Here is a 57,671-nt window from a genome sequence, read left to right as displayed (position 1 = left end):
AATAATAGGGAGAGCATCTTGAAGGATTTTACTACCGTTATTAATGTAAGAAATGTCTTTAGGAAGAGTGGCTGAATCAAAAAGAGTAAATTCAAATTGAAGCTCGCCTAACTTGAAAATCCTAAGACGAAAGATACGTGCTAACCATTCAAAATCATCTGTTGATAAACCGACAGACTGGGATAAGTTAATACGTAAAAAAAGGTCGGATAGTGTATTTTGTAATATATTAAGAGGGAGATCGTACTTTTTATACAGCTCTATTAAAGCTTGAATACATACAATCATAATGACCAATTGTTGCCAATCATTTAGTTGAATATTAGTTAGCAGAAAGTCTTGCTTAATAATTTGCTGTAAAACTGCCAAGTAAACTGTTTGATTATCTTTAAAGTCTTTTAACGCTCTTTGAATGGTTGTTAATTCAATCTGGCGAGACTTAATGGTTTGAGACTGATTGTATTTTTGACAAAAGGTTTGGATTTGTTGGCTATCAATCGAAAAGTTTTTAAACCCGTTTTGGTAGAAATACGAGTATGATAAGTAGGTCATGGTTGCTCCTCCTTGAAGATTTAAAATAAGTATAGCACGGGATTCTACTAAGCACACAAATTTGTTAAAGGAATGATTAAATGTCTAACGGGTTAACCATATATTTTGTCCGTCATGGTGAAACGTTTTTTAATAAGAATGGGCGTACCCAAGGGTGGTGTGATCCTTTATTGACAGCAGAAGGGATTCAAGCAGTTAAAGATTTAGGCGAAAAATTAAGTAAGGTTAAATTTGATGCGGCGATTGTAAGTGATTTAAAGAGAACACGTACCACAGCCGAAATTCTCATTGAACAAAGTATCTATCCGAATTGGATGATTCCCATTATAGAAATGGCAGATTTTCGAGAAATTAGCTTTGGTTCCTTTGAAGGTATGGAAAGCTATCAAACTTGGGATATCATAAGGAGATATTTGGGTTTTGATTCTGTAGAGAGTATGTTGAGAAATACAACAGAAAAACAAAGGCTGACAGCATTACAACCTGCTGACCCTCTAGGTCAAGGAGAAGACTATGCTGTTTATTGTAAGCGTCTTAAAGAAGGAATGGATAAATTGTTTAATGAATTAATTGAGACGGAGGCTTGTATCTTATTTGTTGGACACAGTATCAATATTCGCCATATACTTCAAATTCTATTACCAAAAACAGAACATATTGATGAGTTTTATGATATGCGGTCTATGAATAATGGGGGCGTGGTAATTATTCAAAAAGTAAGAGAGGGCTTTAAACTCAAACAGTTTATAGACAAAAAGTTCGTTTAACTAACAGAGGGTTGTTTTTGTTCACTTTAGACAAAACACATTGTAAAGTTGAGCAAATATAACAATGAGAAATGAAACCGTTTTACACTATAATGTATGCAAGATACAAATGGGCAAAATTTGGAAAGGGTGCGAACTATGATAAAAATTTCACCAGCAGAAATCGATCGCCAAATGGATTGGATTTCGAGTATTTCTGATAAAGAAGGAAAAGGTACTACAAGACTTTTATATAGCAAATCATGGATTGAAGCTCAGAATGCCTTGAAAGAACTTTTTGAAAAAGAGGGGATGAAGGTAGAGTTCGACGAAGTAGGGAATATGTTTGCAACAGTTGAAGGTAGTGAAGAGCCAGAATCAATCATCGCCTCAGGATCGCATATTGATACAGTTGTTGATGGTGGTCGTCTAGATGGCCAATTGGGTATTATGTCTGCCTACTTAGCGATTAAGGGGTTGGTTGAAGAATACGGCCAACCAAAGAAATCTTTGCGAATTGTTTCGATGGCAGAAGAGGAAGGCTCTCGTTTTCCATATGCCTTTTGGGGATCTAAAAATATTTTTGGTTTAGCGAAAAAAGAAGATGTTGAAACCATTAAGGACAATGACGGTGTTCCTTTTGAGACAGCTATGAAGGAAGCAGGCTTTAATTACCTTGTAGATTCTCCACGCTTTAATCACTTTGATGCTTTTGTAGAATTACATATTGAACAAGGAAACTTCTTGGAAAATGCAGGCAAAAAAGTTGGGGTTGTTAATGCCATAGTGGGGCAAAAACGCTACACCATTAAATTAAAGGGTGAAGCTAATCATGCCGGAACGACCTTAATGAGATATCGTAAAGATGTCATCGACTGTTACGCTAGAATTGTTTCTGAAGTCATTGATAAAGCAAATGAAATTGGCGATCCTTTAGTCGTAACCTTTGGCCACGTAGAAGTAAAGCCTAATGTGGTGAATGTTGTTCCTGGAGAAATGGAATTTTCAATTGATACTAGACACACTAACCAGGAAGCTCTCGATGAGTTTGCTGTATTTATTGAAACAACTATTGAGAAACATTGTCATGAAAAAGCGATTGAAGTAGAAATGAATTTATGGATGAATGAGCCACCAGTGCCAATGGATCCTGAGATTGTTAAAGTTTTAGAAAAAGTTTGTCAGGATAACCAATTAAATTATCAAATCATGCATTCAGGAGCGGGGCATGATTCACAGATATTTGCTCCACAAGTTCCAACAGCTATGATCTTCGTTCCTTCCATCAAAGGAATTAGTCATAATCCGGAAGAACATACCGAGGCGGTGGATATTGTTGAAGGGATACAAGCTTTAGCAGAGGCCTTAAAAGAATTGGCCTATTAAAATAATTTGGAGGACTTTTAATAATGGAACATAATGATGTCTTAGTAAGACAAGAACAAATTGATTTGTTTAAATCAAGGGGATATACCAATGATGACATATTGCCTAATAAGCCAGAACAACGTAGTATGTCAACACTTAACTTCTTTACTCTGTGGATGGGATCGGTCCATAATATTCCTAATTATCTAACTGTTGGTGGCTTTCTAGCTTTAGGGGTGGCACCTATTCACGTGTTCTTAGCTATCATTTTGGCGGGACTAGCAGTAGCGGGACTAATGACAGTTAACGGTAAAGCAGGGTCTATGTATGGCATTCCATTTGCCATTCATTTACGTTCTGTTTATGGTAGTGCAGGATCTAAATTGCCTGGCTTTCTAAGGGGAGTTGTGGCAGCTATTGCTTGGTTTGGGGTCCAAAACTATGCAGGTTCGAAAGCTTTGTTGATCTTAGTAAGTAGAATTTGGCCAGCTTTCTTGAATGTTGGTGAAGGCATTAATATTTTAGGCCTTTCTGTACCAGCCTTTTTATCATTTGTAGTCTTCTTCTTGATCAATGTAATGATTGGCTTAGGGGGAGGCCGCGTATTAAACAAATTTACAGCTATACTAAATCCACTTATTTATGTTGTGTTCGGAGGAATGGTTGTTTGGGGATTGAGTGTAGCGGGCGGGTTTGGACCAATTTTCGACCATGTAACAGCTGTTAATCAATCGGTTGCAACCCCTCTAGCCTATTTGATTATTATTGCATCTACCTTATCTGTTTGGGCAGCTCCAGGAGTAAGTGTTTCTGACTTTACTCAAAACGCAACTTCCACCAAGTCTCAAACAATAGGACAAATCTTATCGTTGTTAGTTGGGTATGTCATTTTTGCTTTTGCAAGTATCACTGTTTTAAATGGTGCGGCCATTACTGGTGTTTCACATCAAGGAGATGTCTTACAAATTATTAATCAATGGGACTCTATGCCGGCTATTTTCTTGGCTTCTTTTGTCTTATTGATGACAACCGTTTCAACTAATGCGACTGGTAATATTATTCCAGCAGCCTTCCAGTTAACAGCTCTTTTTCCACAAAAAATTAATTATCGTAAAGGTGTTATCATCGCAAGTATTATCAGTTTTATCATAATGCCTTGGAAATTCATGGAGTCAGGGAGTGTAATTCTAGTTTTCCTTAACTATATTGGAAGCTTGTTAGGCCCTGTAGCCGGTGTTATGATTGCTCACTTCTACTTTGTGGACAAACAAAAGATCGACTTGGATTTACTATACTATTCACCAGAGCAAGCAGCGGATAACCCTTATTCTGGTGTCAATAAGAAAGCTTATATCGCAACCATTTGTGGGTTTGTTGTTTCAATTGTCGGACAATTTATCCCAGCCCTAGAGTTTCTGTCCCAAATCTCTTGGATTGATGGTTTTGTAGTGGGATTACTTGTTTACTTTGTATTAAATCGTGCAGAATAATTAAATTTAATTATTTTGGACGCTTAATAAAAATTTATTAGGAGGTTATTTTATGTCATATGATTTAGTCATCAAGAATGGTCAAGTCATTTTAGAAAGCGGCGCAGTTGTGACCGATTTGGCAGTCAAAGACGGAAAGATTGCTGCAATTGGTGAAAATTTATCGGCTGAGCAAGAGGTTAACGCTAAAGGATTAATTGTTAGTCCGGGAATGTTTGATTGTCACGTTCATATTACTGAAAATGGTGGAGGGTATCGTGATGAGTGGGAAGGTTATGTTACAGGAACTTCTGCTTGTGCTAAGGGAGGAGTAACTTCTTTCTTAGAAATGCCATTGAACCAAGTACCAGCAACAACTGATGAAGCGAGTATTAAGGACAAATACCAATCTGGTCAAGGTAAATTAAAAGTGGATGTTTTCTCATTTGGAGGACTCGTTCCTTATAATGTTGAAACAGGTGGTATTCAAGAATTAAATGAGAACGGTGTAACGGCCTATAAATGTTTTATGGCAACTTGTGGCGACCGTTCAATTGATGGAGACTTCCAAAATGTGGATGACTATTCACTCTACGAAGGGATGAAACAAATTGCTAAGACAGGAAAAGTTCTAGCTATCCATGCTGAAAATGCAGCGATTACTGATCGCCTAGGTGAAAAAGCAAAAGCGGAAGGCAAATCAAAATTGTCAGAGTATGTGGCGACTCGTCCAGTCTTTACAGAGGTGGAACCTATTCAACGAGCAATTCTTTTTGCTAAAGAAACAGGCTGTCGTATTCATATCTGTCACGTGGCTTGCCCAGAAGGTGTGGAAGCAGTTATTAAAGGGCAACAAGAAGGTGTCGATGTCACTTGTGAGACTTGTTTACATTATTTATACTTTACAACAGACCAATTAGATGCTATTGGAAATGTGGCTAAATGTTCACCACCAATCCGTGATAAAGAAGCTCAAGATGGTTTATGGGATTATGTCTTTTCAGGGGATATTATTTCATCAATCTCTGATCATTCTCCATGTACCCCAGACTTGAAAGATAAAGAAAATGCATTTGATGCTTGGGGCGGTATCTCAGGCGTACAAAATGATGTCGATGTGTTCTTTGATGAAGCAGTTAATAAGCGTGGTATGTCTCTTGAGCAATTTGCACAAGTGATTGCGACACAACCAGCCCGTCGTTTTGGTATTGATGATACAAAAGGAAGCTTATCAGTAGGCAAAGATGCAGATATCGTTTTAATTGATCCTAATAAATCTTACGTCTTAACTGCTGAAGATTTAGAATATCGCAATAAGATCAGTCCTTATATTGGTAGCGAAATTGGTGCAACTGTTATGGCTACTTATGTAAGAGGACATGAGGTTTATAGCATAGATAAGGGAGTAACAGAGGAGTTTGTTGGAGAATTTAAATAATTAAATATAGACTAATTTGTTTTCAGAAGAAGCAAATAGTCCCTAAGAATAGATTGGATCTAATTCTTAGGGGTTTTTTAATACCAACAGAAGACTTTTTAATTAGAAGAGCAAAGTGATGATTGGTATGGTAACGACTGAGAGCAGAGAAGTCATAAAGACCATCTGACTAGCAAACTCAGGATGATTGTCGTAATTTTGAGCAAACATAGCTACATAAGATGCTGTCGGCATAGCTAACATGATAGTCGGAATAATTAACTCATAGTTTGAGAAATTAAAAGCTTTTAAAGTAAAGAGAATTATTAGAGGTATAAAAACGAGTTTGAGTAAAGCTTGAATATATAAGAATTTATTAGCGAATATCTTAGAAATATCACTGCGCGATAGAATTAAACCAACAACAATCATGGCTAGCGGTGAAGTTGCCGGGCTTAAAATATTCAAAACTTTATCCAAGGGTTGAGGAACTCGCCAACTAAAAAGAAAGAAGATTAAACCAACGACTATCGATAAGATGCCGGGACTTAGAACAATTTTTTTCCAATTAAATTCTACCTTACCTGAACCGTTTCTTCCCATTAAATAAATACCAATTGACCATGAGACAGTTTCAAATAAAAACCCGGCGCCGATAACAGCATAGAATAGAGCTTCTTCTCCTAAGAGATTACTAACAATAGGGTAACCCATAAAAGAGGTATTAGATAAAAGAAGGGCCACTCTAAAAACATCCTGCTCGGAAATACTTAACTTAGTTTGTTTAGCAACTAACCATCCTAATAACAACATACCAGCATAACAAACGGCTACAATTATTAGAATTGTAAAAGCTCTTTGCACACGTTCAATATTAAAATCTAATTGCATGGCATTAAAGATGGTTGCCGGCATGGTGATATACAAAACAAGGTTGGTAATATCTTTTTGACCTTGAGCACTGATTACTTTCCACCTACCAGCAAAAAAGCCAATAATAATAAGAATGAATAAGACGAGCACACTTTGAAGCGTGGACATAAAATCTAACTGCATAAAAACATCCTTTCAATTTTTATTTAATTTGATAACGAATCAAGCCACTCTATGACTTGCAGATAAACCTCTCTCCCTTTTGTTAAATTTGTTCGATCGAAATCATGATCTGCAGAAGCAACCTCAATCAAATGACTTTGATTAGCGAATTTGTTTAGTTGTTTTGATTGTTGAATGGGAACATCAGGGTCTTTATCAGCATGGACAAGAAGTAAAGGAGGTAGTAGGTTAATTTGCTCTTTAGTGAGTGAAAAACTGTTTGGATCATCCGTTAGAAATTCAATCCAATTTCCAACTTGTCTACAATAGAGGTAGATTAAATAACGCTCATTTTCGTTTCCCTGACTGATAGGTTTGTTTTGAATGAAAGTCTCGATTAATTCTTTGGACACTTTCGCAAATTTATTATGGTAAGGATTAGGATAGATAAAGTTTGCATCATTTAACTTGTAATAGCCATAAAAGCTGATGATAGTTTTCAACCATTTAGAAGGCCTTCTTGTAGCTAGTTGTAGGGCAAGATAAGCTCCGGCTGACCGGCCAAATAGATTGTATGAAGGATCTATTTGGCCTGCTAATTGATAACCTGCATTTTGATACCATTCAAGAGTTTTGCTTAAAAGATTAATGATTTGCTCTAAATTACTTTCAGGAGCTAATAAGTAGTCAAGAGCTAGTATCGAATATCCTTTACTGTTAAGTAATTCGATATATTCGCCCGGCAAGTCTTCGCGTTGACCAAAAATCAGTCCACCACCGTGAAGATAAATCAACATCTGGCTTTGTGGCAGTGAAGATCTATATAGTGTAGCTGAAATTTTATAGTGAGGAGTTTGAAAAACATCAATTATTTGTCGAATTTAAATCACCTTCTTCTAAATAGGGAGATGGAGCCCATTCTTGTAAGGTTATTTTAACATTCTTTTTAACGCATCCACTACAAATTTAAAATGAAAGAAACCTTATTTTTGTTCGAAATGAACAAAAGAAGGCGTTTTATTTGTAAACTGAGCAATCGAATTATATGAAGGAAAACGATATAATAGTAGACAAAGGGAGGGGTTTTCTTGTTATTCACAAAAATTCAAAAAGGTAATTATCAAGACTCTATTAACTTGATGCTTTTATCAGCAGAAATTAATAAAGTTGATGGTGTTACTCAAGCACAGGTTATGATGGCGACGGATGCAAATAAGGATATCTTTAAAGGGGCCGGTTTATCTACTCCTGAATTAGAATCTGCTGGTGCTAATGATTTGGCAATTGTAGTTGAAACAGAAGATCAAGCAGTTTTTGACAAAGTTTTAGAAGAAATCGATCATTTTCTGGCAGACCTAACGGTTAAGAAAGAATCTGATAATAAGGTAGATGTTGATAACTGGGAGGAAGCAATGGAAGCTTTACCAGATGCTAATTTAGCCTTAGTATCTATTCCAGGAGAGTATGCAGCCTATGAGATAGAAAAGGCGCTTGATAATAATTTACATGTTTTCTCATTCTCAGATAACGTTTCAATGGAAGATGAAGTGAGACTAAAAGAGAAGGCGCATGAAAAAGGACTCTTATTCATGGGGCCTGATTGTGGGACAGGAATCATTTCGAGTATTCCAATGGCCTTTACCAATGTTGTGAAACCAGGAAATATTGGTGTGGTTGGAGCTTCAGGGACAGGCATTCAAGAAGTCACAACCATTATTGATCGTTTAGGTGGCGGAGTAGTTCACGCTATTGGCACTGGTGGTAGAGACTTGAAGGAAGCAGTTGGCGCACGTACCATGATTGACGCCATTATCGCTTTAGAAAAGCACCCATTGACAGATGTCATCTGTGTTATTTCTAAACCACCTGCAAAAGAAGTAAGGGATCAAGTTGTTAAAGTATTACAATCCCTATCCAAGCCTGTAGTAGCCATTTTCTTAGGTGAAAAACCAACCGAACATATTGGTAATGTAGCTTTAGCTTATACATTAGAAGAAGCAGCTAGAATAGCAATAGACTTAGCTAATGGTGAAGAAGTCAAAGCTAAATATGTGGACGGGTTAGATAACCAAATCCAATCTCAATTAAAAGACAAAACAGTAAAAGGTCTTTACTCAGGTGGAACATTAGCAAATGAAGCAGCTATGCTAATTGCAGATGCTTTAGAACTAGGAGATATTCAAAACGAAGAAGGTTACATCTTAAATACGCACGGTTTCCAAGTGATGGACTTAGGAGACGATGTTTATACACAAGGTAAACCACATCCAATGATTGACCCAAGTATTCGAATTGAAAAGTTAGAAGAAGCTTTTGCAGATGAAAAGACAGGTGTTATTTTATTAGATGTTGTCTTAGGATATGGTTCACACCCAGATATGGCTAATGCTCTGATTCCTACTATTCAAGAAAATCTCTCAAAATTGGCTGATAGTGAACGTGAAGTTTATGTTGTTGCGACTGTAACGGGAACACCAAATGATCCTCAAGATTACGATAAGGCTGTAGCCAACTTAAAAGAAGCGGGCGTTTATGTTGAAACAACTAACGCAAAAGCGATTCGTTTAGCTTTAGAATTGATGGGCGTTCACTATCAATTTGCTGCTAAAGAACATGTGGCTTATACAGGCGAAAAGATCGAATTACCTAGTCCAAGTGAACACGTTCAAGAATTAGTGATGACTTCTCCACGTGTTATAAATATTGGTATCGAAAGTTTTGTGGATCCAATTATTAAGTTTGGAGGCAAAGCTATTCAATACAACTGGCGACCAAAAGCAGGTGGCAATAAGAAATTAATCAAGATCTTAAATGAACTAGAAAAACATGCAGAGGCTATTGATGAAGCCAACCAGAAAGTAATTGGTCGTATGCGAGATTCGCAACCTTACTTAATCGATGTGAAATATGCTAAAGAGGTTATCCCAGAATTAAATACGGATAAAAAAGTTGTTTTACATGCTGGACCACCAGTGAAATTTGAAAACATGACGGGTCCAATGCAAGGTTCAGTTATTGGAGCGATGCTATTTGAAGGCTGGGCTTCCAATCATGAAGAAGCACAACAACAAATTGATGCTGGAGAAATCACCTTCATGCCTTGTCACCATGTGGGCGCAGTAGGCCCTATGGGCGGAATTACTACTGCTAATTTCCCTGTCTTTATCGTTGAAAATAAAGCAGACGGTACCACTGGTTACTGTATTATGAACGAAGGGATCGGAACGGTATTACGTTTCGGAGCCAACAATGAGGAAGTTATTACTCGTCTTGAATGGATGCATGATGTATTAGGGCCTGTATTAGGACAAGCGTTACGTCAAATTGAAGGTGGTATTAATGTCAATGTTATGATTGCTAAAGCCATTACCATGGGTGATGAATTCCACCAAAGAAATATTGCGGCTTCCCTCGTATTCTTAAAAGAAATTGCTCCAATCATTACATCCTTAGATATTGATGCTAAACAAAAGCAGGAAGTGATTCAATTCTTAGCGGATACCGACCAGTTCTTCCTCAATATTGCGATGGCTACTGGCAAAGCGATTGTTGACTACGCACGTAAGATTCAAGAAGGCTGTATTGTTACCACTATGGCACGTAATGGTGAAAACTTTGGTGTTCGTATTGCAGCCATGGGTGACCAATGGTTTACTGCACCTGTTAATACGCCGAAGGGTCTATATTTCACTGGTTATAGTGAAGAAGACGGTAGTAAGGATATCGGAGACTCTGCAATTACAGAGACTATCGGTTTAGGTGGTTCAGCCATTGTAGCGGCCCCTGGAGTGACACGCTTTATCGGTGCAGGTGGTTTTGAAGACGCAGTTCGCATTTCCAATGAACAAGCAAAAATAGTCAGCGCACAAAACCCTAACTGGTCTATTCCAACTTGGGATTTCCGTGGAGCTAACTTAGGAATCGATATTCGTAAAGTTGTTGAAACAGGAATTGAACCAATTATTAATACTGGTATTGCACATAAGAAAGCAGGTGTCGGTCAAGTAGGTGCTGGAACGGTTACTGCTCCGATTGCTTGCTTTGAAAAAGCTTTAGTAGCTTTTGCGGAATCATTAGGAATTAAGGTGGATGAATAAGCTAGTAGCGGATAAAACAGCCCTATTGATCTCGACTTATCTTTTCCCCTTAGAAGATCAAATATATTGGGTCGACTCTGTCTTTGAACATGGGATTAATTTAGTCACAAGAAAGACAGAGGGTTCACAACAACTGATTTATCTTTCAGCAGTTAATCAAGAAAAGGCTTCTGTAATAGGTGTTCAGTTAGAAAACAAGCAAGTGTTTAATCAGTTGATGCGCTGTCTGAAGCCGGGTGAACAAATTCGACAGCGTAACCATTCATGGATTGTCTATACGCGCCCTTTACCCCTAAAAATTGATCTAGTCGACTATCAAAGATATTCTTGTTGTTTACCCGCTTATTCTTTAAAGCTAACCGTTAAAGATTTAAAACAGCTTATTGATAGCCTGAGAAAAGCCAAAGTTTATCAGCAATCGGCTTTTAATAAGTTAGCTACACTGCAAAATTACTATCAAAACAAATTGCTTGGCGATCTACAAAATGATTTATTGACTGATCCAGCTAAAATGTCAGATTTAGTCCAATTTCTTTTTGGTAAAGGGCTTGGACTAACTCCTTCGGGAGATGACTTTTTACAAGGAATGCTAGTTATGGAACAGAGTCTCTTAAGTCGCCGAGGTCCAATTGCTTCGTTTGAACAAACCTGTGTAATATTATCTAATCTCATCCAGCAAGCGCTGAAAGTAAAAGCAACAACTAAAGTTAGTCAAGCCTATTATCATGCTGCTTTAGCAAGACAAGTCAATCCGATATGGCTGAAATTGATTGAGGCGATAGAGAATCAAGCAACTGATCAGTTAAGTCAATCAATTCGTGCAATCCAATCGTATGGGCACACTTCAGGTAATGATATGCTCTTGGGAGCACAATTTTACTTACAACTAATACTAAAAAACAAACTTTTAAAAGGAGAGGTTTAAATGGGATATAAAAACAATAAAACAGGTTATAGAGATGGTTTATTAGAAAGTCGTGCTGTGGTTGAGAAAGACTTATATGCAATTTTACCGCATGATGGTTTAGTGAATAATCAGATTCCAGGATTTGAAAATGTTTTGATTTCAATTTTAGGCTCACCTGCTCTTGGCGCTAGCTTTAATGATTATATTGCAGAGTTCCAAGAAGGCGGTAAGAACGAACGTGGTTTTGGTGGAGAAGGGCTTGAAACATTTGCTTATGTTATCTCAGGTAAATTAAAAGTAAGTGATGGTAAAGAAGAACACCTATTAACAGATGGTGGCTACGCTTTCTTCCCAGTAGATCAATTAATGTATCTAGAAAATGCTCAAAAAGAGATAACAGAAGTTTTCTTGTACCAACGACGTTATGATGCTATTGAAGGTCATGAAGCGCATAAAGTGGTGGGTAATAAAGCTGATTTACAACCAATTGAGTATGAAGGTATGAAAGACGTCCTCTTATGGAACTTCTTGCCAACAGATGATTTTGGCTTTGATATGAATATTCATATTCTTGAATTCCAACCAGGAGCTAGTCATGGATATATCGAAACCCACTATCAAGAACATGGTGCTTATCTACTTTCTGGTCAAGGAATGTATAACCTTGATAATAAGTGGTTCCCGGTCGAAAAAGGTGACTACATCTTTATGGGAAGATATTCTTTACAATGCGCTTATGCTGTTGGACGTGACGAACCTTTATCTTATGTTTATTCTAAAGATGCTAACCGCAACCCTAAACTATAGGAGGATAAAATGACAGATAAAAATGAAACAGTAAAAATTCAAGCCAGTCGTCTACAAGACTTAATAAAAAAGAAGTTAATGGCAGCAGGACTACCAGAAGATTCGGCTTTAGAAACGGCTAAACACTTAACTTATGCTGATTTATCTGATATTCATTCTCACGGAGCTGTTCGTGTTGCATATTATGCTGAACGCATTGCCAAGGGGGGCGTGACCAAAGAACCAAAGATTACTTATACAAAAACAGGTCCTGCGACAGCTACTTTTGATGGTGACAATGGTCAAGGACATTATATTGCTAATCTTGCTTTAGAAAAAGTCATCGAATTAGTAAAAGAAAATGGAATTGCCATGGTAGGAGTCACCCATGTTAGTCATACAGGTATGTTAGCTTACTATGTTGAGAAGTTGGCAGAAGCTGGTTATGTTAGCCTGTCGATGACACAATCTGATCCTATGGTAGTGCCTTTTGGAGGGTCTGAAAATTATTTTGGAACCAATCCGATTGCTTTTGGTGCACCTCGCAAGGAGGGTCGTCCAATCTTCTTTGATATGGCAACCACTGTTCAAGCTTGGGGCAAAGTCTTGGATGCGCGTTCAAAGGGCGAGTCAATTCCGGATACCTGGGCAGTTGATGCTGAAGGTAATTCGACCACCGATCCACATAAAGTAGCAGGTCTTTTACCAATTGCGGGTCCCAAGGGATATGGTTTAATGATGATTGTTGATATTCTTTCGGGTATGCTCTTTGGCTTACCTTTTGGTAAGAGTGTCTCTTCAATGTATAATGATTTAGACAAGGGCAGAGACTTAGGACACGTTTATATCGCGGTCGACCCAGCACGCTTTACTAGCTTGGATCAATTTACTTCCAATATTGAACAAATGGTAGAGGAGTTGCATGCTATCAAACCAGCTGATGGCTTCGATCAGGTCTACTATCCTGGAGAATTAGCGGTTTTAAGCACAGAACGTAATCTTGAAAAAGGGATTGATATTCCAAAACATATTATCGATTACCTTGAGTCAGATACTGTTCATTTTAATCAGTATGGTAATAAAGGCGCTTTTGCTGAATAAACCACATAAGCTTAGAAAAAACAAGATAATTAATAAATTTAAAAATAGTCTAACAATCTATCAATTGCTAGACTATTTTTTATATTGAAGAAAGTGATAAGCGTCAAGTCTTTTAAAAAAGGAAGATGAAAATCAGTTATAAAATTGCTCAAGCAAGAAATTGTTATTTTGGTTAGTCTCAGTCTAAGTTGTTTTATATCCTATAAAAGATGGCTTGTAAAAGTAGGAAGGAATTAAATCTCTTGGTATAATGAGTTTACTAAGGAGATGGTTTGTGTGGTATCCGTAGAAAAATTATTAACAATCGACTACCTCTCGGAGATTAAATTATTAACAGATAGAAAAACAATTGAACACCAAGAAGTTAGTAACGTCGAAATAACTGAAACACCCGATGTTGAGTTTTATATCAGTCCGGAGACGTTAATTCTTACAACCGGAATGATTTTTAAAGATGATCAGTTGCAGATGATTCCCTTTATCGATTCATTAATTCGTGCTAAAGGAGTAGGTTTAGCCATTAAATCAGGACGTTTTCTTAATGGAGAACTCCATCCCAAAGTGATTGATTATGCCAATCAGCGCAACTTTCCTATTATTAATATACCTGATAAATATCCACTCGGACGCTTACTCCATCAAATTTCAAATTATATCTGGAATCAACGAAAAGAAGAAATTGAGTTTGCGCTAAGTATTCAAAAGCAATTCTCAGACCTTTTACTTAACAATACTTCCATTGATAAAGTAATCAATGAATTCAGTAAAATCATTAAATGTCCGATTATTCTCTTGAGCCCAATAAAAAAAGTGGTGAGTTATTCGCATCATTTCACTAAAAAACCACTTCTTATTCAATCGTTGCAGGAGCAGTTTCAAAAGCGATTTAAACAAAAACAAGTCCCTAATGATTATTTTAAAATGAAAGATGAAAATGACCAGACACTTCTAATCTCTGCCAGCAGTGTCTTTGTATTTAAATACTTTCCCCATTACTTGCTCATATTAAACCCAGAGAATATGACCTACCCCATATCTGCCTTTACGATTGATCAAGCCAAATTAGTTCTTTCCTATATTCTTTATAAAACGGAAAAAGTTTTTTCCAGCTATTTACACACTTCCTCTAGTTTTATGTTAGAGACTATGGGAGGAGATACCTTAAATAAAGGGATTCTTTATAAAACGATTGAAGAAATTAAATATGTTGACTCCAACTATTACTTGGCTGTTGAAGTAAATGTTTCAAGTGCACTGGAACCTAAATTAAAAACAGTTAAACTCTATGAAAAATATGCGTTAATTTTAGATTTTCTAAAAATTTATGGTCAAGAATATTTTAAGGATATGTTTTTATTTCAAACAGACGCTAATGCCCATCTCTATCTAATCTTACAAAATCATGTCGGTAATCTGGATGAGAAATTAATGCAGTGTCATGATGATTTGTTAAAACTGGTTAATATTGACATGATTTTTAGCGTCGGCGAATCAGTCAGTTCAATTGATCAAGTATCCAGGTCGATTGACCAAGCATCCTTAGCATTTAAAGCTCGATTGACAGATTATAATAAAGAGACTATTAGCTATTATAACAATTCGGGAGTTCAACATCTTTTTCACGATATCGACAGTAAAGATATTAATTATTTTTGCGAATCAGTACTAAAAGAGTTAGCGTATCCTCAAACAAATAATTTAAAAGAATTACGTGAAACCCTTAAGGTATACTTAGATAATCAGTGTGAGACAACGTTAACTGCCAATATACTATTTGTTCATCGAAATACCGTCAAATATCGTATTGAGAAATGTCAAGAATTATTAGGAGTTGATGTTACCGACCCAAGAGCGTCCTTAAACATTAGAATAGCCTTAATGCTTAGCGTCTAGCTTATCAGTCATATGCAGATCAGTTTGAGCAAACTCTTATGGCTCATCGCTGGAGTTAAGAGAGTTTGCTATTTTATTGCAAAGGACTTTAATAAAGATAAAAAATGCTAAAAGTTAAAACCTCTTGAAAAAAAACGAACATACGTTCTATAATGTTGAAGAGGTGATTCGATGTTGAAGGAAGAACAAGCGCTGGAAATTAATTTTTTTGATTTGGCCTATCGACAATTAGAAGAAGATTATATGAGATATTCAGCTGTAGGTTTGCCTCTTTATTGTGTAATCGACAGCATTATTAAGATGATGCAAAGAGATGAGATAACATTTTTTATCTTACCTCGAGCAAAAAGTTTAGACGGCAAAAATCATTGTTTTTATTTTCGTGTAGTTGATAAGTTCTATGAATATCGTGGCTGTGATTTGTTTTAAAATTTATTTAATGGACAAACATGCAGAATATATTATTAATAAGTAAAGATGTTATAATCAAAATGGAAACGTTTTTTTGAATTGAGTTGAGGGGTACCTAAAGGTCGTTAGTTTAAAATGTAAAAAGGAATGATAAATATGTTAGAACAAACAAAGAGTCAAGCTGTTAATAGAACAGATTTTTGGATAATAGCTGATTTCATCTCTTTTTTTCTTACCATATTTGTCAATTATTTGGGGGGATCAGGTTTAATTAATGATATGAGCCAGCAAGAAGTATCTGCTAAATATACAACACTGATTACTCCCGCTGGTTTTGCTTTTAGTATATGGGGTGTGATTTACACCTTAGTGTTAATCACGCTGACTTATTTAGCCTTTAAGCGTGATGATAAAAAAATTATGCATACTATTTCACTGATTTCTCCTTTATTTATCGTTTCCTGTCTTTTTAATATGGGTTGGATCTTTAGTTTTTCATACGAATTGATAGGTCTTTCTGTTGTGATGATTTTTATATTACTCTTAGCATTAATGAAACTGATTGAAAAAATTAATTATAACAGTAAAAATATTTCTTATAATTTACCAGCTTACGCTTTTACACTCTATGCTGCTTGGGTTTTAATCGCAACTTTTTTAAACATCTCTATTTTCTTAGTCAAAATAGGCTGGGATGGCTTTGGTATCTCAGATTCAGTGTGGTCATTGGTGGTTATTATTATTGCCATTGTTTTCGTTGTAGGCTATGTCTTTATGTATAAGAATGCTTTCTTTCCTATCTCAATAGCTTGGGCTTTCTATGGCATTTATAGTAATTATGAAGAAGGTGTACATAGTCCGGAATTAGTAACAAGTATTAAAGCTGTCTTATTAGCTGGTTTAGCTATCTTAGTAGTATCGGCTATCTATCGGTTTGTTAGGAATAAAAATAGCATCTTCCCAAAGGATCTAAACAGCCAAAATCAATGAGTAGAAAGGGAACAAATATGGTGGGTCAAAATTTCAAAAAAAGAAAGTCAATCTCTTTGGAGAAGAAATAAGTATTTAGTTCTTTCTAAATTTCAAAATATTTACTTAGAGATTAAAGAGCACCTTAAAAATGATCATGTTGACCTCGAATATGTTCGTGGAAAAAAGATATTGCCGAAAAATGCCAGAAAACCAAAAGCAAAGCGTAAATGCCTTGCTTCATGGATGGGCTTATTTTAAAAAACAAGCCAATCAGCAGGAAAAAGATGATTTTTAAGCAGCTTAGAGGTCTATCCACAAGGAAAAATCGAACCAAAAGATGTCATTAAATATATCAACCATTTACTTGAGCGATACACCAATTCTTATTTACAGGCATCGACTTTACTAAAATAAAAGCGAATTTAAATAAATTTCCAATTAGAGTCTTCTACTCATTTAATTTAAGTTTTTAACTAGGATTGAATGGTGAAAGGCTCTTTTTATTAGAAAAAACCTTCCAAAAGGAAGGTCAAAATTAATTAGAGTTAATTTGAAGGTTGATATCTACCAAATGCGATAAGCTATAGCAAAATCCATTTGGCCAATAGCTTTATCCCAACGACAAGTCATAAAGGCAGCCATGTCATCGCCATTTCCGTAATAGGCAAGGAAGGGAATTGAATCTTCATTATAGAAATAGTTATATTGGAAGTCAGTTTGAATGGGAATGATTGCTGTGATTTCATAGCCTTTGGATATTCCGTCCTTATCTGTAACAATAAATTCATTACCCGGTTCAAAATAATTGTTGCTAGCAAAGGGAGCAAAAGCTCCTGTATTAATATGGTCATAATAATGGCCAAAAAAGGTACGGATACCATTCATTCCAACTTGAGGAACACCATCTATCCCTAATACATCATTCACTTGGTCAAAGTCATCTTTACTGCCTGTATTATCTTCTAAAGGAATATATTCGACGACGATCCCATTTGATTCGATGGTATTGGGTTTTTTTCCTAAAACTTTTCCCTCGGTATGCATAACGTCTAAATAGTTTTTTGGAATGATGGCTTCTTGATTTTGATAGTCTTTGTTCTTCTTATCATACTTTGTGACTTTTGAATTGCCATCCTTGATTAATTGTTCGGTCATCGCCCCTGCTTTAGCAGTTTCTTTTTTTTCTAGTTTCAAACTGGATTGAATTTTTGCAGGAATTCTCTCTTTTTCTTTATTTTCAGCACTGGCCTCAAGGGTTACTGTCATAATTCCTAATGTTAAACAGAGGACTTTAATAAAAAATTTATTCTTCATAGTGACCACCTCTCAAATGATTTGTTATTTATAATATGCTATACAAGTTATCAAATTGCAACAACTTTCACTTTAATGTAATATAGAAGAAAGACTGATATATAAATCTATAACATTAAATCAGATTATTCAGCTTAAAATTATCAAGCAATAAATTTAATTCTTAGCTAAAAAGGGTGTGTAAGATGAATATTCATTATCAAAGTAAACAAAATCTATCTAATAACGACATACAAGCAGCAAAAGATCTTTTAACACACAAACATCAAGTGGATCGAACCTTTTCTGATCCGTATCTATTTAATCGATACAATTTTGATCGATCAATGCCTAGTTTTTTTACGGCCTATAAAGATCGGAAAATGATAGGTTTATTAGCAGTTTATGCCGATGATGCTGAAGCGGAACTTTCAATAATTGTCGATCCAAACTATCGACGCAAGGGCATAGCATCTAAACTTTACGAAAACTTTCAATCAGAAACTGCTTCTTATGGAATTAAATCTCTTACTTTTAAAACGGAACGCATATTTATAGATGAAAATCCAAAATTTTTAGTCTCTTTAAACTTATTGTTAACAGATGAGGAAGTATTAATGGCTTATGGGACAAGTCCTTACTCAGTTGAAGAACGTTTTGATATTAAAGTTCTGATTGCTTCTGAGGAACATGTAGAGGAAATTGCTCGCTTTCAATCCGAAAGCTTTGAGGATAATTATGAGCTGAGCCTACGATATGCTAGAGAAACAGTAGCAAACCAAGAAAGCCCCATCTATGTAGCCCTATGCCAAGGGAATGTAGTTGCATCCATTTCTGCTGACCAAAGCTCAGATGTCAATTATTTATTTGGTGTTGCAGTGGACCCAAATTTTCAAGGGCAGGGAATTGCCACTTACCTAATGAAGCAAACAATTAATGATTTGATTCAATCAAATCATAAGCCTTTCCACTTAACAGTTGAAGCAGATAACCAAACTGCATTTAATCTTTATAAAAAGTTAGGGTTTAAGGAAATCACTCGTATTGTCCACTTAGAACTTAAAAAATAGAACATTTAGTACAGCCACTTGACTTTCTAGCTCTTAATTTATGAAAGCATCATTTACTTTCAAATAAAGTTTGACAGATCAATAATTTTGGACTATACTAGGTAAGTAGTAAAGAAATAAGTTAATTAAGTCATTTCCATTCAACAAATGTAAATCTTCTTTTTAATTATTTAGTTATTGCAATACAAAGTGCTTAAGACGCACACAGGAGGATTTATATATGAATACAGGTACAGTAAAATGGTTTAATGCCGATAAAGGTTTTGGTTTCATCGAAGGACAAGATGGGAAAGATGTTTTTGCACATTTCTCAGCTATTTCTGGAGACGGCTTCAAAACATTAGATGAAGGCCAAGCAGTGTCTTACGATATTGTTTCAGGCGATCGTGGCGACCAAGCCGCAAACATCGTAAAACTTTAATATAATTTAAACCCACCAGCTTTGCTGGTGGTTTTTTTGTGTTTTTTTATAAAAGGATTGACAAGTGTTATATACTGTTATACACTGTTTATGAAAGGGGCAAAATGCATGCAAATAATTATCGATAATACAAGTATGACTCCTCTTTATGAACAAATTGTAGACCAGATAACTGCAATGATTCTAGCAGGAGAAATACCGACTGCAAGTGCGCTTCCTTCCGTGAGATCCCTTTCTAAGGAATTGAAGATCAGTGCGCTAACGGTCAAAAAAGCTTATGACCAATTGGAGAGAGAAGGGTTTATTGAGACAATTCATGGTAAAGGCTCCTATGTTTTAGAAGCCAATCAAGAACTTTTACGTAATGAACAGTTGATGCAAGTGGAAGCTATAATGGCTCAAGCAATTGAGAAAGCACAACTTTTTCACTTAAGTAAAGATGAAATGCAGTCCATATTTGATTTATTAATGGGGGATTGGGATGTTAAAAGTTAATCATTTAAAGAAAAATTACGGTTCTTTTCAGCTCGATTGCAGTTTGCAAGTTAAAGAAGGAATGGTAACTGGCTTTTTGGGTAGGAACGGATCTGGCAAGACAACGACGATTAAGGCGATTCTTGGTTTGATCTTTCCTGATCAAGGGGAAGTTGAACTTTTTGGGCGTCCGGTTAATCAGTTATCTGGTCATGACAAGGAGAAGTTGGGGGTCGTTTTGTCGGATTCCAATTTTAGTCGAGTGATGAATTGTAAAGATGTTTTAGCTATCTTAAAGCGTAGCTATCGAAACTTTGATGAGGCCATGTTTAGACATTTTGTAGACCAGCAAGGCTTAACGTGGGATAAAAAGTTTGAAAAATTTTCGACAGGTATGCAGGCAAAAATGAAAGTAATTACGGCCATTTCGCATAAAGCTCAATTTTTAATAATGGATGAGCCGACCTCAGGGTTGGATGTAGTGGCGCGTGAAGAAATATTAGATATTTTGCGTGAATACTTAGACGAGTCTCCGCAAACGAGCATTTTAATTTCTTCCCATATTGCCACAGATTTGGAAGGGATTTGCGATGATTTCTACCTTATCGATCAAGGTAAAATAGTTATGTACGAGGAAATGGATCAACTTTTATCTAGCTATGGTATTTTAAAGCTTCGTCAAGAAGAACTGGATCAGATCGATCAATCGCATATCATTAAGATTGATCAGACAAATTATGGTTATTGCTGCTTAACCAATCAAAGACAGTTTTATTTGGAAAATTATCCACAAGTAATTATCGAAAAAGCTTCGGTGGATGATTTAATTAAATTAATGGTAGGTGGTCGCAAATGAAAGGATTGCTTTATAAAGATTGGCTACTAATTCGTAAGATGGGTCTGCAATTTCTGATACCAGTAGTGGTAGGAATCATTGTGCTTTATAGTGGGGACGATAAATTATTTTTTATGACTTACACCTCGATGGTAGGTCTATTCTCCATTATTTCGACTATTTCTTACGATGAGTATGATAATGGCATGCCCATGCTTTTATCGCTACCGTATACACGGCAAGACTATGTGCGTTCAAAATATTTGTTTGCAGTTATAACCATCGTTACTTTATTGATTTTTGAAGTGGGCTTAATCACCAGTATGGCTACCTTCAAAAATATTGAAGAATTTTCTTTTACTGACAACTTTCTTGAAATATTGAGTACTTTAGTGGTATCTTCTGCTATGTGTTGGATTTTGCTTCCCATTTATTTAAAATATGGTGTTAAAAAAGCAATGATTGCCATGATGGTAGTAGGTGGCTTATTATTTGGAGGAATAATGGGAGTTCTTTATCTTATTAAGGAGTTTAAGTTAATTTCATTGGATCAAATACAGTTCTTGCAAAATTTCTTAGCAAATGATTGGAATGTTTTCTTTTTATTCATACTAGTGATAGCAGGAATGATGGGCATATCCTATTATATAAGTAGCAGAATTATGCAAAAGCGGGAGTATTAAATTGTGAAGGCAAATATAGAAATGTCATTGATCAAGATTAAACGTTCACTTAAGTCATTCATATTAAAATTCAGCTTAGAAAATCAATGCCCCTTTTTGATGTTCTCCACGAATAATTAATCAGTGTAAAGCGATGTAAAATTAATAAAAGGAGGTGGTGGCTTATGAAAGGTTTGCTATATAAAGATTGGCTATTAATTCGCAAGACCAAGTTACATATTTTTTTACCAATAATAATGATTTTCATTATCTTGTATATTAAATCTGGTGACCTGGCTTTGATAAGTGTTATTTCAGTTTCAATCTTATCTTTGATACTGTCACCCACGACTTATGATGAGAGGGAAAATGGGATGCCAATGCTTTTGACCCTACCATATACCCGCCAAGATTACGTATATTCAAAATACTTTTCCTTAATCATAGGGTTAATAGGTTTATTAGTTTTTGAAGTTTATTTGACTTCACTCGTCGCTTATTTTCAAAGTCCACAAACTTTCAATTTTATAGACAATCTTTTGACGATACTAATGATTTTGGCTGTTAGCTCAATCCTGGTTTTGATACTGTTACCTATTCAATTAAAATTTGGCTCAGAAGGGACACTATTAATAATCTTTAGCTTTTTAGTCCTTTGTATTGTTGGAGTGGTCCTCTTTTTATTCAGTGAAAAGATAATTTCAACAGATTTATACAGGATTTTGAAAAACTTCTTTTCAAATAAATGGAGCCAACTCTTTACTTCCATACTAGTCATGAGTTTTACTTATTTTGCTTCCTTAATTATAAGTATGAAGATTATGAGAAGACGTGACTATTAAATGAACAAGGGAGTAAAATTCGACAATCATTTAAGTGTTTTCAGCTGAAACATTTCATCGAGTAATAATATATAGGATGTTAAAGCAGCTATTTAATAATTCGTATCATTTCAATTGGCTTACAGCCGCTTGACTTCCCAGCTAATTATATATGAAAGCATCATTTACGTTTAACAAAAGCATCATTTACTTTCAAATAAAATTTGACAGATCACTATTTATGAACTATACTAGGTGAGTAATAAAGAAATAAGTTAATTAAGTCATTTCCATTCAACAAATGTAAATCTTCTTTTTAATTATTTAGTTATTGCAATACAAAGTGCTTAAGACGCACACAGGAGGATTTATATATGAATACAGGTACAGTAAAATGGTTTAATGCCGATAAAGGTTTTGGTTTCATCGAAGGACAAGATGGGAAAGATGTTTTTGCACATTTCTCAGCTATTTCTGGAGACGGCTTCAAAACATTAGATGAAGGCCAAGCAGTGTCTTACGATATTGTTTCAGGCGATCGTGGCGACCAAGCTGCAAATATTGTAAAACTATAATATAATTTAGACCCACCAGCTTTGTTGGTGGGCTTTTTTTGTTTGTGCTTTAAGAGTTTAATAAATTTTAAAAATCTCCGTACTGATTTCTAACATTTGAAGCGCGCATTGTCTGAGATTTCCCAATGTTTCATAAGCATAATCTTCGCCGAGAATAGCTCGTGTAGAATCACTCGGTAACAATTCTCTTTTTTCCATTTCAAGATGTTCATACCATTCTTGACTACCATAATAGTCAATGAGCTTTGCTATTTTTTCGATTTGGCCTTGGAACGCATCGAGTTGATCCATTAATTGATTAACAGATTGGTCAACGGCTAAATAGTTTGTTTCCATTTCGATAAAATGATCAATCTTATCCATTTTATATCCCCCTAAACGAATTATTATTATTATTTTATCATCAATTTATTAACCTTGCGCTAAAAAGAGTGAAACAGAAGTGGCAGGGACAGTTTATTTAGGTAATAATAGAAAGAGAACACTAAAAGGAGGCAGGGTTATGAAGATTATTGAAGGAAAGATGCCTTTCAAAGGGCATGAAACCTATTACCGCGTTGTAAATCAAGCAGGCAGCAAACCACCTCTACTCTTACTCCATGGAGGGCCGGGATCTACTCACAATTATTTGGAAGTTTTAGACCCACTTGCTGAATTAGATGATCGTCCATTGGTTATGTATGATCAAATTGGTTGTGGTTTATCGATGGTTGAAGGGCATCCTGAATTATTTACCGCACAGGTGTGGAAAGAAGAACTAATTGCTCTAAGAGATTATTTAAAATTAGACCAAGTTCATATTTTAGGACAATCTTGGGGTGGGATGCTGCAACAAATTTATCAGATTGAAGAACAACCCGAGGGGATAAAATCTTATATCTTTTCATCAACGCTTTCATCCGCCAAGCTTTGGCGCCAAGAAGGGATGCGCCGAGTGAATCTAATGCCAGAAGTCTATCGTCAAGCGATATTAATGGCTGAAGAAAGCGGCAATTACCAATCACCGGAATACCTTGAAGCACTTAATGTCTTTATGGAAAGATATTGTTGTGGTCCAGTCACTGAAGATTCACCTGCTTGCCTAAAAAGAGAAAAGGCAGCTGGTTCAGAAGCTTATCTAGTGGGTTGGGGGCCTAATGAATTTACGCCGACTGGGACTTTGTCTGGCTTTGAATATACGGAGCACTTAAGGGAAATCGTACAACCATCCTTAGTGATCAGTGGGGCTATGGATCTTTCTTCTCCATACATTGCTAAAACTTTGTATGATAATCTACCCAATGCTGAATGGGAGTTGTTCCAGTATAGTCGACATATGTGTTACATTGATGAAACGGAAAAATACATTAATGTCTTAATGAATTGGTTAAATCGAAAGGATTAATGAAATCTGAGGAGGTTCTATTTAATTAGACATTCAATGCGAGACCTTACTGTTAAAAACGGATAAGTGCCTTTAACGGTTGAAGAAAAAATTGATTGAGGAGTTGGCAATTTTTTGAAGATAAAGAAATCAGTGCTATTTATGCGAGTCCATATCTTCATGTCAAACAAACCATTGAACCTACAGCTGAACGATTAAATTTAAAATTTATTTAGCAGAAAGATTTACGAGAGCGTAGGATTGGGGAAGGGGGAAGAGTTTTCTACAATTGCGCAAAACCAATGGGATAATTTTAATTATAAGTTGTCGAATAGTGAGTCATTACATGAAGTATCTCATCGAGTCGTATCTTGTTTTAAGGAAATAACAGAGCAATCACAAGCTAGTATCATTGTTGTTAGTCATGGCACAGCTTTGTCCGTACAAATGAATGTTTTGACAAAAAACAGTTTGCTTATCAAGATTTCTTAAGTATGAAACAACTGCAAGTTTATGAATTAAAACATTCTCAAAGACAAGTTGAAGAGTGGGAAAAATTAAAATTCATTAGTTCGAGAAGCGGACTATTTTACTGGACATCGCATTTTTAATGAAGGAGTGACCCTCAAGTTCAGATATTAATCAACGTATCTTAAGGCATTATTGATGGATCATGTAAGAATCATGAAAGGTAGTAATTATTATCTTCCCTCACTAAGCATAATAAAAATTGTCTTTCTCTTGTTAACAACTAGAGTATTTAGTAAGATAGAAAAAAATTGGGAGGAAGGATATGAATAGCCACTTACCTTTACATGAATGGGATCATAATCCCCAAGCCATTATTAACCCTAAAGAAGTCACAGAGAAAGTAGTAAATTTTCCAGACACAGTAGTTTCTTGCTTTTCCTGCTTAACTTTCCAAAGAATGATCAGTGATTATCCACATGAAGCGATTGCTTCCACTTCTACTGCTCAGGGCGAGATTCCTATTTATCAGCTACAAATTGGAAAACAAACGATTGCTGCTTTCAATTCTCAAGTAGGAAGTCCGGCTTGTGTAGGCGTCCTGGAGCACCTATGGGCAATGGGGATGAAACGTCTCGTTTTATTTGGAACCTGTGGTGTGCTAGACCCTAGTATTGAAGAGTTATCAATTATTATTCCAAATCGAGCGGTGCGAGATGAAGGAACCTCTTTCCACTATCTTAAACCAAGCTATGAATTAGATGTAAATAAAAGGAGCTTAGAAGATTTTCAATCATACCTCAATCAAAAAGGGGTTTCATCGCGTATTGGTAAGGCCTGGACAACGGATGCTATTTTCAGAGAAACAATTGATCGGTATAAAAAACGAAAAGAGCAAGGCTGTATCTGTGTCGATATGGAATGTTCAGCCGTAGCCGCCTGGGCTCAATTGCGATCAGTTGAAGTGTGTCACTTCTTTTATGCTGCCGATCATTTGAGTGAAGAAGCTTGGGACAGCCCGTTCTTTATCCGATCATCTTGCCTTAGATTCTAAGGCTTTCATTGCTCAAATAGCAATTGAGTTTGCTTTAATATGGAAGTAGACTAAAACAAAAGCAGCGACAAAAAGGTCGCTGCTTTTTCACTATAAAACGTCGTAAAGGTCGATTAAAGCACGTGCAGTATCCAGCGAAGAATAATTAATGATCTGATATTCAAAATTTTTATTTTTAAGTGTGTAGTGTTGATCATAGTATGAAAGGATGAGATCTTTAATGACGGATGCATAGTCACCTTGATTAAGGGATTCTATATGCATAGCCTTGCGTTGCGGGTTCATCTTATCCATTCTGTTCAAGCTTTCTTTAATCTCTGCTAAATTTTTTTGATCAGAAGCATTAATATATTCATCTTCGATTCGTTCAATTCGTAAATCTATTGGTGAATCAATGTAGACTTGATGGGGGGATTGTTTATATGCTTGATAAAGGGTGTGGGGAGTGTGCACCTTACCAATGCTAGCACTTTCTCCTTCGATAAAAACAATGCCTGGTTGGAATGATTCAAGTTTGTTAATTAGGGCTGCCTCGTAATTAGCTTGGTTAGGTTGTTGACCCAATCCAATCTGACCAAAATGCGACCCTCTATGATTCGCTAAACCTTCTAAGTCTAATACTTGGCCACCCATTGCTTCGATGTGTTTTAAAATCAAGGTTTTGCCCGTTCCAGTCATACCGTCTAAAGATACGAATTGAAAGTGATGAGGTAGTACTTCGAGTTGAGCTAATACACGTTGGCGATAAGCTTGGTACCCTCCAGCTAATTGATAGACAGTCAAACCGAGTCCATCTAATAAACCAACAATTGAAGAAGAGCGAAAGCCACCACTTTTACAATAGAAAATTAATGTATGGCCATGACTAGCTGTTATAATATGCTGAAAAAAGGTCGGTAAAATACCACTCATAAAATTAATACCAACTTGTTTAGCCTGGTCAATCTGTCCTTGGCTATAAAGTGTTCCAACCTCATGGCGGGTTGAATCATCCATAACAGGAAGATTGATAGCATTTGGAAGGTGGCCTTGAGCAAATTCCTTAGGACTTCTGACATCTATCCAAAGTGGGTTTAATAAAGATTTTGACTGTTGATAAGAAATTAAATATTTCAAAAGATCACCTTCCTTTAGTTACTAAATAGATAAGTTCAATATTAAATTTTACATCTAATCACTATAAAATGAAAGATTAGATTATTTTTCTTGAAGAAAGACTGTCAACCCCAAGCGATTATGTCCCGAAATTTGATTAATTTGGGTACAAGTAAGAATTGATCGAAAGTCCTACTGCGCTTTGCTTGGTTGCCTCTTCTTGTCTTCATTTTATATAAATACGGTTGATAGGAAGCTGCTTTCTACGGATGAGACAGAGGTGGGATAGAAGGTTTAGCTTGTTCAATTATCGCTTGCTCTTATAGATTTTCACTGACCGACTTATGCCGATGAATTTCTTCCAATGCATAGAGTTGATCTTTGTAAGAGGCAAACAATTCTTGTTTACGGCTTTCAATCACCAACACTTTTGTCTTTTTATTCAAATAGACGGGCTTAGCTTGCTGATCAATGAGACGATAACGATGCTTTTGATACTGAATGGCATGCTTAGCTTGAATACGACACCAATTAAAGCGTGCGAGAATAGGATCTAAATTCATACCCTTAGCTAGTCTTTCAAAGGCGGTTATGCTAGGCTTAATTGAGAGGGCAATTTGATTATTAAACGTCTCTAAGATGGATGGGAGATAGCAATTGGCTTCTTGAATGGTTTGGATATTTGCAAGCTTCATCTCATTGAAAAGACGGTCTTGAAACATACCTAAGAGTCGCTCAATAGGTCCTTTGGTTTGCAGAATTGAAGTGGAACTTAATTGAATACCATGCGTCTGACACGCATATCCAAATTGAGTGGAGGCCTTTTGTTCGATAGCTTCGGACAAAGAGGCCTCTTTGCGTTGTGTCCCTCTTTGATCAAAAATCGATCGATTATCTGTCAAAATTTCATAAGGTATGCCATATTTTGTAAGAAATTGTTGAGTAACTTCAGAATAGCCATTGAGGGTTTCTTGCGTATCAAATGAAGCTCCAACACCCCTTCCCATCGCGTCATCAATAGTAGTGTGAAGATGATAATAGGAAGTATCTCCTTCAAACCACTGGTGTTGTGAAGCATCCATTTGAAGGGGATCGCCAGCATATTTTTTACGTGGACATACCAGGTGAGCTTTTTCAGGAGAAAGAGTAATTACCGTTTGAGAGAGCGCCTTATCCCGTTGAGAGAGTGTTCCTTTGGCTTCAATTTTTTGTTCGAGAGCTTGTCTTGGCTGACGACGTGTTTGTCTTCGCGCTTTAGGAGACACTGTCTGATGTTTTTCATGATATTTGGAAGAGTCGATTCGAAAATTTGAATCTGTTCACACGCCTTTAATTTTTCACAGAAGTGTTTAAAATTGAACCCTTCATAGACAGTTTGGTACAAATGGATAATCTTTTTTCAATTGTTTGACTTATTTTATTAATTGGGGAGTGATTAACATTTCCATGTTGAAAGCCTAATTTAACATAGGTTTTATAGACAGTTAATCGTCGTTTATTGAGCGACGCGATAAACCGAGCTCCACTTGGTCTTTGGCTTTTGATTTTCGGCCCTGTGCAACCGATTGAATGACAGCATATTTTCTTTGCTCGAACATTGTTAATCAAACTTTCATCTAACTACCCTTGAAAGAAGTATAACTCAGAAGTGGGACATTTTGATTTGTGTTCTCTTGAGACATTATCATTTACGTTTAACAAAAGAGTCGATTATTTTTAATAAAGTCTTGATTTTTTTGAATGGTCGGGCTATAATAAAGGAAAATTTTATTAGTCTTTAACCGTGTACGAGATACATGAAAGATTTATTTGAATAGTTCATTGGAGAAGCTCTCTCTAATGGGATATCCTTTTATGTGCGCAAGAGGTCAGTAACGGTTTTTCGTTACTGACCTCTTTTTTGGTTAAAACTAAGCGAATTCAACTTATGAAAGGAAGTATGAAATGACGCTTACGACCCAAATTGCCAATCAACATTTTAAATCCTGTTTAATGAATGCCGCCGGGGTTCATTGCCAAACAAGAGAAGAGCTAAATGAAATTTTAGACTCTCAAGCTGCTACTTTTGTTACCAAAACAGCTACTAGTCAAGCGAGAAAGGGCAATCCTGAGCCACGCTATGTGGGGAATCTTCACGGTTCAATCAATTCGATGGGCTTACCGAATTTAGGGATTGATTATTATCTAGACTATCTTTCTGAGTTAGATCGTTCAGATCTTTTCTTGTCGGTAACAGGCCTTTCTAAAGAGGAAATCTACCAAGTTTTGCATAAAGTACAAGATGCTTCATTCAATGGCTTGATCGAATTAAACCTGTCCTGCCCAAATGTAGTCGGCAAACCCCAGACAGCCTATGATTTTGAACTCATGCACGAGATTTTGACAGAAGTGTTTAGTTTTGTAAACAAACCACTAGGAGTAAAATTACCTCCTTATTTTGATCTGGTTCACTTTGATCAAGTGGCCGCAATCTTGAATCAATTTCCGCTTTCTTTTGTCAATTCAGTCAATTCAATTGGTAATGGTTTGTGGATTCAAGATCAAACTGTTGCAATCAAACCAAAGCAAGGCTTTGGAGGGATTGGAGGAGCCGCAATTAAAGCAACGGCTCTGGCTAATGTACATGCCTTCTACCAGCGTCTAAATGACTCCATAGCCATTATTGGGACAGGGGGCGTTGCAAGTGGGCGTGATGCTTTTGAACACATTCTTTGTGGAGCTTCAATGGTTCAAGTAGGAACAGCTTTGATGGAAGAAGGACCACAAATTTTTGAGCGATTGAATCAAGAATTAAAGGCTGAAATGGCATCTTATGGCTATCAAAAAATAGAAGATTACCGCGGTAAATTACAGTACATGGAGGGATAAAATAATGAGTAATCACAACTTAGTTTTTAAGCATTTTGAATCAACCAAGAAACTAAATTCAGGAATGGTAATGAAACTAATTCATCGAGCCATCGAATTTAAAAACCTTGATCGCTCACTATTACCACAGTATCCAGGACACTTTGTTTGTAATGTTTTTTTGGAAAATTCGACAAGAACGCACCTTTCTTTTGAAATGGCTGAGAAAAAGTTAGGTATGCCGGTTATTGCTTTTGATGCTAAAACATCTTCACTTTCCAAAGGAGAAACCCTCTTAGACACTTTAATTACACTTGAATCTTTAGGGGTAGATACAGTTGTGGTACGTACTCGCGAAGAAAATTACTTCGAGCCGTTGATGAAATCACCGCACTTGAATTTGTCAATTATTAATGGTGGGGATGGGGCCTCTCAGCATCCTACACAGTGTATGCTCGACTTGATGACCATTTATGAAAAATTCCAACGTTTTATTGGTTTGAAAATAGCAATCGTAGGAGACCTCAGTCACTCTCGTGTTGCTCATTCTAACGCTGAAATTTTATCTCGTTTAGGAGCTGAACTATATTTTTCAGGACCAGAAGAGTGGTATGATGAAACCTTTGATCATTTCGGAAGCTATCTACCCATTGATGAATTGATTGGAGAAGTCGATGTCTTAATGCTCTTAAGAGTTCAATTAGAACGCCATGACCAGCCAGATAGTTTCGAAGCGGAAACCTATCATCGTTTATACGGTTTAAATACCGAAAGAGCCAGTCGCATGCAAGACCATGCAATTATTATGCACCCTGCACCGGTCAATCGAGGGGTAGAAATTGCTGATGAATTAGTCATGTCAGAAAGATCTGTAATAGCTGAACAAATGAAAAATGGTGTATTTATGCGTATGTCAATTATTGAAGCAGTTATGAACGGAAAGTAGGGGGGAAAAGATGTTATTAATTAAGAATGTGCGAATGCTAAATCGTCAAGGTGGATTTCAAGCAGTAGAGCTTTTAATTAAAGACCAAAAGATTAACGCGATTGGTCTAGATCTGTTGAATGAATTATCTCATGAAGAGCTTAAAATTTTTGATGGTCAAAACGGTTTAATTACTCCGGGGCTAATTGATTTGCATGTTCATTTTCGTCAGCCTGGTTTCGAAGGAAAAGAAACCATTGAAACCGGCTCAAAAGCAGCGGCTCGAGGCGGTTATACACAAGTTTGTGCAATGCCAAATCTAAATCCAGTTCCAGATAATCTAGCAGATTTTACAGCTTTGATGCAATTAAACGAGCAAGAAGCTTGCATCAAAGTACATCAGTATGCACCGATTTCACTAGAAATTACTTCCGAAAAAGAATTGGTTGATTTTCCTGCTTTAACACAAGCAGGAGCTGTTGCCTTTACCAATGATGGCAAGGGCGTTCAAACAGCTGGTTTAATGCTTCAAGCTATGCAAATGGCTGAGCAATTAGACCGACCAATTGTGGCCCATACTGAAGATAATTCTTTGCTTTTTGGAGGGGTCATGCATAAGGGGAAGGTAAGTGAAAAGTTAGGTTTACCAGGAATATACTCTGCGACTGAATCCAGTCAGATTGCCAGAGATTGTATTTTGGCTAAAGAGGCAAACTGCCACTACCATGTCTGTCACGTTTCAACTAAAGAAAGTGTAGCGGTTATTCGCGCTGCCAAAGCTGAGGGCGTAAAAGTAACTTGTGAAGTTTGTCCCCACCATCTTCTCTTGTGTGATGAAGATATTCCAACTGATGATGGCAATTGGAAGATGAATCCACCATTAAGAAGTCGCGCGGATCAAGCAGCCTTAATTCAAGGTCTACTAGATGGAACGATTGATTGTATAGCAACCGACCACGCTCCGCACATGGCAGAAGAAAAGAATCAGAGTATGCTTAAAGCACCTTTTGGTATTGTGGGATCAGAAACTGCTTTCGCTTTGCTGTATACTTATCTTGTTGAACGAGGAATTTGTAGTTTAGAACAGTTAATCAATTGGATGGCATGGGAACCAGCTAAAATCTTTAATATACCAGCTTCCGATCTTACTGTGGGGTCTATTGCTGACCTAGCTATTTTCGACATTGACCATGAATATCCAATCGATCCAAAGGAATTTGCTTCTAAATCGACCAATACACCCTTTGTAGGTTGGCAAGTTAAAGGTAAAACCTTAGCAACTATTTATCAGGGCCATCTTGTTTATCAGGCGTAAGAATATCTCATGAATTTTTGATAGAGGCTAATGGCTATTCTTTAGAATGGAAATAAAATAAAGACAGGCTCTTTTGTTTGTGCTAAACTGAACATGAAGTTTTTAATAAATAGAGGAGTTTTATCAGTGAAATCAATAGATAGTTTGACCCTAGACGATCTAATCGAATGGCTAGCTCAAAGAGGAGAAAAGCCATACCGGGCAGATCAAATCTGGCAATGGCTTTACCGTCACCATGTGGCGTCCTACGAAGAGATGACTAATATCCCCAAAAAGATTTTAGAACCTTTATCCGAGGAATTTATTTTTTCTCCCTTAAGGGCAAAAATTGTACAGAAAGCCCAAGATAAAACCACTAAATTTTTGTTTGAATTACAAGATAAATCAATGATTGAGACGGTTTTAATGTATCATCATTATGGTATTTCAGTGTGTGTCACAACGCAAATTGGCTGTAATATTGGCTGTAAGTTCTGTGCTTCGGGTTTGATACCCAAAGTAAGAGATCTAGAAACAGGTGAGATAGTCGCTCAAATCATGTACGTTCAACGACACTTGGACCAATTAGGTCAAGGAGAAAAGGTTTCGCATATTGTGGTTATGGGTATAGGTGAGCCTTTTGATAACTATGATAACGTGATGAAATTCTTAAGAATTGTGAATTCAGATAAGGGACTAGCTATTGGGGCACGTCATATTACTGTCTCAACTTCTGGCTTAGCACCAAAAATTCGTGAATTTGCTGATGAAGGGTTACAAGTCAATCTAGCAGTTTCCCTCCATGCCCCTAACAATGAGACTCGTTCTTCGATTATGAAGATTAACCGAGAATATCCCATTGAAGAATTATTTGATGCTATTTATGAATATATTGAAAAAACCAATCGCCGGGTAACTTTCGAATACATTATGATTGATGGTGTCAATGATACACCTCAACATGCTAAAGAATTGGCAAATCTGTTGAAACCGATGCTGAAATTAGCTTATGTTAATTTGATTCCTTATAATCCGGTTGCAGAAAATTCTTTCCGGCGTTCTAAGGCTGAAAATATTGCGCAATTCTTTGATATTTTAATGAAAAACAAGGTTAATTGTGTTGTTCGTAAAGAACACGGAACAGAAATCGAAGCGGCTTGTGGGCAGTTACGGTCTCAATACGAACGTCAAAGAAGAGCTAAAACTGCTAAAAAGACTAAAGAAGAAATCCGTCAATTTTCACAAGCACGTAAAGCTGCAAAGGCAAATGAGTCTAATAATCAATGATAAAGTAATCTTAAAGCGATTAAAATAAGCCCTCAAAAACGAAGATCTTTGGTCGTGTTTTTAAGGGCTTTTACTTTTAATATTAAAAGTTCCGGAGATGTCTATCACATTCTTAAGAAAGTATGATATAATTTCCTAGATAGTCCATATAAAGGAGGGCAACTATGTATAACGCTTTAATGATTTCATTAATTGTAGTATCTATTTTGATTATTTTATTAGTTATTATGCAACCATCTAAGAGTAATGCTGCTTCAACTTTAACAGGTGGAGGAGACGATGGCTCTGTTAAATCAAAAGCACGTGGCTTTGAAGCCTTTTTAATTCGTGCTACAACCGTTTTAGGCGTGCTGTTCTTTGTCATTGCCTTAGCTTTAGCTTACTTATCGGCTAAATAATCGTTAAAGATTTTGAATAGACGCACATGTCGGCTCATTAGGCCACATGTGCGTATTTATTTAGAAACAGAGGAATTTCTTTAGTTTCCAACAAGGTTTAGATACAATGATAATAAGAGGTTAGGAGTGAAAAGTGTGATGAATGTTCCATTTGATAAGGCGGTTTATTTAGAAGGTCAAGATAAGAAGGTAGGGATCCTACTCTTCCACGCTTATACGGGATCAACACGTGATATGAACCTATTAGGAAGGCTATTGAATCGCCAAGGCTATAACGTATTAGTGCCACAATTTAGTGGTCATGATACACAAGACATCAAATCAGTTTTGGATTTTTCTCCAAATATTTGGCGTCAAGAAGCCAATGATGCTTATCATTGGATGCTAGGACAAAAATTTGAGCACCTTTTAGTCTTTGGTCTTTCATTAGGTGGAGTTATGGCTACAGATATTATTTCTCAGAAAGATTTTCAAGGAAGTGGTGGAGGAATCTTTAATGCGCCGGTTATGACTGAGGAACCGATCAATATTTCCAACTCATTTATGCATTTAGGTAAATTTTTGGCCAGTCAACGACATGATACAGAGACATTTATGGAAGAGTTTGATGATATATTGGCAGGCCATTGGCAACAAATGAAAGAATTAGAAGAAATTAAAGAAGAAATCGCTTCACAGTTGGTGAATGTTAAGGTGCCTTTTTATATCGCTCAATCAGGCCAAGATGAATTAATTGAGCCAGATGATTCTTATTTATTACAAGATCATTTGGTAAATGCACGCATTGATTTTCATTATTTCCCACATAATACACATTCCATTCCTACAAACCGTGATCGTAAGGCTTTTGAAAAATCAGTTTTAGATTTCATCAAGCAAGTGACCCAACCCTTTTAGGGTGAGAGAGGAGAATAAATTTGAGTTTATCTAGACTAGAAAAAGACATTATTGTTTTTTTACAAGGGAATAAAGAGGATTCCTTTTCGGTGGAACAGCTTTCCCAACATTTTAATTATCGCGGAACCAAAAATTATAAAAAATTAATTAAAGCTTTAGCCTTTTTGGAAAGAATTGGCGAAATTCAATTAACATCTGAGGGCCATTTTAAAGCTTTTTCTTCAAACGAAGAAGTTATAGGAGTATACAGAGCGAATGAAAAAGGCTTTGGCTTTGTATCTCATGAAGAAGGTGAAAGTGATTTCTTCGTGCCTAGAGGTAAAAACGGAGGAGCCATGGAAGGAGACACAGTCCGTGTTCGAATCGTTAAACATGTTAATCCTACAACAGGCAAAGGTTCGGAAGCTCAAGTGCTTGAAGTAATAGACCGTAAAGTTAGTCAGTTAGTTGGCGAGTTTTATGGTTTTAATCAAGAAGAACGTGAAACCACAGGCTATGTAGGATACATTAAGCCTCAAGGCGAATTTCCAGATGAGACTAAAATTTTCATTCGTCCAGATGGTATTCATCCAGCTAATCACACTATTTGTATTGTAGAAATCGCTGAATACCCAGATAGCCATAAGCCCAATGAAATGGTAGGCCTTGTGACTAAAGAAATTGGCCATAAAGACGCTCCAGGTGTTGATATACTAGCCGTTCTCTTCCAATTTGGTATTCCGCACGAATTTCCAAAAGAGGTGGTCAAAGAATCTGAAGCCGTAGAGCAAACAATTAAATCTGAAGAAATCCAAGGACGTAAGGATTTACGTGATCAATTAATCATTACAATTGATGGAGCAGATGCCAAGGATTTAGATGATGCCATCAGTTTAGAAAAAATTTCGGATAAAGAGTACCAATTAGGTGTCCATATTGCCGATGTATCGCATTATGTAAGACCAGACACTGCTATTGATCGCGAAGCTTATGAGCGAGGAACATCTGTTTATTTGACAGATCGCGTGGTCCCTATGTTACCGCAAAGATTGTCTAACGGTATTTGTTCTTTGAATCCTCATGAGGATCGCTTAAGTCTAACTTGTGAGATGGTGATTAATAATCAAGGGCAAGTAATTAAGCATCGCATTTTCAAATCAGTCATTCATTCATCCTATCGGATGACCTATTCAGATGTGAATGCTATTTTAGATGGTGATCCAACTTTAAGACAAGATTATCAAGAAATTGTTCCTATGTTGGAGGACATGGCTGAGTTACATGATATTCTCTATCAGATGCGTCGACATAGAGGAGCACTCGATTTTGATGCGCCTGAAGCCAAGATTTTGGTAGACGAAAAAGGACACCCGACAGAGATTGTTTTACGTGAGAGGTTTACTAGTGAACGCTTAATTGAATCCTTTATGCTAGCTGCTAATGAAACGGTGGCCAAAGATTATTTAGCTAAGCAGCTACCCTTTATCTATCGAATTCATGAGCAGCCAGACTCTAATAAAATAGACCGTTTTGCGGAATTCATCTCAAGTTTTGGGGTCATTCTTAGGGGAAATACTGAAGATATGGCACCGAGGGCCTTGCAAGAGGCGCTTAAACAGGTCAAGGGTGAAGATTACGAACAAGCTGTTTCAACTATGATGCTAAGGTCGATGCAACAAGCCAAGTATTCAGATGAAGCAGCAGGTCACTTTGGTTTAGCAGCAGAAGACTATACACATTTCACTTCGCCAATACGCCGTTATCCTGATTTGATTGTTCACCGTCTAATTAGTCAATATTTATTAGGCAATCCTTCAAATAAGGAGATTTCTAAGTTAGAAGATCAACTGCCAGCTATAGCGACTCATGCTTCTAAAATGGAGCGCCGGGCGGTTGATGCAGAAAGAGAAACTGATGCTCTCAAGAAGGCTGAGTATATGATGGATAAAGTTGGAGAAAGTTTCTGGGGAACTATTTCATCGGTTACCTCTTTTGGAATTTTTGTAGCGCTTCCCAATACGGTAGAAGGACTTGTCTCTATTCAAAATTTAGATGATGACTATTATCATTTTAATCCAGAACACATGCTGTTGATTGGTGAGCGGACACATAAAATCTTTAGAATCGGGCAAAGGGTTAAAATAGAGGTTGGTAATGTCAGTATCGAAGATCGACAAATTGATTTTAAGCTAATTGAAGCAGAAGCAGTAGAAGGTATCGATCCAAAAATCATTCAATCTTCAACAAAAAATAAGAAAAAGAATAAATCGAACAGACAAAACAAATCAAATAAAGCGAATCCTAAAATGGGTAAAAATTTAGCAGGTAAAAAAATTTCTGCTAAGGGAAACTTTAAGAAAGCAAAAAGAACTAAGAAAAAGAAATACTAGGAGTCCATCAGATGCTAGTAGGTGATGTAAAATAGACTCCTAGCACTAGCAAGGAGATTTTATGGCAAATAATAAAGCAGTACACGATAAACCACTGGCCCAAAATCGAAAGGCCAGACATGATTATGAGATTATTGATACTTATGAAGCGGGTTTAGTCCTCAAAGGAACAGAAATTAAATCCATTCGAGCAGGAAAAATAAATATTCAAGATGGCTTTATTTCAATCTATGGGGGCCAAGCCTGGGTAAAGAATGTTCATATAAGTCCTTATGACCATGGTAATTTATTTAATCATGATCCTTTAAGAGATCGAAAGTTATTATTACACCATAAGGAAATAGTGGATATGGACCAAGCAACGCGTCAGAAGGGAATGACCATTGTTCCCCTAAAGGTTTATTTAGTTAGGGGTCGAGCTAAGCTATTAATAGGAGTTGCACGTGGTAAACATCACTACGATAAGCGACAGGCGCTCAAAGAACAACAAGCTAAGCGAGATATTGATCGGGCTCTCAAAGTAAGATAAATTAAAACAGCAAGCACTCTGGAGGATTTGAGAATGCTTGCTGTTTCTTCGTTAACTGGCCTTAGAATCCTGATAAAGATTCCCATGCCATTGGAGGAGGTAATTTAGTTGAGGTAAGTCTTGTTTCTTTTCGAATGACTCACCAGAAGAAAGCCTTGAGTCGAAAATTAATTCGTCCCTAGAACTTAAAACCTTACTTGTTCCTGAATTAAATTCAATCTGAAACTCTTTTTCAATGGTTCCTACCCATTGCGATTCTTTTTGTTTAGTAAGTTGTTTGTTTAGCCGATAGCCTTGCGAACTGAGGAATATTTGACTAGCATCGAAAGAACTTTCCTTAGAAGAATTAGGAAAAAGAGTCACTTGGCCATTAGCTAACCATTCGCCATCAGCTTCTATTATTGAAAAGCTTGACTCAAAATTGGATGGATATTCTATAAAAATAAGCGTTTTATAGAGTAAAAGTAAAGACTCAATGTCTAAAGTATCAACTTCGATTAAGTTGACTGTTTGAATTAAGGAATCACTTGTATACAGGCCCAAGTCATTTAAGCTTTCTTTTTGTAGAAGTTGGCATTCTCTTTGAATAGATTCTTCTATGCTTTTTGTCCATTGGTCTTGGAGAACAGGACGCAGGTTAAAATCTGTTAAAAGAGTTTGAATTTGTAATTGGTAATAATTATTTGACTGGTGGATTCTTTGTCTTTGGAGAGCATTAAGTTGAATGACTCCTAAGTATATAACTTGGCTTAACATCATAAAACATAATACCATTGGTAGGATAAGCCCTTTTTTATGTTTCATCAAAATCTTCCGTTCTTATGTAATCAGTATGAAAGGTATGTGAGAAGATTTGACCATTGGTTAGCTCCACGGAGATTGTTATAAAGGGTTTTTCGGAATTTAAATGCCAAGATTTTACTTGAAAGAGGTAAGGGTGATGTCCGGGTCTGCGATAAATCTTTTGATTTCTTAAAATGACTGAGCTCTGTTCATAGTAATCCTCTTTGAGACAAAGATTTATTTCTTGTTCAGAGACACCCATAATTAAAAAATGATCAAATTCACTTTCCATCATCAGTGTGAAGTGCTGCCAATCTAGCGAACGATCTTGCCGCATATTTTCATCTAATTTGCGGTAATGTGAAACACTTATCATGAGAGTGTTCATTATTAAAGCAACAATAGAGAGTGTAATAAGGCACTCAATTAAAGTGAAGGCCCATTTTGACTGTTTATAAGGTTTGAATAGCTTGAATTTCAATCTGATAGGCACTCCCTCTCTTAAACTCTATTTGACAGGAATTAGTGTCGCATGAAAAATCATCAACCTCGACTGAAAATAATAATTGGTAACTTTCCATTGTAGATTGAATAAGTGTCTCTTTTTTTATTGAATCTAAATCAGAAAGTTGAATGTCCGCCAGTTGATAAAATAATTGCCATTCATTATTTTCTGATTTTAATTGTTTAAAAGTCCTTAATTCTTGGTTAAAACTGGGTAAATAAAAGCTCAAAATCCAAGACAAGATCAATAAACCTACTAATGCTTCAATTAGACTACTTCCCTTTTTGCTCCTTAAAAACAAATTGACCACTTCCTAGTTGAAAAACAAGCTCAAAATTATCGCCTTCTGCATTTTCAAAGTAAACAGTTTCAAAATCATTAATACGACCACTACTTAAGTAATAAAAAGAAAAAGAATTAAGTAAATTTAAATGTTTAGGGAGTTTGAGTTGACTAAAATTTTTGCGGGATTCTACTTGCCAGAAGTAGACTACTCCTCTTTTACTAAAGACAATCTGAACTGGATCTTGATCAATAATTGCTTTATCTTGAGCTAAATGTAGCTGACTCTTCAGTTGGTCTTTAAAAACTTTTGTCTGATAATCAGCTTTTAATTGTTGATAGGGTAAAGCAATTAGCAAAATCATCAATATACTAAAAATTGAAAGTACGCACAAAGCTTCGATTAGGGTAAAGGCTGATTGATTTTTTGATTTCATTAAGGGGTCAGTATTTGACTGAGGACTTCAGCTTCAATTCTCTCAGTCGCTTCGTCTGCTTGCTTTTGAGTGAGGTAACCTTCAGCAACCAAAGTTTCTAAGCTTAAAGGCTCTTGGGTATCCTCTACTAGATAATAGGCATCCGCTTGAGTTTCAACAATCTCTGTGATATTTTCAACTGCTTGTTGGTCAATACGATCTTTTTGGCCAGAAACATTGGGAATAATAATAGCCATTAATAGTGAAACAATAATAAGAACAATTAGCATTTCGATAAGTGTGAACGCTCTTTTAGACTTTAATATTTGACAAGACTTGACTTTTCTGATGGTTCTTTCTTTCATAATAGCTCCTTTTCATATCTCCATGGTTAACATCGGCAACATTAGAACAAGGTACATGGCCATTACAATAATAGCGATAATTAAAAACAGTATGGGTTGCACTAAAGTGAGCTTCTTATTAAGATCTTCGACCACCTCCTCAAATATTTTTTTAGCATAAAGCTTACTTTTTTGACCGGTCTGACTGGTTAGTTCACCCTGATATATGACTAAACTAAGTGTTTTAGTGAAAATACCCATGTTTTCTAATGAATCGCTCAACTCGCTCCCAGCCAAAAATTGTTGCTGCAGATAATCAGCTATTTCACTGATTAAGGGATCAATGGGATATGAGATTAAAAGATCTAGTGTCTCTTGCATGGAAAAGCCAGCTGCGTAAAAATATGAAAGTTCATCAGCTAGACGATAGGATACATATTTCCTAATTAGCTTTCCAAAGAGAGGTATCTTAACTAAGTGTTGAAATCTGTTAATAACAGGGAGTCTTAATAAATAAAAATCAATAGCTAAGTAAATAATTAAAATGACTGCTAAAAAGCTGATGCTAATTTGTGGAAGAAAGGTAAAGAGAATGAGTAAATAACGAGCTAATAAATGAGTTTTTAAAATTTCTTGATCGATGAAGGATAAAATATGTGGAAGCATCCAATGTCTCATTGCAAACAATAAGCAGGAGAGAAAAAGCATTAAAAAACAGGGATAGATAAGTGTTTTTATTAATTTTTTTTGATAGCTTCTAATCTTTTTTAAATGGTTTACAATTTCAAAAAGCGCTTGAATAAATCGGCCTTGTCTTTGAGCAAAAAATAATTGAGCGGCAATTCGGTTTGAATACCCATAGTTTAAAAGAACTTGATCAAAGCTTTGTCCTACATTTAATTTTTCCAGCATTTGATTAATAATTAAAATTCTTTTAGGTAATAGTATTTTCATAAATTGCAGACTTTGATAAATTGAGAAACCTTCATCAAGCATTTCAGCTAAAACCTGTAAAAAATATATTTTTTCCTCTTGATTAAAGAGCAATTTTTCTTTATTAAAGAACTTCAAAGTGTTCATACTCTTTTTTAGTGATGTATCCATAGGCCCATGCCTTTCTTAGTTGATGATTAAGGGGCGAGAAGTTTAAAGGTAAATTAAAATGATTCAAATATTCTTTCAATTGTTGGCCATCTAATATTTCGAACAAAGCGGCTCGGTGAAATTTTTTAGGAATATGATTGCAGGATACTTGAACACTACTTTTACAAAAAGGACAAAAGCGAGGCACTAGTCTTTGTGAGATGACACCAATGAGAGATTGTTTTAATTGTTGCTCACTAATGGTTAACTCTTTAAGACGCGCAATCACTCCGAAAGTATCTTTAGCATGGATCGTTGCAATCATCAAATGCCCGGTTAATGCACCTCTTAAAGTCATACGCGCCGTCTCCTCATCCCGAATTTCTCCAATAAAAAGAATATCGGGATGATGTCTGAGTGATGATTTAATCAGTAGGTCATAAGAAATACCTATTTTTTCATTTACCTGCGTTTGTAAAAAAGAAGCTTCTTTGATTTCTACAGGGTCCTCCATAGTAATAATTTGTAACTTTTCTTCATTCATTCTTTCTCTTAAAAGTTGATAGATCGTCGTGGTTTTACCTGAATTGACTGGGCCAGAAATTAAAATCATCCCTGATTTTCTTCTAATTAATTTCCGAATGCGGTCAATTTGATTGGGAAAGTAGCTGTTGATTTGTTGAAAATTATGAATTTTACTAAAAATCACTCGAACCACTAAGGACTCTATGAGGTTGACGTTAGTAATAGTGGACAATCTTAATTCAATCGTTTGTTCTTCTGAGATCTTAAACGGACAAGCACCTGATTGGGGCCGTCTTTTTTCACCGACATCCATATTGGCTAAAAATTTATAATGAGCGATTATTTTTCTTCCTAGACTTAAAGGGACATTTTTGTGGAAGTGGAGTTGACCATTGACTCGAAAGAAGATTTGATAGTTATCAATTATTGGCATGAAATGAATATCGGAAGCCAACAAACTGATGGCCTCGTTAATCAATGATTTAGAAAGTTCTTCGATCATCAACTCACCCTTTTGATTAGTCTAATGATAAATACAAGATAAAGGTTAAAAGGGTGCTTATATTTTTTCTCAAATAAGCGTCTCAGTGTCTAACTATACCTATATATGAAAGTATGATAGAATAAATTGACAACGAGTGTTTAGCTCACCCACCAGTTGAAATAAAAAATAATAAAGGAGTTTTATTACATGATTTTTAAAGTAATGTACCAAGAAAGTAAAGATCAAGTTCCAACAAGAGAAAGGACACTTTCCCTTTATCTTGAAGCAGAAAATCGCGTAGAAGCGATTGAAAAAGTGACTCAAAATACATCTTACAACATCCAATATGTCCAAGCCTTAGATGAGGCGCATTTGGCATATGAAAAAGAACAAGCAGGCTTTAAGTTGGTGGAGTTCTAAGATGTCAGTAAATATTAAAAATAATGAAGTAGGCGTATTTGCCTTAGGCGGTTTAAATGAAGTTGGTAAGAATATGTATGGCGTCCAATTTCAAGATGAAATTATCATTATGGATTCTGGTGTGATGTTCCCAGAAGACGAATTGTTAGGTATTGACTATGTCATTCCTGATTATCAATACCTATTACAAAATCGTAATAAGATTAAGGGAGTTATTATCTCTCACGGTCACGAAGACCATATAGGTGGAATTCCATTCTTATTGAAAGAGATAAACGTGCCTATCTATGCTGGCAAGTTAGCCTCAGCTTTAATTCGTAATAAATTACAAGAACGTGGACTGTTGCGTGATGCAGAAATTCATGAAATTGATGAAGATTCTGTGATCCGTTTCCGTAAAACAAGCGTTAGTTTTTATCTAACAACTCACTCCATTCCAGAAGCATATGGTGTGGTAGTTAAAACACCTCCTGGAAATATTGTCTTTACAGGAGATTATAAGTTCGATTTCACACCGGTAGGCAAACCAGCCGACTTACATAAGATGGCACGAATTGGTGAAGAAGGAGTCCTATTATTACTAGGTGATTCAACAAATGCCGAAGTACCAACCTTTACTAATTCAGAAAAAATTGTCGGCCGTTCGATTCGCAACATTATCCAAAAAGAAGAAGGACGCGTTATTTTCGCTACTTTCGCATCCAATGTGTCTCGATTGCAACAAGTCGTAATGACAGCCTATGAGACAGGTCGTAAGATAATTGTTTTCGGTCGTTCGATGGAATCTTCCATTAAGACAGCTAGAGAATTAGGTTATGTGGATGACAAAGGGGCAGATATTTTCATTGAACCAAGAGATATTAATAAATATCCTGCTAATAAGATTTTAATTCTATGTACTGGTTCACAAGGGGAGCCAATGGCAGCTTTAAGCCGTATCGCTAATGGTACGCACCGACAAATTTCGCTTCAACCTAATGATACCGTTATTTTCTCTTCTTCACCTATTCCAGGAAATACTATGAGTGTTAACCGTGTCATCAATCAATTAAGCGAGCAAGGTGCCAAAGTGATTCATGGAAAGGTCAATAATATTCATACTTCTGGTCACGGTGGTCAGCAAGAGCAATTATTAATGCACCGTTTAATGAAGCCTAAATATTTCATGCCAGTTCATGGGGAATATCGCATGTTAAAAATCCAATCGGAATTAGCTCAGATGACTGGGATTCCAAAAGAAAATTGCTTTATTATGTCTAATGGCGATGTTCTAGCTCTTACTGCCGACTCTGCTCGTGTAGCAGGACGCTTTCCTGCTCAGGATGTATATGTCGATGGTAATGGTATTGGTGATATTGGTAACATTGTACTGAGAGACCGTAAAGCTCTGTCAGAAGAAGGACTAATCATTGTTTCAGCTACTATTGACTTTGAAGCTAAACAATTGATTGCCGGACCGGATATTATGTCTCGAGGCTTTATTTACATGCGAGAATCAGCAGACCTGATCAATGATATTCAAAATAAGGCGCGCGCAATTATCAACCGCGGCTTAAATGAGTCAGGCGCTAATATAAATGAACGGAGCGTGCGAGATCTATTGCTCAGTCAATTAGAACCGGCTATTTATCAGAAGACGCAGAGAAATCCGATGATTATGCCGATTTTATTAGATATTAATAAAGGGGTAAGACCTCATCAAACGAAGTAGTAGTTAGTATTAGAGTTAAAACAAGTAAAGGAGCGATCATATGTATAGAATCAACAAATTACGTCAATCACTTAAAGAACAAAAATTCGATGCAATCTATGTAACGGATATGTTAAATATAAGATATTTAACCGGCTTTACCGGCTCGGCTGGTGCCGTATTTGTAACTCAAGATAAGGCCTTCTTTATTACCGATTTCCGTTACAATACTCAAGCTAGTCATCAAGTTAAGTCTGCAACAGTTGTTATCCATCAAAACGGAGTAGATCAAGAAGTTAAAAACTTAATCGATCAAGAAAAGGTTCAAACACTAGCCATAGAAGCAGATAATATGAATGTCAGTCAATATCTAAAAATTAAAGATCTATTTGCAGCAGATATTAAAGCAAGTCAAGGGTTAATCGAAAAAATTCGCTTAATTAAAGATGAATCGGAACTTGAGACCATTCGACAAGCATGTGAAATTACCGATCAAGCGTTTGAACATATCTTAACCTTTATTAAACCTGGTGTAACTGAAATTCAGGTTGCTAATGAGTTAGAAGCTTTTCTTAAGGATAAAGGATCAACAGGTATGTCTTTTGATACTATTGTCGCTTCAGGTGAACGCTCTGCCATGCCTCACGGTGTAGCGAGTGAAAAAGTGATTGAAGATGGCGATATTGTGACGCTAGACTTTGGTTGCTACTATAAAGGTTATTCGTCTGACATGACTCGTACGATTGCGGTAGGATCGATATCAGATAAAATGAAAGAAGTCTATGAAATTGTACTTGAAGCACATCAACGCGTAATCAGAGAGGCTAAAGCTGGCATGACTGGTAAGGAAGTAGATGCGATAGCTCGTGATTATATTACGGAAAAAGGCTATGGTGAGTACTTTGGACACTCTACTGGCCACGGTGTCGGTTTAAATGTCCATGAAGAACCTGCAGTCTCTAGTCGTTCTGAAGCGGTTTTAGAGACGAACATGGTAATTACTGATGAACCCGGTATTTACTTACCAGGTATCGGTGGTGTTCGCATTGAAGATGATTTAATTGTGCAAGCAGATCGTGTAATACCAATCAACCGTAGTCCCAAAGAATTAATAATTATATAGGAGGCTAAAGGATGTTAAATAAACAAACTGTCGCATTTGAATCTCTCAGCGAACAATACTTAGGCGAAATTAATATTACGATGGGTGTCTTGGAAGACATTGCAGCCAAAGCTGCTTCAGAAATTGATGGTGTACTTAGTTCATCACAAAAAAAAGAAGCAGGAAAATTTTTGCGTATTCAAGGATCAGGTGTTAATGCTAAAATGCGTCAAATTGAAGACCGTATTTCGATTGATATTAATGTAAGCATTGCTTACGGTAAAACAGTTCCAGTTATAGCCGCTGCTATTCAAGAACGTGTTAAAGAACAAATTCTATACATGACAGATCTTATCGTCAGTGAAGTGAATGTTCATGTCCAATCGATTGATACAGAACCAAAAATGAATTCAGAGTTAAAAACTATTAGGAATAGCGAAAAAGAAATCGGAGAATAGGATGAAAAAATTATCACGTCATCAGCTAAGAGAAAAAGCAGTCCAGAGTTTATATCAATTAGTAATTGCTAGTGACCAGTTTCAAAGTGAGGATGCTGTAGAATTCGCTTTAGAAGCCGGTAATGATCCTGAGAAGGGATACTCAGGTGAGATAGATTCTTATCTAATAACCTTAGTTAGAGGAGTAAGAGACAATCAGTTGGCGTTAGATGATATGATTAAACAATATCTCAGCCAATCTTGGACTCTTGATAGAATAGCAAGTATTGATCTAACCATTTTACGCTTAGCTTTTTTTGAAGTGCTCTTCATTGACGAAGAGAAAGTTCCAGCCAAAGTAGCGGTTGACGAAGCGATTGAATTATCTAAGACTTTTTCAGATGATCGATCACGACAATTTATCTCAGGTGTTCTCGCTAAACTTTTAGCTAACCAAATCTAAATGGCGCCAGAAGAAGAATGTGAAGAAATTATTCTTTTTCTGGCTTTTTTCTTATAAGAATTTATTAAAGAAATGGGTATAACTTGTATAAGTATTTTAGGATGGATATAATCAAAGTGTCATCATATTAATTTAAAAGGAGCATAAAATTATGAAAAAACAAAAAGTTTTACTACTTGCTTTAGCTGCTTTAACAACTTTTCCAGCCAGTATGCCTTTGATTAGCCAATCAGCTATGGCAGTTGAACAGGCTGAGCAAACTTTGCAAGTAGAAAAATTAGCTTTAGGAGCGACTTTAAATTCACAACAAGCCCAACAAACCATTCAATTATTAGGCGCTAATCAGGTAACTCCTGAGAATACAATTTATGTTGACGGTGTGATGATTGATCGCTATTTAAACATTGGATCAGATGCTTCAACAGATGTATACTCGTCCGTATATATTAAGCCTCAAGCACCTGGTACAGGAATTAAAGTTCAAATTGTAACGCCTGAAAATATCACTGCTGTTTCAGCGACAACCTATCAAAATGCAGCTATTACTGCAGGGGCTCAAAATGCTTTATTAAAAATTGGTAGTTTTTTACCTGTAACGGGTGAGGGGGCACTTACTGGCTTATACGCTCTATTAGAGTCACAAGGTGTAGAAGTTAAGCAGCATGACATGCAAACGGCACAAAAAGAAATTTCTGTCGTAAATAATGTTAAGACTGAAACAGGGTTAACCGATGCACAAGTAAACGTAATTATTGCTGAAATTAAGAAAGAAGTTGCTGCTCAAGTTCAAAATAATGGTCAAGTAAACTCGACTGAAATTGTAAACACAGTTGTAAATAATGTTATTAATAACACTAATATTGAAGGCGATGGCAATGTTGTCGACAATTCAGTTGCTACCGATGTAGAGATTTCTAATCAAACGAAGCAAGAATTAGAGCAATATGCCAATGATTTTGCCCAGACCGATGCTGCTGCTAATGAAGACACTGTTCAACAACTAGATGCATCAATCGAAGACAAAAAATGGGACAATATTCTTGCTCAACTAGAGCCTAAAATGACTATTGATGAAATTAAAGCAGTAGAAACACCTGATTTTTCTGATACTGAAAAGTATCACGAAATTTTACCTGCTTTATACAATCGTTTCAAGCAAGCAGTCGATCAGGGGATCCGTGTAGATGATATCTATGCTCATACTTTTATTCTTGAAGCGATTCAACCAAATTTAACAGTTGAAACGAAAGCAGAGTTAGATAATTTTAGAGAATTGCTTTATCAATATACAGCAACCTTTGAAGGAAATATAAAGGCACTAGCTGAAAGTGAAGGCTTCGAATTCCAACCAATCAAAGATCAGTGGATGGCTAAATTACAAGAAGCTGAAAATCTTAAAACTTCTGATGCAGCTTTAGCTGAGATTATTCAGTTAATAGCTAATGCCACAGGATACGCTCCTCAGGTCTATACGTTTACTGATATTGAACAGGATGATAAAGTGATTAATCTATCTGTAGCAGAGGAAACACATTCTAAGGTGATTAGATTAGCTCGTTTTGAATACGATTTAGAAACTGGAGTAATTAGTGAAGTTGACCCAGTATCCATGGAAGCTGTGCCATTAAATCAGGATACCTATGATTTCAATGCTGTTTATGGTGTCAATGTTGAAAATAATTATATTGCTAATAAAATCCCAGTTGATTATAGGATTCCTGGTTACACACCAGTTGAATCCACTGAAGAAGAAACAACTTTAGAAGAAATGGTTGAAGAGCCAGTTGATTCTGTAGAAACTCAAACCCCTGCAGAAGAGCCAACAGAAGAACTTCTTGAGGAAGAAGCACCAAGTGAAGAAAGCGTGGATGAGACAGTTCCAACTGAAGAGACAGAGAGTGTCGATCCAGTGTAAACTGATAGATGGTCTTAAGCTATAAAAAGAACCAGGGTCAATGATTGCCTGGTTCTTTTTGTTTTCTAGTTCTCTGAATTAGATTGTGCTAAAATAGAAAAGAATGATATCAAGAGAGGTGATGGAGTGACCCAAGATCAAAAGAACTATATCACGGTAGGAGCCTTATCAAAATATATCAGTCAAAAATTTGATCGTGACCCGCATATTCAAAGGATTAGAGTCTTGGGAGAGATTTCTAACTATCGTTATCGTCCTAATTCTCATCAATATTTTTCTTTAAAAGAAGGCCAAGTCCAAATTAATGCGATTATGTTCAAGAGTCAATTTCACCGTTTAAAATACCAATTAGAAGAAGGCATGAAAGTTTTTGTAACGGCTAGAGTAGGAGTTTATGAAGGTGGAGGAAGGTATCAACTTTATGTTGAAAATATTGAGCCTGATGGAATTGGCTCTTTATACCTAGCACTTGAACAATTAAAAGAAAAAATGAAAGCCCAGGGACTTTTTGATCGTCCCAAGAGAAAAATATGTAAATATCCTAAACGACTAGCAGTGATAACTAGCCCATCGGGTTCTGTCATACGTGACATTATTACGACTGTTCAACGTCGTTATCCAATTGTCGAAATTGTTGTCTTTCCTACTAAAGTTCAAGGTAAGGAAGCGGCTAAAGAAATTGTTGCGTCATTTAAGCGGCTAGAAGAAAGCACTATTTCTTTCGATGGTGTTATCTTAGCACGCGGAGGTGGTTCGATTGAGGACTTATGGTGTTTTAACGATGAAGGAGTTGCCCATGCTATTCTTGCATGTCCCTTGCCAGTAATATCTTCGATTGGCCATGAAACCGATACTACGATTGCTGATTTAGTGGCTGATTTAAGAGCTCCAACTCCGACTGCTGCAGCGGAACTATCTGTTCCTGTGCTGCAAGAAGTTTTAATGACGATTAGCCAGCAACAAGTACGATTAATAAATGCTTTTCGAGGGCGCTTAGAATGGTCTCAAGAGCGTCTGGCAAGATCTGCTCGATCATATGTTCTTACTCAGCCAGAAAGACTGTACCAATCCTACGTGCAGAGTGTTATGCATTTAAATGAACGATTGAAAATGCGTCAAGAACAATATTTTTCACGCCAAAAACAAAAAATCAATCAACTAAAACAGGCTGTATATGCTTATAATCCTCAACAACAAATTAGCTACCGTCAAGAAAAAATAGGGACACTTCAACTAAGTTTACAACGCTCCTTCAATGATTATTTAAGAAGAAAGTACGATAGGCACATGAAGGCAAGTGCCTTATTAGATGCATATAGTCCGCTGAAAATAATGGCAAGAGGATATTCTTTAGTTGAAAAAGAAGGTCAACAAGTAACTTCAAGTCATCAATTAACTGAAGGAGACCGTTTAAATATCCAATTATATAAGGGGCGTGCGAATGTTTTAGTAGAATCACTCGATAAAAATGAGCCAATAGATAGGGAGGATTAATCGATGACAGAAAATAAAACAGTAGAATCAACCATTAGTTTTGAACAAGCTTTACAAGAGTTAGAAGAAATTGTTCAACAATTAGAAAGAGGGACACTACCACTTCAAGATGCCTTACAAGCCTTTCAAAAAGGAATTTCATTAAGTCAGCATTGCCAAGAAGAATTAACGGAAGCCGAAGCGACAGTTACCAAAATGATGACTGAATCGGGATTACAGCCTTTAGATGAGGAGAATAAAACAGAATGATATTAGGTGGGCCCTTACGTTCCAAATTTGAACAGGCTTTGCAAGAGCAAGTTATCTCTTTAAATTCACCTTTAGAAATGGTGAAGCCAATGGTCTACTCGCTTAATAGCGGTGGAAAGAGATTAAGACCCTTACTTTTACTGACAACTATTGCGATTTTTAACAAAAAGAAAATTGATCAGGCTATGTTAACAGCCATTGCTTTAGAATTTATCCATACTTATTCTTTAATCCATGATGACTTACCAGCCATGGATGATGATAAACTGCGAAGAGGCCAACCAACCTCTCATGTTAGGTTTGATGAAGCCACAGCAATCTTAGCTGGTGATGCCCTTCAAGCGGATGCTTTCGCAATTTTATCTAAAGATGAAAGCTTGCAAGCCCATCAGAAGGTCGCTCTGATCAGAGAATTGGCTCATGCTGCAGGTTCATCTGGAATGGTTGCTGGACAGCTTTATGACATTAAGGCAGAAAATAAAACGATAGACATTGAGCAGTTACAACAAATTCATTTGATGAAAACTGGCCTTTTATTTATATTTGCTATGAAAGCAGCTACAATTATTTTAGAGGCTGATCAAGCTGAAAGCGATCTAATGATTACTTTTGGACAGCACTACGGTGTTGCGTATCAAATTCATAATGATCTAAAAGATGTCATAGACTTGAATGAAGAAGTGGATAGCTTAACTTACTCAGATATTATCAATCATAAATCAACTTATCCTAGTCTTTTAGGAGTAGGACAAGCTAAAGCGAGTTTGATTGAAGAAATCAAGTTAGCAAGAAAAGCTTTAAACGATTTAGAAAAGCTTAGCCATAAATCTTTCAAACAGTTAGATAACTTTCTATCACCTCTTGAAAAACACCTATAAGGAGTAATGAATGAAAAAAGAACGAGTCGATAAGCTAGTGGTCCAAGCAGGAATTACTCACTCACGTGAACAAGCACGCCGTCTGGTTATGTCAGGAAAAATCTATGATCAAAACGATCAGCGCTATGATAAACCAGGTGAAAAAATACCGATTGATCGCGAGCTCTATCTGAAAGGGAAACCTTTCCCTTATGTATCGCGTGGGGGATTAAAGTTAGAAAAAGCCTTATCTTCTTTCAATATTGATATTACAGACCATCTACTTTTAGATATCGGTGCTTCAACAGGAGGATTTACCGATGTGGCTTTACAAAATGGCGCACGCTTATCTTATGCTTTAGATGTAGGTTACAATCAATTAGCTTATTCCTTAAGACAAGATCCTAGAGTAGTCGTAATGGAACGGCAAAACTTTCGCTATGCTCGCTTCGAAGATTTTACAAAAGGACAGCCAACAATAGCAACAATTGATGTCTCTTTTATTTCTTTAGCTTTAATTTTGCCACCATTACAGCCGATTCTAAAAAAAGATGGTTCTGTTATTGCCTTGATTAAACCACAATTTGAAGCAGGACCTAGTCGGATTGGTAAAAAGGGTGTCATAAAAGACCCAGCAGTTCATCAAGAGGTCCTTGAAGAAGTATTAGCCTTTATTAGTAAAATTGGCTTTGTTATTAAAGAGCTTACCTATTCGCCAATTACAGGAGGCGAAGGGAATATTGAATATTTAGTGCATTTAATCAATGCTAGGCAAGTAGATAATCAAAGCCACTCAACAATTGCCATCGCAAAAATTGTGGAGGAGAGCCATCAAGCTTTTGAATAAACAATGCAAAGAGGTGCCTTATGTTAATCAGTTTAAGAATTGAAAACTTTGCAATTATTGATCAAGTTTCTATTGATTTTGATGAACAGATGACAGTGCTCTCAGGGGAAACTGGAGCGGGAAAGTCGATTATTATTGATGCGATTGGTATCTTATGTGGTGGAAGAGGGTCTACTGAGTTTGTGCGAAAAGGAAGCCCAAATCTCTTTATTGAAGGTCTTTTTAGTTTACAAGGAAATGAAAAGCTCTTAATGCAATTGCAAGCAATTGGAATTGAAATTGAGGATCCAGAAGATGCCCTTTTGATTCAACGCGAGATCCATAAGAGTGGACGAAATGTTATTAAAATTAATCAACGACCAGCTAATGTGACCATGCTAAAACGAATTGGTCGTTATTTGGTAGATATTCATGGTCAAAATGAACATCAAGCTCTGTTAGACTCCTCACGACATCTTGAGTTACTGGATCTTTTTGCTAGTGAGAGCTTACTTCAAGTTAAAGAAAAATATCAGCTAGTTTATAATCACTATCAAGATTTAAGACAGCAATTGTTAACTAAGAAATTTGACGAACAAGATGCACTTCAACGTTTAAATTATTTAGAGTTTCAGTTAGAAGAATTAAAAAATTTAGATTTAGTGGCATATGAGGATCAGCAACTGCTACAACAAAGCAAGAGACTTCAAAATGCACAGCTAATGAGTCAGTATCTTAATGAAATCAACCAGCTAATGACCGATCAAGAAGCTAGTGTCGATCAGCAAATTGAGCGAGTGCTTTATCTGTTACAGCACTTGGGAAGATTTGATAATCAATATTTGTCATTTGAGGAGCGCTTACAAGGCCTGCAAGTAGATTTAAAAGAATTAAGCCGAGAAATTGCTTTTTCTTTTGATGTGCCAGATTATGATGAACAAGTGATGGATGAAATTCAAAGAAGACTAAGTCAGTTGGAAAAAGTTCAAAAAAAATATGGGCGTAATATTGAAGAGTTAATCGATTACCAGCTTGAACTCGTTAAGGAAATTGATCAAATTAAACATTTTGAAAGTTATCAAAAACAAACACAGGAAGCCTTCCTCAAAACTTATGAAGAAGCCTTTGAATTAGCTCAAAGCATATCCAATCTCCGTAAAGAAGCAGCCAAAGCAATTGTCTCAGAAGTTGAAGGTCAATTAAAAGAACTCTACATGCCGCATACTGAATTTGAGGTCAAGATGCGACAGGTAGAGTCTGATTCTAATTTGCAACCATTCTTTTCCAATTCTTATTTACGTTTGAATGAAGCGGGTATGGACCAAGTTGAATTCTACTCAAGGACTAATTTGGGAGAAGAAAGTCAACCACTGGCTAAAATAGCATCTGGTGGTGAACTTTCACGATTTATGTTGGCCTTGAAGACAATTTTCGCAAGAAATCAAGCAGTTGAGACCTTAATATTTGATGAAATTGATACAGGGGTTTCTGGTAGAGTCGCTAGTGCTATAGCGAGTAAACTGGCTAAAATCGCTCAAAATAAACAAGTCTTATGCATCACCCATTTAGCACAAGTAGCTGCCGCAGCCAATCAACAGCTAATTATTAAAAAAGAAATTAATCAAGAGCGCACGGTTACACAAGTGGATTATTTATCAGAAGAAGAGCGAGTAGCCATGATTGCTGGCATGATGTCTGGTGAAGTACAATCTGAATCCAGTCTACAAGTAGCTCAAGACCTGCTCACATCCTATCAAAAGAATTAGGGGGTTTTTGTTTGAATAAACTACCGATAGTAGTGATTACAGGACCAACAGGAGTTGGGAAAACCACTCTTTCAATCCGTTTGGCTAAACGTTTCAAAGGGCAGATTATTAATGCGGATTCAATGCAAGTATATCGTGGATTGGATATTGGAACAGGAAAAATTAAATCGGAAGAAATGTCAGGAGTACCTCACCATCTCTTAGACATCTACGACCCGCAAGATAATTATGATGCCAGTCAGTTTCAGGCCGATGCCAATCGTGCAATCGAACAAATTTCGGCGGAAGGAGACTTGCCCATATTAGTGGGGGGGACAGGTCTTTATTTAGAGGGTTTACTTTATGACCTTTCATTTGGTGGTCAGGAATCAATGGATTCTCACTACCGTAAACATTTAGAAGAAAGATTGCAAAACGAAGGCGAAGGTATTCTATGGCAAGAATTGAATGCTATCGACCCTTTAGCTGCAAAGAAAATCCCAATACAAAATGGCCGTCGGATTGTACGAGCTTTAGAAGTTATTAAGCAAACAGGCAAACTTTTTTCAAGTCAGACCGATATAAGTAACCGTCAATCACGGTTTAATGAATTATTGATTATTTTAAATCGTCCGCGCGAGGAATTGTATAGTCGAATTAACCGCAGAGTTGAATTAATGGTCGAAGAAGGATTGGAAAATGAAGTCCATCAGCTGTATCAGCTTAACAAAAATCTAGAGCTTTCAAGTATGAAAGGTATTGGCTATAAAGAGTGGTGGCCTTATTTTGAGCAAAATCAATCACTTAAAGAAACGATTACGACTATCCAGCAAAATAGCCGGCGCTATGCAAAAAGACAATTAACTTGGTATCGTAACCGCATGAAAAATCAGCATTGGATTGATTTAAGCAATCCAGATTATGAAGATGAAGCAAATGAATTAATTGCAAATTTCCTAGAAGAAATTGAAAGGGAGAAAAATGATTGAAACAAGAAAAGGGCCTGAACGAGTCCTAATAGTGGGTATCCGAACGGATACTTATCAAGAAGATCGTTTTATGGAATTAATCTCAGAGATGGAATCCTTGACCCAAACAGCAAAGGGTGTGGTCATTAAAACAATGATACAAAACTTACCCAGACTCAATCATCATTCTGCCGTTGGGTCTGGCAAGTTAGAAGAAATCCGGCTCTATGTAGAAAGTGACGCTATTGATCTAGTTATCTTTTTTAATGCACTCTCACCAAGTATGAACAAAGTAATTGAGGCTGAATTAGGTGTGAAAGTCATTGACCGTGTTCAATTAATCCTCGATATCTTTGCCATGCGAGCTAAGAGTCGCGAAGGAAAGCTACAAGTTGGCTTAGCGCAATATCAATATTTATTACCAAGAATTGGTGGCCAAGGTAAGTCACTGTCTCGTTTGGGAGGAGGGATTGGTACCAGAGGTCCAGGTGAAACGCAATTAGAGACCGATCGCCGTCATATCCGCTCTCGCATTACCCAAATAAAAAAAGATTTGCAGGAAGTGGTGCAGCATCGTAAACGAACACGCGAAAATCGCCACAGTGGTCGTGAGTTTAACATTGGCTTAGTAGGCTATACTAATGCTGGCAAATCGACTATTTTGATTCAAGTAACGGAGAGTGAAACTTTCGTACAAGATCAATTATTTGCCACTCTAGATCCTCTCACTAGACAATTTGCCATTCATGGTCACCCAATGTTTACTTTGACAGATACCGTCGGTTTTATTGAAGAACTACCTACTCAATTAATCGAATCCTTCAAGTCAACATTGGAAGAAATCCGTTATATGGATGTCTTACTACATGTGGTTGATGCTTCCAATCCTGCCCATCTCATGCATGAAGAAACAGTCAACCGTATTTTGAAAGATATTGAAGCAGACCATATTCCGGTTTTAACGGTTTATAATAAAAAAGATGCAATGGAAGAGTCATTTGTTGCTGTTCAAAAACCAAATATAACGATTTCCGCTTTAGAAGCGACGGATATTGAAAAATTAAAAGAAGCGATTTGGGCTCTTTGTATTCAGTCAGCTGAGGCATACTCTGTAAAAATTTTACCCGAAGAAGCAGACCTCTTATCGCATTACCAACAAAATACGCTAGTCGAGAGTTTAGACTTCGATGAAGAAAATCAATTCTATCGAGTGACAGGATACCGTCGTAAACAAAATGACTAGCAGAGACTATAAAGGAGGATGAAAATGTTAACGATGAAAGATATTATTAAAGAAGGTCACCCAACCTTGCGTTTAAAAGCAAAAAAGGTAACTTTCCCAATGGAACCTTCGTTAAAACAAAAAGCCATGGAAATGTTAGAGTTTCTAAAGAATAGCCAAGATAAGGAAAAAGCAGAAAAATATGGGTTAAGACCGGGGGTAGGTTTAGCAGCCCCACAGATAAATATAAGCAAACAGATATTTGCTATGCATATTTATCAATTTGATGATGAAGGCAACATTTCTGGTGAAGAAATGAGTCAAATTTTCGTTAACCCAGTGATTACGAGACACTCTGTTCAGGAAGTCGCTTTAAGTGAAGGTGAAGGGTGCTTATCAGTGGATCGTGAAGTAGAAGGTTATGTGCCTCGTCCACAAAGAATAACACTCAAGTATCAAGATCTGGAAGGGAATGAACATAGTTTAAAATTAAGGAATTATCAAGCTGTGGTAGCTCAGCATGAAATTGATCATTTGCATGGTATCATGTTTTATGATCATATTAATGAGCAAGCGCCTTGGTATGCTAACAAGGATTTAATAATAATTTAGTTTAAGTATTAGCTAATCTAGAGAATAGATTGTTTGAATTTAATATTCTATGATATAATACTTAAGTAATTTGAAGAAGTTAGGAGAAGATAAGATGATTTCAGCAACAGATTTAAAAGCCGGTATGACTTTTGTGGACGAGGGAAACTTGATTAAAGTTTTAGAAGCTAGTCACCATAAACCGGGTAAAGGAAATACTGTTATGCGTATGAAGCTTCGTAATGTTCGCTCAGGTGCAACCTATGATACTACTTTTCGACCTGATCAAAAGTTTGAACGCGCATATTTAGACACTAAAGAAGTTCAATATCTTTACAAAATGGACGGTATGGCTGTGTTTATGGATTTAGAAACATACGAGCAATATGAACTGCCAGCTGATACCATTGAAAATGAGCTATTCTATTTATTAGATAATATGAACTGTAAAATTCAATTCTTCGGTCATGAAGTAATCGGAGTTGAATTACCAGGAACGGTTGTCTTGACTGTTTCGGAAACTCAACCTTCGATTAAGGGAGCAACCGTTACTGGCTCAGGCAAGCCGGCTACAATGGAAACAGGTTTAGTTGTAAACGTCCCTGATTTTATTGAAGCAGGTGAAGCATTAGAAATTGGAACAGCTGACGGATCTTATAAGGGAAGAGCTAACAAATAAGTTTAAAAGACGCAGCTTAATGAATTTTTTATATCATGATTGTTCGAAGATAAAAGCCCCTTGCTGATTAAAGATTCAGCAAGGGGCTTTTAATCAGTTAATCAAGTTCAGTAAAGGTTGCCCAATTATAATAAGAACCTTCATAGTTCTTAACATTTTCAAAACCTAACATTTCCATAATTAATTGCATATAGGCCGAACGAATATTGCTTGGACAATAAGTGACGATGGCATCCTCTTTATTAAATCCTTATTCTATGAAAAGAGCTTCGAATTCTTCATTTGATTTTAATAAAACCTCCTCATTATAAAGGTCTGTGTTCTGTATATGGAATATTAATTGCGCCAGGCAAATGACCACCTTTTTTTAAGTGAGTCAAGGATTTTATAATCGGCAATTGTCTCTGTTAATTTGTGTGTATCAATAACAGCTGTACGATCGATATCTTTGACAGTTGCTTCCACTGGTTCTAAGGTTATTTGATCTTTAACCAATTGAATATCAGATTTAGCAATTGCTCCTGAAACATGGCCTTTTTTTGCTTCTTTTTGACCGCGGGTGTCAATAATTATAGTATCTGAATTGCCAAATCTGGAAGCCAAATAATTGACATCAACGATATAAACTCCATTGAAACGATTGAAATCAGCTTTATCTCCATTTAACTCACGCTCAGCTGTTTCAGCACTTGAGTTCTCCGTGTCACTTGCAAATGCAATAAAACTGTTATACGAGCTAAGACCTAGTGATAATAAAAATACTAAAAGTATATTTATGATTTTTTTATAATATCCTTCCTTCATGTATTTTAGTACTATTGAGTAATAAATGGTAATAAACATCTGTGAAATAATTATATAAGTAGAAGCAACCTATCAGAATATTAAATAATCAAAATAAAAACCACCTCAACGAACTCTATTAATAGAGAACAATTGAGGTGGTTTAATGTTATAAAATATGCCAGGCAGGATTCGAACCTGCGACCTACGGTTTAGAAGACCGTTGCTCTATCCAGCTGAGCTACTGGCACATAACAGCTACATTATTATAGTTTTTTTTTTTTTGATTGTCAAGCTGTTTCATAAAAAATTACTAAATATAGTTAAACGTAAATGATAATGTCTCAAGAGAACACAAATCAAAATGTCCCACTATC

At 36.4% G+C, this 57,671-nt stretch carries 58 protein-coding genes, 1 tRNA gene and 4 pseudogenes (1 of these 63 running past the window's edge); 45 read left to right on the top strand and 18 right to left on the bottom strand.

Annotation, left to right across the window (positions count from 1 at the left end; genetic code table 11):
• Window positions 1-552, bottom strand: partial view of a hypothetical protein gene (locus tag ACQV2G_RS03895; RefSeq protein ID WP_428876164.1) — the 5' portion only. 360 nt of this gene lie to the left of the window's left edge; 552 of the gene's 912 nt are visible here — the first part of the coding sequence; the start codon lies at window positions 550-552; its stop codon lies beyond the left edge, outside the window.
• Between the two features lie 80 nt (window positions 553-632).
• Here ACQV2G_RS03895 and ACQV2G_RS03890 point away from each other — a divergent pair, with 80 nt between their 5' ends.
• The 4 genes from ACQV2G_RS03890 to allB all read left to right on the top strand — a co-directional run bounded on the left by ACQV2G_RS03890 (window position 633) and on the right by allB (window position 5,573).
• Complete coding sequence (locus tag ACQV2G_RS03890) at window positions 633-1,319, top strand: histidine phosphatase family protein (protein WP_428876163.1); 687 nt, start codon at window positions 633-635, stop codon at window positions 1,317-1,319.
• 138 nt (window positions 1,320-1,457) lie between these two features.
• The gene (gene allC / locus ACQV2G_RS03885; protein WP_428874230.1) at window positions 1,458-2,684 is read left to right on the top strand and encodes an allantoate deiminase; all 1,227 of its coding nucleotides are present in this window, start codon (window positions 1,458-1,460) and stop codon (window positions 2,682-2,684) included.
• Between the two features lie 23 nt (window positions 2,685-2,707).
• Entirely contained in the window at window positions 2,708-4,156 is a 1,449-nt protein-coding gene (gene allW, locus ACQV2G_RS03880; RefSeq protein WP_428874207.1) for an allantoin permease, read from the top strand.
• Between the two features lie 52 nt (window positions 4,157-4,208).
• Window positions 4,209-5,573 carry an allantoinase AllB gene (allB, locus tag ACQV2G_RS03875; RefSeq protein WP_428876162.1) on the top strand — a complete coding sequence of 455 codons (1,365 nt, stop codon included), beginning with the start codon at window positions 4,209-4,211 and terminating at the stop codon, window positions 5,571-5,573.
• Window positions 5,574-5,675: 102 nt separating this feature from the next.
• Here allB and ACQV2G_RS03870 read toward each other — a convergent pair whose 3' ends face one another.
• Window positions 5,676-6,608 (bottom strand): AEC family transporter, encoded by a 933-nt coding sequence (locus tag ACQV2G_RS03870; RefSeq protein WP_428874210.1) that lies wholly within the window; start codon window positions 6,606-6,608, stop codon window positions 5,676-5,678.
• A gap of 23 nt (window positions 6,609-6,631) precedes the next feature.
• Window positions 6,632-7,384: an alpha/beta hydrolase gene (locus ACQV2G_RS03865; RefSeq protein ID WP_428876161.1), complete on the bottom strand. Its 753-nt coding sequence runs from the start codon at window positions 7,382-7,384 to the stop codon at window positions 6,632-6,634.
• 291 nt (window positions 7,385-7,675) lie between these two features.
• Here ACQV2G_RS03865 and fdrA point away from each other — a divergent pair, with 291 nt between their 5' ends.
• The 8 genes and pseudogenes from fdrA (at window position 7,676) to ACQV2G_RS03825 (ending at window position 17,168) form a co-directional block, all read left to right on the top strand.
• Complete coding sequence (gene fdrA, locus ACQV2G_RS03860; RefSeq protein ID WP_428876160.1) at window positions 7,676-10,684, top strand: acyl-CoA synthetase FdrA; 3,009 nt, start codon at window positions 7,676-7,678, stop codon at window positions 10,682-10,684.
• Entirely contained in the window at window positions 10,677-11,609 is a 933-nt protein-coding gene (locus ACQV2G_RS03855; RefSeq protein WP_428874214.1) for a DUF2877 domain-containing protein, read from the top strand. Before fdrA ends, ACQV2G_RS03855 begins: the two co-directional genes overlap by 8 nt.
• Window positions 11,610-12,398, top strand: coding sequence for a (S)-ureidoglycine aminohydrolase (allE, locus tag ACQV2G_RS03850; RefSeq protein ID WP_428874215.1), 789 nt, complete (start codon window positions 11,610-11,612; stop codon window positions 12,396-12,398).
• A 9-nt stretch (window positions 12,399-12,407) separates the two neighbouring features.
• Window positions 12,408-13,478 carry an ureidoglycolate dehydrogenase gene (allD, locus tag ACQV2G_RS03845; RefSeq protein WP_428874216.1) on the top strand — a complete coding sequence of 357 codons (1,071 nt, stop codon included), beginning with the start codon at window positions 12,408-12,410 and terminating at the stop codon, window positions 13,476-13,478.
• A 276-nt stretch (window positions 13,479-13,754) separates the two neighbouring features.
• Entirely contained in the window at window positions 13,755-15,371 is a 1,617-nt protein-coding gene (locus ACQV2G_RS03840) for a PucR family transcriptional regulator (RefSeq protein ID WP_428874217.1), read from the top strand.
• A 171-nt stretch (window positions 15,372-15,542) separates the two neighbouring features.
• A complete protein-coding gene (locus tag ACQV2G_RS03835) occupies window positions 15,543-15,800 on the top strand; it encodes a DUF5960 family protein (protein ID WP_428874218.1) in 258 nt (85 codons plus the stop codon).
• A gap of 138 nt (window positions 15,801-15,938) precedes the next feature.
• The gene (locus tag ACQV2G_RS03830) at window positions 15,939-16,772 is read left to right on the top strand and encodes a TspO/MBR family protein (protein ID WP_428876159.1); all 834 of its coding nucleotides are present in this window, start codon (window positions 15,939-15,941) and stop codon (window positions 16,770-16,772) included.
• Between the two features lie 130 nt (window positions 16,773-16,902).
• Window positions 16,903-17,168 (top strand): annotated as a pseudogene (locus ACQV2G_RS03825) (DUF1722 domain-containing protein).
• A gap of 150 nt (window positions 17,169-17,318) precedes the next feature.
• Here the strand turns inward: ACQV2G_RS03825 and ACQV2G_RS03820 are convergent.
• Complete coding sequence (locus tag ACQV2G_RS03820; RefSeq protein WP_428876158.1) at window positions 17,319-18,068, bottom strand: hypothetical protein; 750 nt, start codon at window positions 18,066-18,068, stop codon at window positions 17,319-17,321.
• Window positions 18,069-18,253: 185 nt separating this feature from the next.
• Between ACQV2G_RS03820 and ACQV2G_RS03815 the strand changes: the two genes are divergently transcribed.
• From ACQV2G_RS03815 to ACQV2G_RS03785, 7 genes are all read left to right on the top strand, one after another.
• Entirely contained in the window at window positions 18,254-19,117 is an 864-nt protein-coding gene (locus ACQV2G_RS03815; protein ID WP_428876157.1) for a GNAT family N-acetyltransferase, read from the top strand.
• A gap of 220 nt (window positions 19,118-19,337) precedes the next feature.
• Window positions 19,338-19,538: a cold-shock protein gene (locus ACQV2G_RS03810; protein WP_428874223.1), complete on the top strand. Its 201-nt coding sequence runs from the start codon at window positions 19,338-19,340 to the stop codon at window positions 19,536-19,538.
• 108 nt (window positions 19,539-19,646) lie between these two features.
• Window positions 19,647-20,033 (top strand): GntR family transcriptional regulator, encoded by a 387-nt coding sequence (locus tag ACQV2G_RS03805; RefSeq protein WP_428874224.1) that lies wholly within the window; start codon window positions 19,647-19,649, stop codon window positions 20,031-20,033.
• Window positions 20,020-20,868, top strand: a complete 849-nt coding sequence (locus ACQV2G_RS03800) for an ABC transporter ATP-binding protein (protein WP_428875553.1) — start codon at window positions 20,020-20,022, stop codon at window positions 20,866-20,868. Before ACQV2G_RS03805 ends, ACQV2G_RS03800 begins: the two co-directional genes overlap by 14 nt.
• Window positions 20,865-21,530: an ABC-2 transporter permease gene (locus tag ACQV2G_RS03795; protein WP_428875554.1), complete on the top strand. Its 666-nt coding sequence runs from the start codon at window positions 20,865-20,867 to the stop codon at window positions 21,528-21,530. The genes ACQV2G_RS03800 and ACQV2G_RS03795 overlap by 4 nt, the downstream gene beginning before the upstream one ends.
• A gap of 164 nt (window positions 21,531-21,694) precedes the next feature.
• Window positions 21,695-22,351 carry an ABC-2 transporter permease gene (locus ACQV2G_RS03790; RefSeq protein ID WP_428876156.1) on the top strand — a complete coding sequence of 219 codons (657 nt, stop codon included), beginning with the start codon at window positions 21,695-21,697 and terminating at the stop codon, window positions 22,349-22,351.
• Window positions 22,352-22,704: 353 nt separating this feature from the next.
• Window positions 22,705-22,905 (top strand): cold-shock protein, encoded by a 201-nt coding sequence (locus tag ACQV2G_RS03785; protein WP_428874223.1) that lies wholly within the window; start codon window positions 22,705-22,707, stop codon window positions 22,903-22,905.
• A 57-nt stretch (window positions 22,906-22,962) separates the two neighbouring features.
• Here the strand turns inward: ACQV2G_RS03785 and ACQV2G_RS03780 are convergent, their stop codons facing one another.
• Window positions 22,963-23,268 carry a DUF4298 domain-containing protein gene (locus ACQV2G_RS03780; protein WP_428876155.1) on the bottom strand — a complete coding sequence of 102 codons (306 nt, stop codon included), beginning with the start codon at window positions 23,266-23,268 and terminating at the stop codon, window positions 22,963-22,965.
• 139 nt (window positions 23,269-23,407) lie between these two features.
• On the opposite strand from ACQV2G_RS03780, the gene pepI reads away from it, so the two are divergent.
• From pepI to ACQV2G_RS03765, 3 genes and pseudogenes are all read left to right on the top strand, one after another.
• Entirely contained in the window at window positions 23,408-24,289 is an 882-nt protein-coding gene (pepI, locus tag ACQV2G_RS03775) for a proline iminopeptidase (protein ID WP_428876154.1), read from the top strand.
• A 240-nt stretch (window positions 24,290-24,529) separates the two neighbouring features.
• Entirely contained in the window at window positions 24,530-24,760 is a 231-nt protein-coding gene (locus ACQV2G_RS03770; RefSeq protein WP_428876153.1) for a histidine phosphatase family protein, read from the top strand.
• Window positions 24,761-25,061: 301 nt separating this feature from the next.
• A pseudogene (locus ACQV2G_RS03765) lies at window positions 25,062-25,839 on the top strand (nucleoside phosphorylase).
• 41 nt (window positions 25,840-25,880) lie between these two features.
• Here the strand turns inward: ACQV2G_RS03765 and mnmH are convergent.
• A complete protein-coding gene (gene mnmH / locus ACQV2G_RS03760; RefSeq protein WP_428876152.1) occupies window positions 25,881-26,906 on the bottom strand; it encodes a tRNA 2-selenouridine(34) synthase MnmH in 1,026 nt (341 codons plus the stop codon).
• Window positions 26,907-27,205: 299 nt separating this feature from the next.
• A complete protein-coding gene (locus ACQV2G_RS03755) occupies window positions 27,206-28,150 on the bottom strand; it encodes a hypothetical protein (RefSeq protein ID WP_428876151.1) in 945 nt (314 codons plus the stop codon).
• 679 nt (window positions 28,151-28,829) lie between these two features.
• Between ACQV2G_RS03755 and ACQV2G_RS03750 the strand changes: the two genes are divergently transcribed.
• The 8 genes from ACQV2G_RS03750 to smpB all read left to right on the top strand — a co-directional run bounded on the left by ACQV2G_RS03750 (window position 28,830) and on the right by smpB (window position 37,431).
• Window positions 28,830-29,753 (top strand): dihydroorotate oxidase, encoded by a 924-nt coding sequence (locus ACQV2G_RS03750; RefSeq protein ID WP_428875311.1) that lies wholly within the window; start codon window positions 28,830-28,832, stop codon window positions 29,751-29,753.
• A 4-nt stretch (window positions 29,754-29,757) separates the two neighbouring features.
• Complete coding sequence (locus ACQV2G_RS03745; protein WP_428874264.1) at window positions 29,758-30,678, top strand: aspartate carbamoyltransferase catalytic subunit; 921 nt, start codon at window positions 29,758-29,760, stop codon at window positions 30,676-30,678.
• Window positions 30,679-30,688: 10 nt separating this feature from the next.
• Window positions 30,689-31,972, top strand: coding sequence for a dihydroorotase (locus ACQV2G_RS03740; RefSeq protein ID WP_428874265.1), 1,284 nt, complete (start codon window positions 30,689-30,691; stop codon window positions 31,970-31,972).
• 126 nt (window positions 31,973-32,098) lie between these two features.
• Window positions 32,099-33,238: a 23S rRNA (adenine(2503)-C(2))-methyltransferase RlmN gene (rlmN, locus tag ACQV2G_RS03735; RefSeq protein ID WP_428875310.1), complete on the top strand. Its 1,140-nt coding sequence runs from the start codon at window positions 32,099-32,101 to the stop codon at window positions 33,236-33,238.
• 164 nt (window positions 33,239-33,402) lie between these two features.
• The gene (gene secG, locus ACQV2G_RS03730; protein WP_090290184.1) at window positions 33,403-33,636 is read left to right on the top strand and encodes a preprotein translocase subunit SecG; all 234 of its coding nucleotides are present in this window, start codon (window positions 33,403-33,405) and stop codon (window positions 33,634-33,636) included.
• A gap of 126 nt (window positions 33,637-33,762) precedes the next feature.
• Window positions 33,763-34,533 carry an alpha/beta hydrolase gene (locus tag ACQV2G_RS03725; RefSeq protein WP_428876150.1) on the top strand — a complete coding sequence of 257 codons (771 nt, stop codon included), beginning with the start codon at window positions 33,763-33,765 and terminating at the stop codon, window positions 34,531-34,533.
• Between the two features lie 20 nt (window positions 34,534-34,553).
• Window positions 34,554-36,902, top strand: a complete 2,349-nt coding sequence (gene rnr, locus ACQV2G_RS03720) for a ribonuclease R (RefSeq protein ID WP_428876149.1) — start codon at window positions 34,554-34,556, stop codon at window positions 36,900-36,902.
• Window positions 36,903-36,963: 61 nt separating this feature from the next.
• Window positions 36,964-37,431 (top strand): SsrA-binding protein SmpB, encoded by a 468-nt coding sequence (smpB, locus tag ACQV2G_RS03715; RefSeq protein WP_428874269.1) that lies wholly within the window; start codon window positions 36,964-36,966, stop codon window positions 37,429-37,431.
• 51 nt (window positions 37,432-37,482) lie between these two features.
• Here smpB and ACQV2G_RS03710 read toward each other — a convergent pair whose 3' ends face one another.
• From ACQV2G_RS03710 to comGA, 8 genes and pseudogenes are all read right to left on the bottom strand, one after another.
• On the bottom strand, window positions 37,483-38,235 hold the full coding sequence (locus tag ACQV2G_RS03710; protein WP_428876148.1) for a hypothetical protein: 753 nt from the start codon (window positions 38,233-38,235) through the stop codon (window positions 37,483-37,485).
• Complete coding sequence (locus tag ACQV2G_RS03705) at window positions 38,225-38,590, bottom strand: competence type IV pilus minor pilin ComGF (RefSeq protein ID WP_428875316.1); 366 nt, start codon at window positions 38,588-38,590, stop codon at window positions 38,225-38,227. The genes ACQV2G_RS03710 and ACQV2G_RS03705 overlap by 11 nt, the downstream gene beginning before the upstream one ends.
• Window positions 38,591-38,599: 9 nt before the next feature.
• A pseudogene (locus tag ACQV2G_RS03700) lies at window positions 38,600-38,707 on the bottom strand (prepilin-type N-terminal cleavage/methylation domain-containing protein); the annotation flags it as partial.
• Window positions 38,667-38,960: a hypothetical protein gene (locus ACQV2G_RS03695; RefSeq protein WP_428875306.1), complete on the bottom strand. Its 294-nt coding sequence runs from the start codon at window positions 38,958-38,960 to the stop codon at window positions 38,667-38,669. The pseudogene ACQV2G_RS03700 and the gene ACQV2G_RS03695, both read right to left, overlap by 41 nt.
• Window positions 38,961-38,991: 31 nt before the next feature.
• Window positions 38,992-39,438 carry a competence type IV pilus minor pilin ComGD gene (comGD, locus tag ACQV2G_RS03690; protein WP_428875304.1) on the bottom strand — a complete coding sequence of 149 codons (447 nt, stop codon included), beginning with the start codon at window positions 39,436-39,438 and terminating at the stop codon, window positions 38,992-38,994.
• Complete coding sequence (gene comGC, locus ACQV2G_RS03685; RefSeq protein WP_428874273.1) at window positions 39,438-39,782, bottom strand: competence type IV pilus major pilin ComGC; 345 nt, start codon at window positions 39,780-39,782, stop codon at window positions 39,438-39,440. The genes comGD and comGC overlap by 1 nt, the downstream gene beginning before the upstream one ends.
• A gap of 12 nt (window positions 39,783-39,794) precedes the next feature.
• Window positions 39,795-40,841, bottom strand: a complete 1,047-nt coding sequence (comGB, locus tag ACQV2G_RS03680) for a competence type IV pilus assembly protein ComGB (protein WP_428876147.1) — start codon at window positions 40,839-40,841, stop codon at window positions 39,795-39,797.
• Entirely contained in the window at window positions 40,819-41,871 is a 1,053-nt protein-coding gene (gene comGA / locus ACQV2G_RS03675; protein WP_428874277.1) for a competence type IV pilus ATPase ComGA, read from the bottom strand. Before comGA ends, comGB begins: the two co-directional genes overlap by 23 nt.
• A 189-nt stretch (window positions 41,872-42,060) precedes the next feature.
• Here comGA and ACQV2G_RS03670 point away from each other — a divergent pair, with 189 nt between their 5' ends.
• The 15 genes from ACQV2G_RS03670 to efp all read left to right on the top strand — a co-directional run bounded on the left by ACQV2G_RS03670 (window position 42,061) and on the right by efp (window position 56,511).
• On the top strand, window positions 42,061-42,273 hold the full coding sequence (locus tag ACQV2G_RS03670) for a DNA-directed RNA polymerase subunit epsilon (RefSeq protein WP_428874278.1): 213 nt from the start codon (window positions 42,061-42,063) through the stop codon (window positions 42,271-42,273).
• Window position 42,274: 1 nt separating this feature from the next.
• Window positions 42,275-43,984, top strand: coding sequence for a ribonuclease J1 (gene rnjA / locus ACQV2G_RS03665; protein ID WP_428874279.1), 1,710 nt, complete (start codon window positions 42,275-42,277; stop codon window positions 43,982-43,984).
• Between the two features lie 40 nt (window positions 43,985-44,024).
• On the top strand, window positions 44,025-45,086 hold the full coding sequence (locus ACQV2G_RS03660) for a M24 family metallopeptidase (protein WP_428874280.1): 1,062 nt from the start codon (window positions 44,025-44,027) through the stop codon (window positions 45,084-45,086).
• Window positions 45,087-45,097: 11 nt separating this feature from the next.
• The gene (locus ACQV2G_RS03655) at window positions 45,098-45,523 is read left to right on the top strand and encodes an Asp23/Gls24 family envelope stress response protein (protein WP_428875302.1); all 426 of its coding nucleotides are present in this window, start codon (window positions 45,098-45,100) and stop codon (window positions 45,521-45,523) included.
• A gap of 1 nt (window position 45,524) precedes the next feature.
• Window positions 45,525-45,965, top strand: a complete 441-nt coding sequence (nusB, locus tag ACQV2G_RS03650) for a transcription antitermination factor NusB (RefSeq protein ID WP_428874282.1) — start codon at window positions 45,525-45,527, stop codon at window positions 45,963-45,965.
• A gap of 151 nt (window positions 45,966-46,116) precedes the next feature.
• Complete coding sequence (locus tag ACQV2G_RS03645) at window positions 46,117-47,880, top strand: DUF1002 domain-containing protein (RefSeq protein WP_428876146.1); 1,764 nt, start codon at window positions 46,117-46,119, stop codon at window positions 47,878-47,880.
• A gap of 126 nt (window positions 47,881-48,006) precedes the next feature.
• Window positions 48,007-49,374 (top strand): exodeoxyribonuclease VII large subunit, encoded by a 1,368-nt coding sequence (gene xseA / locus ACQV2G_RS03640; protein ID WP_428876145.1) that lies wholly within the window; start codon window positions 48,007-48,009, stop codon window positions 49,372-49,374.
• 3 nt (window positions 49,375-49,377) lie between these two features.
• Window positions 49,378-49,623, top strand: a complete 246-nt coding sequence (locus ACQV2G_RS03635; RefSeq protein ID WP_428874285.1) for an exodeoxyribonuclease VII small subunit — start codon at window positions 49,378-49,380, stop codon at window positions 49,621-49,623.
• The gene (locus tag ACQV2G_RS03630) at window positions 49,620-50,501 is read left to right on the top strand and encodes a polyprenyl synthetase family protein (protein ID WP_428874286.1); all 882 of its coding nucleotides are present in this window, start codon (window positions 49,620-49,622) and stop codon (window positions 50,499-50,501) included. The genes ACQV2G_RS03635 and ACQV2G_RS03630 overlap by 4 nt, the downstream gene beginning before the upstream one ends.
• Window positions 50,502-50,511: 10 nt before the next feature.
• Window positions 50,512-51,327, top strand: coding sequence for a TlyA family RNA methyltransferase (locus ACQV2G_RS03625; protein WP_428874288.1), 816 nt, complete (start codon window positions 50,512-50,514; stop codon window positions 51,325-51,327).
• Window positions 51,328-51,347: 20 nt separating this feature from the next.
• Window positions 51,348-53,072: a DNA repair protein RecN gene (gene recN / locus ACQV2G_RS03620; RefSeq protein WP_428876144.1), complete on the top strand. Its 1,725-nt coding sequence runs from the start codon at window positions 51,348-51,350 to the stop codon at window positions 53,070-53,072.
• 11 nt (window positions 53,073-53,083) lie between these two features.
• Window positions 53,084-54,040 (top strand): tRNA (adenosine(37)-N6)-dimethylallyltransferase MiaA, encoded by a 957-nt coding sequence (gene miaA / locus ACQV2G_RS03615; protein ID WP_428876143.1) that lies wholly within the window; start codon window positions 53,084-53,086, stop codon window positions 54,038-54,040.
• Window positions 54,033-55,262, top strand: a complete 1,230-nt coding sequence (gene hflX / locus ACQV2G_RS03610) for a GTPase HflX (protein WP_428876142.1) — start codon at window positions 54,033-54,035, stop codon at window positions 55,260-55,262. Before miaA ends, hflX begins: the two co-directional genes overlap by 8 nt.
• A 24-nt stretch (window positions 55,263-55,286) precedes the next feature.
• Entirely contained in the window at window positions 55,287-55,853 is a 567-nt protein-coding gene (def, locus tag ACQV2G_RS03605; protein ID WP_428875296.1) for a peptide deformylase, read from the top strand.
• A 94-nt stretch (window positions 55,854-55,947) separates the two neighbouring features.
• Complete coding sequence (efp, locus tag ACQV2G_RS03600) at window positions 55,948-56,511, top strand: elongation factor P (RefSeq protein ID WP_428874295.1); 564 nt, start codon at window positions 55,948-55,950, stop codon at window positions 56,509-56,511.
• A 97-nt stretch (window positions 56,512-56,608) separates the two neighbouring features.
• On the opposite strand, the pseudogene ACQV2G_RS03595 reads toward efp, so the two are convergent.
• The 3 genes and pseudogenes from ACQV2G_RS03595 to ACQV2G_RS03585 form a co-directional block, all read right to left on the bottom strand.
• Window positions 56,609-56,743: pseudogene (locus tag ACQV2G_RS03595) on the bottom strand (rhodanese-like domain-containing protein); the annotation flags it as partial.
• A 104-nt stretch (window positions 56,744-56,847) separates the two neighbouring features.
• On the bottom strand, window positions 56,848-57,315 hold the full coding sequence (locus tag ACQV2G_RS03590; protein ID WP_428876141.1) for a hypothetical protein: 468 nt from the start codon (window positions 57,313-57,315) through the stop codon (window positions 56,848-56,850).
• A gap of 156 nt (window positions 57,316-57,471) precedes the next feature.
• Window positions 57,472-57,545, bottom strand: a tRNA-Arg gene (locus ACQV2G_RS03585).
• Window positions 57,546-57,671 lie beyond the last annotated feature (126 nt).

It is taken from the genome of Facklamia sp. P12955 (assembly GCF_050409565.1).
Classification (GTDB): domain Bacteria; phylum Bacillota; class Bacilli; order Lactobacillales; family Aerococcaceae; genus Facklamia.
This window is presented reverse-complemented; position numbering and strand designations above follow the sequence as displayed.

What these genes read in the sequence shown, in the direction of transcription:
- allE (WP_428874215.1), top strand. Translation starts at nt 11,610, where the DNA reads ATGGGATATAAAAACAATAAAACAGGTTATAGAGATGGTTTATTAGAA.
- allD (WP_428874216.1), top strand. Translation starts at nt 12,408, where the DNA reads ATGACAGATAAAAATGAAACAGTAAAAATTCAAGCCAGTCGTCTACAA.
- ACQV2G_RS03670 (WP_428874278.1), top strand. Translation starts at nt 42,061, where the DNA reads ATGATTTTTAAAGTAATGTACCAAGAAAGTAAAGATCAAGTTCCAACA.
- rnjA (WP_428874279.1), top strand. Translation starts at nt 42,275, where the DNA reads ATGTCAGTAAATATTAAAAATAATGAAGTAGGCGTATTTGCCTTAGGC.
- ACQV2G_RS03795 (WP_428875554.1), top strand. Translation starts at nt 20,865, where the DNA reads ATGAAAGGATTGCTTTATAAAGATTGGCTACTAATTCGTAAGATGGGT.
- ACQV2G_RS03890 (WP_428876163.1), top strand. Translation starts at nt 633, where the DNA reads ATGTCTAACGGGTTAACCATATATTTTGTCCGTCATGGTGAAACGTTT.
- comGA (WP_428874277.1), bottom strand. Translation starts at nt 41,871, where the DNA reads ATGATCGAAGAACTTTCTAAATCATTGATTAACGAGGCCATCAGTTTG.
- ACQV2G_RS03780 (WP_428876155.1), bottom strand. Translation starts at nt 23,268, where the DNA reads ATGGATAAGATTGATCATTTTATCGAAATGGAAACAAACTATTTAGCC.
- ACQV2G_RS03750 (WP_428875311.1), top strand. Translation starts at nt 28,830, where the DNA reads ATGACGCTTACGACCCAAATTGCCAATCAACATTTTAAATCCTGTTTA.
- ACQV2G_RS03590 (WP_428876141.1), bottom strand. Translation starts at nt 57,315, where the DNA reads ATGAAGGAAGGATATTATAAAAAAATCATAAATATACTTTTAGTATTT.
- ACQV2G_RS03785 (WP_428874223.1), top strand. Translation starts at nt 22,705, where the DNA reads ATGAATACAGGTACAGTAAAATGGTTTAATGCCGATAAAGGTTTTGGT.
- ACQV2G_RS03800 (WP_428875553.1), top strand. Translation starts at nt 20,020, where the DNA reads ATGTTAAAAGTTAATCATTTAAAGAAAAATTACGGTTCTTTTCAGCTC.
- ACQV2G_RS03745 (WP_428874264.1), top strand. Translation starts at nt 29,758, where the DNA reads ATGAGTAATCACAACTTAGTTTTTAAGCATTTTGAATCAACCAAGAAA.
- ACQV2G_RS03830 (WP_428876159.1), top strand. Translation starts at nt 15,939, where the DNA reads ATGTTAGAACAAACAAAGAGTCAAGCTGTTAATAGAACAGATTTTTGG.
- ACQV2G_RS03625 (WP_428874288.1), top strand. Translation starts at nt 50,512, where the DNA reads ATGAAAAAAGAACGAGTCGATAAGCTAGTGGTCCAAGCAGGAATTACT.
- ACQV2G_RS03660 (WP_428874280.1), top strand. Translation starts at nt 44,025, where the DNA reads ATGTATAGAATCAACAAATTACGTCAATCACTTAAAGAACAAAAATTC.
- smpB (WP_428874269.1), top strand. Translation starts at nt 36,964, where the DNA reads ATGGCAAATAATAAAGCAGTACACGATAAACCACTGGCCCAAAATCGA.
- ACQV2G_RS03630 (WP_428874286.1), top strand. Translation starts at nt 49,620, where the DNA reads ATGATATTAGGTGGGCCCTTACGTTCCAAATTTGAACAGGCTTTGCAA.
- ACQV2G_RS03835 (WP_428874218.1), top strand. Translation starts at nt 15,543, where the DNA reads ATGTTGAAGGAAGAACAAGCGCTGGAAATTAATTTTTTTGATTTGGCC.
- ACQV2G_RS03805 (WP_428874224.1), top strand. Translation starts at nt 19,647, where the DNA reads ATGCAAATAATTATCGATAATACAAGTATGACTCCTCTTTATGAACAA.
- comGD (WP_428875304.1), bottom strand. Translation starts at nt 39,438, where the DNA reads ATGAAATCAAAAAATCAATCAGCCTTTACCCTAATCGAAGCTTTGTGC.
- pepI (WP_428876154.1), top strand. Translation starts at nt 23,408, where the DNA reads ATGAAGATTATTGAAGGAAAGATGCCTTTCAAAGGGCATGAAACCTAT.
- ACQV2G_RS03740 (WP_428874265.1), top strand. Translation starts at nt 30,689, where the DNA reads ATGTTATTAATTAAGAATGTGCGAATGCTAAATCGTCAAGGTGGATTT.
- ACQV2G_RS03870 (WP_428874210.1), bottom strand. Translation starts at nt 6,608, where the DNA reads ATGCAGTTAGATTTTATGTCCACGCTTCAAAGTGTGCTCGTCTTATTC.
- allC (WP_428874230.1), top strand. Translation starts at nt 1,458, where the DNA reads ATGATAAAAATTTCACCAGCAGAAATCGATCGCCAAATGGATTGGATT.
- nusB (WP_428874282.1), top strand. Translation starts at nt 45,525, where the DNA reads ATGAAAAAATTATCACGTCATCAGCTAAGAGAAAAAGCAGTCCAGAGT.
- secG (WP_090290184.1), top strand. Translation starts at nt 33,403, where the DNA reads ATGTATAACGCTTTAATGATTTCATTAATTGTAGTATCTATTTTGATT.
- def (WP_428875296.1), top strand. Translation starts at nt 55,287, where the DNA reads ATGTTAACGATGAAAGATATTATTAAAGAAGGTCACCCAACCTTGCGT.
- ACQV2G_RS03855 (WP_428874214.1), top strand. Translation starts at nt 10,677, where the DNA reads ATGAATAAGCTAGTAGCGGATAAAACAGCCCTATTGATCTCGACTTAT.
- allB (WP_428876162.1), top strand. Translation starts at nt 4,209, where the DNA reads ATGTCATATGATTTAGTCATCAAGAATGGTCAAGTCATTTTAGAAAGC.
- ACQV2G_RS03815 (WP_428876157.1), top strand. Translation starts at nt 18,254, where the DNA reads ATGAATATTCATTATCAAAGTAAACAAAATCTATCTAATAACGACATA.
- ACQV2G_RS03790 (WP_428876156.1), top strand. Translation starts at nt 21,695, where the DNA reads ATGAAAGGTTTGCTATATAAAGATTGGCTATTAATTCGCAAGACCAAG.
- efp (WP_428874295.1), top strand. Translation starts at nt 55,948, where the DNA reads ATGATTTCAGCAACAGATTTAAAAGCCGGTATGACTTTTGTGGACGAG.
- ACQV2G_RS03820 (WP_428876158.1), bottom strand. Translation starts at nt 18,068, where the DNA reads ATGAAGAATAAATTTTTTATTAAAGTCCTCTGTTTAACATTAGGAATT.
- allW (WP_428874207.1), top strand. Translation starts at nt 2,708, where the DNA reads ATGGAACATAATGATGTCTTAGTAAGACAAGAACAAATTGATTTGTTT.
- comGC (WP_428874273.1), bottom strand. Translation starts at nt 39,782, where the DNA reads ATGAAAGAAAGAACCATCAGAAAAGTCAAGTCTTGTCAAATATTAAAG.
- hflX (WP_428876142.1), top strand. Translation starts at nt 54,033, where the DNA reads ATGATTGAAACAAGAAAAGGGCCTGAACGAGTCCTAATAGTGGGTATC.
- ACQV2G_RS03865 (WP_428876161.1), bottom strand. Translation starts at nt 7,384, where the DNA reads ATGTTGATTTATCTTCACGGTGGTGGACTGATTTTTGGTCAACGCGAA.
- ACQV2G_RS03635 (WP_428874285.1), top strand. Translation starts at nt 49,378, where the DNA reads ATGACAGAAAATAAAACAGTAGAATCAACCATTAGTTTTGAACAAGCT.
- ACQV2G_RS03810 (WP_428874223.1), top strand. Translation starts at nt 19,338, where the DNA reads ATGAATACAGGTACAGTAAAATGGTTTAATGCCGATAAAGGTTTTGGT.
- ACQV2G_RS03705 (WP_428875316.1), bottom strand. Translation starts at nt 38,590, where the DNA reads ATGATAAGTGTTTCACATTACCGCAAATTAGATGAAAATATGCGGCAA.
- recN (WP_428876144.1), top strand. Translation starts at nt 51,348, where the DNA reads ATGTTAATCAGTTTAAGAATTGAAAACTTTGCAATTATTGATCAAGTT.
- comGB (WP_428876147.1), bottom strand. Translation starts at nt 40,841, where the DNA reads ATGAACACTTTGAAGTTCTTTAATAAAGAAAAATTGCTCTTTAATCAA.
- ACQV2G_RS03655 (WP_428875302.1), top strand. Translation starts at nt 45,098, where the DNA reads ATGTTAAATAAACAAACTGTCGCATTTGAATCTCTCAGCGAACAATAC.
- ACQV2G_RS03645 (WP_428876146.1), top strand. Translation starts at nt 46,117, where the DNA reads ATGAAAAAACAAAAAGTTTTACTACTTGCTTTAGCTGCTTTAACAACT.
- ACQV2G_RS03710 (WP_428876148.1), bottom strand. Translation starts at nt 38,235, where the DNA reads ATGAAACATAAAAAAGGGCTTATCCTACCAATGGTATTATGTTTTATG.